Annotated in this window: 54 protein-coding genes (1 of these 54 running past the window's edge); 44 read left to right on the plus strand and 10 right to left on the minus strand. The window is 34.5% G+C overall.

What is annotated here, in order from left to right; genetic code table 11:
* The 16 genes from ACKI3H_RS00005 to ACKI3H_RS00080 form a co-directional block, all read left to right on the plus strand.
* A partial coding sequence (locus ACKI3H_RS00005) for a hypothetical protein (protein ID WP_407370233.1) occupies window positions 1–370 on the plus strand: 370 nt, incomplete at its 5' end.
* Window positions 371–422: 52 nt separating this feature from the next.
* Window positions 423–1,826: a lipopolysaccharide biosynthesis protein gene (locus ACKI3H_RS00010; protein WP_407370234.1), complete on the plus strand. Its 1,404-nt coding sequence runs from the start codon at window positions 423–425 to the stop codon at window positions 1,824–1,826.
* Window positions 1,827–1,977: 151 nt separating this feature from the next.
* Window positions 1,978–2,958: an NAD-dependent 4,6-dehydratase LegB gene (locus ACKI3H_RS00015; RefSeq protein WP_407370236.1), complete on the plus strand. Its 981-nt coding sequence runs from the start codon at window positions 1,978–1,980 to the stop codon at window positions 2,956–2,958.
* Window positions 2,959–2,970: 12 nt separating this feature from the next.
* Complete coding sequence (locus ACKI3H_RS00020; RefSeq protein WP_407370238.1) at window positions 2,971–4,131, plus strand: LegC family aminotransferase; 1,161 nt, start codon at window positions 2,971–2,973, stop codon at window positions 4,129–4,131.
* 13 nt (window positions 4,132–4,144) lie between these two features.
* The gene (locus ACKI3H_RS00025; protein WP_407370239.1) at window positions 4,145–5,185 is read left to right on the plus strand and encodes a nucleotidyltransferase family protein; all 1,041 of its coding nucleotides are present in this window, start codon (window positions 4,145–4,147) and stop codon (window positions 5,183–5,185) included.
* Complete coding sequence (locus tag ACKI3H_RS00030; RefSeq protein WP_407370241.1) at window positions 5,186–5,827, plus strand: acetyltransferase; 642 nt, start codon at window positions 5,186–5,188, stop codon at window positions 5,825–5,827. It abuts the gene before it with no gap.
* Complete coding sequence (gene neuB, locus ACKI3H_RS00035) at window positions 5,820–6,821, plus strand: N-acetylneuraminate synthase (protein WP_407370242.1); 1,002 nt, start codon at window positions 5,820–5,822, stop codon at window positions 6,819–6,821. Before ACKI3H_RS00030 ends, neuB begins: the two co-directional genes overlap by 8 nt.
* Entirely contained in the window at window positions 6,818–7,981 is a 1,164-nt protein-coding gene (gene neuC / locus ACKI3H_RS00040) for a UDP-N-acetylglucosamine 2-epimerase (protein ID WP_407370244.1), read from the plus strand. Before neuB ends, neuC begins: the two co-directional genes overlap by 4 nt.
* A 1-nt stretch (window position 7,982) precedes the next feature.
* Complete coding sequence (locus ACKI3H_RS00045) at window positions 7,983–8,687, plus strand: cytidylyltransferase domain-containing protein (protein ID WP_407370245.1); 705 nt, start codon at window positions 7,983–7,985, stop codon at window positions 8,685–8,687.
* A 189-nt stretch (window positions 8,688–8,876) separates the two neighbouring features.
* Window positions 8,877–10,214, plus strand: a complete 1,338-nt coding sequence (locus ACKI3H_RS00050; protein ID WP_407370246.1) for an FAD-dependent oxidoreductase — start codon at window positions 8,877–8,879, stop codon at window positions 10,212–10,214.
* Window positions 10,204–11,673, plus strand: a complete 1,470-nt coding sequence (locus ACKI3H_RS00055; protein ID WP_407370247.1) for a helix-turn-helix domain-containing protein — start codon at window positions 10,204–10,206, stop codon at window positions 11,671–11,673. The genes ACKI3H_RS00050 and ACKI3H_RS00055 overlap by 11 nt, the downstream gene beginning before the upstream one ends.
* A gap of 183 nt (window positions 11,674–11,856) precedes the next feature.
* Complete coding sequence (gene glpK / locus ACKI3H_RS00060; RefSeq protein ID WP_407370249.1) at window positions 11,857–13,362, plus strand: glycerol kinase GlpK; 1,506 nt, start codon at window positions 11,857–11,859, stop codon at window positions 13,360–13,362.
* Between the two features lie 16 nt (window positions 13,363–13,378).
* Window positions 13,379–15,217, plus strand: coding sequence for a type 1 glycerol-3-phosphate oxidase (gene glpO, locus ACKI3H_RS00065; protein WP_407370250.1), 1,839 nt, complete (start codon window positions 13,379–13,381; stop codon window positions 15,215–15,217).
* Window positions 15,214–15,930 carry an MIP/aquaporin family protein gene (locus ACKI3H_RS00070; protein WP_407370252.1) on the plus strand — a complete coding sequence of 239 codons (717 nt, stop codon included), beginning with the start codon at window positions 15,214–15,216 and terminating at the stop codon, window positions 15,928–15,930. Before glpO ends, ACKI3H_RS00070 begins: the two co-directional genes overlap by 4 nt.
* 221 nt (window positions 15,931–16,151) lie before the next feature.
* Entirely contained in the window at window positions 16,152–16,919 is a 768-nt protein-coding gene (locus ACKI3H_RS00075) for a tyrosine-protein phosphatase (protein WP_407370253.1), read from the plus strand.
* A gap of 152 nt (window positions 16,920–17,071) precedes the next feature.
* Entirely contained in the window at window positions 17,072–17,887 is an 816-nt protein-coding gene (locus tag ACKI3H_RS00080) for an SGNH/GDSL hydrolase family protein (RefSeq protein ID WP_407370254.1), read from the plus strand.
* Here the strand turns inward: ACKI3H_RS00080 and ACKI3H_RS00085 are convergent.
* Both ACKI3H_RS00085 and ACKI3H_RS00090 read right to left on the minus strand, forming a co-directional pair.
* On the minus strand, window positions 17,859–18,221 hold the full coding sequence (locus tag ACKI3H_RS00085; protein WP_407370255.1) for a hypothetical protein: 363 nt from the start codon (window positions 18,219–18,221) through the stop codon (window positions 17,859–17,861). The two genes, ACKI3H_RS00080 and ACKI3H_RS00085, sit on opposite strands and share 29 nt — an antisense overlap.
* A gap of 111 nt (window positions 18,222–18,332) precedes the next feature.
* On the minus strand, window positions 18,333–19,247 hold the full coding sequence (locus ACKI3H_RS00090; RefSeq protein ID WP_407370256.1) for a nuclease-related domain-containing protein: 915 nt from the start codon (window positions 19,245–19,247) through the stop codon (window positions 18,333–18,335).
* A 192-nt stretch (window positions 19,248–19,439) separates the two neighbouring features.
* On the opposite strand from ACKI3H_RS00090, the gene ACKI3H_RS00095 reads away from it, so the two are divergent.
* The gene (locus ACKI3H_RS00095) at window positions 19,440–20,150 is read left to right on the plus strand and encodes a GntR family transcriptional regulator (protein ID WP_407370257.1); all 711 of its coding nucleotides are present in this window, start codon (window positions 19,440–19,442) and stop codon (window positions 20,148–20,150) included.
* 60 nt (window positions 20,151–20,210) lie between these two features.
* Here ACKI3H_RS00095 and ACKI3H_RS00100 read toward each other — a convergent pair whose 3' ends face one another.
* Entirely contained in the window at window positions 20,211–21,410 is a 1,200-nt protein-coding gene (locus tag ACKI3H_RS00100; protein WP_407370259.1) for an enolase C-terminal domain-like protein, read from the minus strand.
* 263 nt (window positions 21,411–21,673) lie between these two features.
* Here ACKI3H_RS00100 and ACKI3H_RS00105 point away from each other — a divergent pair, with 263 nt between their 5' ends.
* The 9 genes from ACKI3H_RS00105 (at window position 21,674) to ACKI3H_RS00145 (ending at window position 29,708) form a co-directional block, all read left to right on the plus strand.
* A complete protein-coding gene (locus tag ACKI3H_RS00105) occupies window positions 21,674–23,503 on the plus strand; it encodes a glucose PTS transporter subunit IIA (RefSeq protein ID WP_407370260.1) in 1,830 nt (609 codons plus the stop codon).
* A 33-nt stretch (window positions 23,504–23,536) separates the two neighbouring features.
* On the plus strand, window positions 23,537–24,187 hold the full coding sequence (locus ACKI3H_RS00110; protein WP_407370261.1) for a bifunctional 4-hydroxy-2-oxoglutarate aldolase/2-dehydro-3-deoxy-phosphogluconate aldolase: 651 nt from the start codon (window positions 23,537–23,539) through the stop codon (window positions 24,185–24,187).
* 1 nt (window position 24,188) lies between these two features.
* A complete protein-coding gene (locus ACKI3H_RS00115; RefSeq protein WP_407370262.1) occupies window positions 24,189–25,202 on the plus strand; it encodes a sugar kinase in 1,014 nt (337 codons plus the stop codon).
* Window positions 25,203–25,482: 280 nt separating this feature from the next.
* A complete protein-coding gene (locus ACKI3H_RS00120) occupies window positions 25,483–26,196 on the plus strand; it encodes a nuclease-related domain-containing protein (RefSeq protein WP_407370263.1) in 714 nt (237 codons plus the stop codon).
* A gap of 195 nt (window positions 26,197–26,391) precedes the next feature.
* Window positions 26,392–26,682 carry a hypothetical protein gene (locus ACKI3H_RS00125; RefSeq protein WP_407370264.1) on the plus strand — a complete coding sequence of 97 codons (291 nt, stop codon included), beginning with the start codon at window positions 26,392–26,394 and terminating at the stop codon, window positions 26,680–26,682.
* A gap of 190 nt (window positions 26,683–26,872) precedes the next feature.
* Complete coding sequence (locus tag ACKI3H_RS00130) at window positions 26,873–27,577, plus strand: DUF969 domain-containing protein (protein ID WP_407370265.1); 705 nt, start codon at window positions 26,873–26,875, stop codon at window positions 27,575–27,577.
* Between the two features lie 3 nt (window positions 27,578–27,580).
* Window positions 27,581–28,504, plus strand: a complete 924-nt coding sequence (locus tag ACKI3H_RS00135; protein WP_407370266.1) for a DUF979 domain-containing protein — start codon at window positions 27,581–27,583, stop codon at window positions 28,502–28,504.
* An 87-nt stretch (window positions 28,505–28,591) separates the two neighbouring features.
* Entirely contained in the window at window positions 28,592–29,239 is a 648-nt protein-coding gene (gene pcp / locus ACKI3H_RS00140) for a pyroglutamyl-peptidase I (protein ID WP_407370267.1), read from the plus strand.
* Between the two features lies 1 nt (window position 29,240).
* Window positions 29,241–29,708 carry a gamma-glutamylcyclotransferase gene (locus tag ACKI3H_RS00145; RefSeq protein ID WP_407370268.1) on the plus strand — a complete coding sequence of 156 codons (468 nt, stop codon included), beginning with the start codon at window positions 29,241–29,243 and terminating at the stop codon, window positions 29,706–29,708.
* A 124-nt stretch (window positions 29,709–29,832) separates the two neighbouring features.
* On the opposite strand, the gene ACKI3H_RS00150 is transcribed toward ACKI3H_RS00145, so the two are convergent.
* The 4 genes from ACKI3H_RS00150 to ACKI3H_RS00165 all read right to left on the minus strand — a co-directional run bounded on the left by ACKI3H_RS00150 (window position 29,833) and on the right by ACKI3H_RS00165 (window position 32,950).
* A complete protein-coding gene (locus ACKI3H_RS00150) occupies window positions 29,833–29,961 on the minus strand; it encodes an Ldh family oxidoreductase (RefSeq protein WP_407370270.1) in 129 nt (42 codons plus the stop codon).
* 83 nt (window positions 29,962–30,044) lie between these two features.
* Window positions 30,045–30,866 (minus strand): ABC transporter permease, encoded by an 822-nt coding sequence (locus ACKI3H_RS00155; RefSeq protein ID WP_407370271.1) that lies wholly within the window; start codon window positions 30,864–30,866, stop codon window positions 30,045–30,047.
* Window positions 30,863–31,792: an ABC transporter ATP-binding protein gene (locus tag ACKI3H_RS00160; RefSeq protein WP_407370272.1), complete on the minus strand. Its 930-nt coding sequence runs from the start codon at window positions 31,790–31,792 to the stop codon at window positions 30,863–30,865. The genes ACKI3H_RS00155 and ACKI3H_RS00160 overlap by 4 nt, the downstream gene beginning before the upstream one ends.
* A gap of 234 nt (window positions 31,793–32,026) precedes the next feature.
* Complete coding sequence (locus ACKI3H_RS00165) at window positions 32,027–32,950, minus strand: helix-turn-helix domain-containing protein (RefSeq protein ID WP_407370273.1); 924 nt, start codon at window positions 32,948–32,950, stop codon at window positions 32,027–32,029.
* Window positions 32,951–33,178: 228 nt separating this feature from the next.
* Between ACKI3H_RS00165 and ACKI3H_RS00170 the strand changes: the two genes are divergently transcribed.
* The 3 genes from ACKI3H_RS00170 (at window position 33,179) to ACKI3H_RS00180 (ending at window position 35,899) form a co-directional block, all read left to right on the plus strand.
* Entirely contained in the window at window positions 33,179–33,403 is a 225-nt protein-coding gene (locus ACKI3H_RS00170; protein WP_407370274.1) for a hypothetical protein, read from the plus strand.
* Window positions 33,404–33,794: 391 nt separating this feature from the next.
* Window positions 33,795–35,207: a hypothetical protein gene (locus ACKI3H_RS00175; RefSeq protein ID WP_407370275.1), complete on the plus strand. Its 1,413-nt coding sequence runs from the start codon at window positions 33,795–33,797 to the stop codon at window positions 35,205–35,207.
* A 146-nt stretch (window positions 35,208–35,353) separates the two neighbouring features.
* Window positions 35,354–35,899, plus strand: coding sequence for a sigma-70 family RNA polymerase sigma factor (locus ACKI3H_RS00180; protein WP_407370276.1), 546 nt, complete (start codon window positions 35,354–35,356; stop codon window positions 35,897–35,899).
* 65 nt (window positions 35,900–35,964) lie between these two features.
* On the opposite strand, the gene ACKI3H_RS00185 is transcribed toward ACKI3H_RS00180, so the two are convergent.
* A complete protein-coding gene (locus ACKI3H_RS00185; protein WP_407370277.1) occupies window positions 35,965–36,897 on the minus strand; it encodes a competence protein ComK in 933 nt (310 codons plus the stop codon).
* 646 nt (window positions 36,898–37,543) lie between these two features.
* On the opposite strand from ACKI3H_RS00185, the gene ACKI3H_RS00190 reads away from it, so the two are divergent.
* The 8 genes from ACKI3H_RS00190 (at window position 37,544) to ACKI3H_RS00225 (ending at window position 44,952) form a co-directional block, all read left to right on the plus strand.
* Window positions 37,544–38,425: a VOC family protein gene (locus tag ACKI3H_RS00190; RefSeq protein WP_407370278.1), complete on the plus strand. Its 882-nt coding sequence runs from the start codon at window positions 37,544–37,546 to the stop codon at window positions 38,423–38,425.
* 56 nt (window positions 38,426–38,481) lie between these two features.
* Complete coding sequence (locus tag ACKI3H_RS00195) at window positions 38,482–39,003, plus strand: dihydrofolate reductase family protein (RefSeq protein WP_407370279.1); 522 nt, start codon at window positions 38,482–38,484, stop codon at window positions 39,001–39,003.
* A 274-nt stretch (window positions 39,004–39,277) separates the two neighbouring features.
* Window positions 39,278–40,261: a LacI family DNA-binding transcriptional regulator gene (locus ACKI3H_RS00200; protein WP_407370280.1), complete on the plus strand. Its 984-nt coding sequence runs from the start codon at window positions 39,278–39,280 to the stop codon at window positions 40,259–40,261.
* On the plus strand, window positions 40,254–41,159 hold the full coding sequence (gene rbsK / locus ACKI3H_RS00205; protein ID WP_407370281.1) for a ribokinase: 906 nt from the start codon (window positions 40,254–40,256) through the stop codon (window positions 41,157–41,159). The genes ACKI3H_RS00200 and rbsK overlap by 8 nt, the downstream gene beginning before the upstream one ends.
* Window positions 41,134–41,532, plus strand: coding sequence for a D-ribose pyranase (rbsD, locus tag ACKI3H_RS00210; RefSeq protein WP_407370283.1), 399 nt, complete (start codon window positions 41,134–41,136; stop codon window positions 41,530–41,532). The genes rbsK and rbsD overlap by 26 nt, the downstream gene beginning before the upstream one ends.
* A 12-nt stretch (window positions 41,533–41,544) precedes the next feature.
* Window positions 41,545–43,026: a sugar ABC transporter ATP-binding protein gene (locus ACKI3H_RS00215; RefSeq protein ID WP_407370284.1), complete on the plus strand. Its 1,482-nt coding sequence runs from the start codon at window positions 41,545–41,547 to the stop codon at window positions 43,024–43,026.
* A 1-nt stretch (window position 43,027) separates the two neighbouring features.
* The gene (locus tag ACKI3H_RS00220) at window positions 43,028–43,999 is read left to right on the plus strand and encodes an ABC transporter permease (RefSeq protein ID WP_407370286.1); all 972 of its coding nucleotides are present in this window, start codon (window positions 43,028–43,030) and stop codon (window positions 43,997–43,999) included.
* 14 nt (window positions 44,000–44,013) lie between these two features.
* Window positions 44,014–44,952, plus strand: a complete 939-nt coding sequence (locus ACKI3H_RS00225) for a D-ribose ABC transporter substrate-binding protein (protein WP_407370288.1) — start codon at window positions 44,014–44,016, stop codon at window positions 44,950–44,952.
* An 85-nt stretch (window positions 44,953–45,037) separates the two neighbouring features.
* On the opposite strand, the gene ACKI3H_RS00230 is transcribed toward ACKI3H_RS00225, so the two are convergent.
* Entirely contained in the window at window positions 45,038–46,573 is a 1,536-nt protein-coding gene (locus ACKI3H_RS00230; protein WP_407370290.1) for a M protein trans-acting positive regulator PRD domain-containing protein, read from the minus strand.
* Window positions 46,574–46,829: 256 nt separating this feature from the next.
* On the opposite strand from ACKI3H_RS00230, the gene ACKI3H_RS00235 reads away from it, so the two are divergent.
* The 7 genes from ACKI3H_RS00235 (at window position 46,830) to ACKI3H_RS00265 (ending at window position 57,324) form a co-directional block, all read left to right on the plus strand.
* A complete protein-coding gene (locus tag ACKI3H_RS00235) occupies window positions 46,830–48,080 on the plus strand; it encodes a sugar ABC transporter substrate-binding protein (RefSeq protein ID WP_407370291.1) in 1,251 nt (416 codons plus the stop codon).
* A 174-nt stretch (window positions 48,081–48,254) separates the two neighbouring features.
* Complete coding sequence (locus ACKI3H_RS00240; RefSeq protein ID WP_407370292.1) at window positions 48,255–49,151, plus strand: carbohydrate ABC transporter permease; 897 nt, start codon at window positions 48,255–48,257, stop codon at window positions 49,149–49,151.
* Between the two features lie 20 nt (window positions 49,152–49,171).
* Entirely contained in the window at window positions 49,172–50,002 is an 831-nt protein-coding gene (locus ACKI3H_RS00245; RefSeq protein ID WP_407370294.1) for a carbohydrate ABC transporter permease, read from the plus strand.
* Between the two features lie 21 nt (window positions 50,003–50,023).
* Entirely contained in the window at window positions 50,024–52,168 is a 2,145-nt protein-coding gene (locus ACKI3H_RS00250) for a glycoside hydrolase family 3 N-terminal domain-containing protein (RefSeq protein WP_407370296.1), read from the plus strand.
* 19 nt (window positions 52,169–52,187) lie between these two features.
* Complete coding sequence (locus ACKI3H_RS00255; RefSeq protein ID WP_407370297.1) at window positions 52,188–55,517, plus strand: GH36-type glycosyl hydrolase domain-containing protein; 3,330 nt, start codon at window positions 52,188–52,190, stop codon at window positions 55,515–55,517.
* A 76-nt stretch (window positions 55,518–55,593) separates the two neighbouring features.
* Entirely contained in the window at window positions 55,594–56,547 is a 954-nt protein-coding gene (locus tag ACKI3H_RS00260) for a LacI family DNA-binding transcriptional regulator (protein WP_407370298.1), read from the plus strand.
* An 18-nt stretch (window positions 56,548–56,565) separates the two neighbouring features.
* Window positions 56,566–57,324 carry an alpha/beta hydrolase gene (locus tag ACKI3H_RS00265; RefSeq protein ID WP_407370299.1) on the plus strand — a complete coding sequence of 253 codons (759 nt, stop codon included), beginning with the start codon at window positions 56,566–56,568 and terminating at the stop codon, window positions 57,322–57,324.
* Between the two features lie 117 nt (window positions 57,325–57,441).
* On the opposite strand, the gene ACKI3H_RS00270 is transcribed toward ACKI3H_RS00265, so the two are convergent.
* Window positions 57,442–57,671, minus strand: the 3' portion of a protein-coding gene (locus ACKI3H_RS00270) for a hypothetical protein (protein WP_407370301.1). Its footprint extends 40 nt past the window's final position; the window shows 230 of its 270 coding nt (coding positions 41–270); its start codon lies beyond the right edge, outside the window; its stop codon occupies window positions 57,442–57,444.

Here is a 57,671-nt window from a genome sequence, read left to right on the forward strand (position 1 = left end):
TATCTCTTTAGAAGATATTATAGTTAAATTACATCCACGAACAAAAAATATGGAACTTAGAAATGAAATTAAAGAATTTAAATCAACTATGCCGTTTGAAATCTTTAATTTAAACAACAGTATGAAGGATAAGGTGCTAATTTCAGTATTTTCAACAGCGTGTTTAAATCCTAAAATAATGTTCAATGAAGAACCAATAGTTATATTGTTATTTAAATTATTAGATTTAAGTACTATGACTAACTTTAATAAAACAACTTATGATATTGCGTATAATGTAAAAGAAAGTTACACTTCAAAAAGATTTTTTATTCCAGAAACAACTGAAGAACTAGAGTTTATACTTAATAGTATTTCTAGCCTTAAGTAATATTATTTTAAAAAAAGTTGTTTTGTTTCAAAATAATGTGTGGAGGAATTAAATGAAGTATATGAATTTACTAAAAAATAATATATTAGTGAAATCTAGTTTGTGGTATACTATTGGCAACTTTTTTATTAAAGGAATTAACTTTTTAACGATTCCAATTTTTACTAACATTATGACTGTTGAAGAATATGGATTAGTGAACAATTTTATGGCGTTAGCATCTATTATGGTCATAATTATTGGTTTAAGCTTGCAAGGGGCTATAAATAATGCGAATTTTGATTATAAAGAAGACATAAAAGCTTTTATGTCTTCAATACTTTTTTTGACTTTTTTAAGTTTTCTATTATTTATCTTTGTAGGTAATTTTTTGTACTTTTATCAAAATTCTTTTTTTGACATTACACAGTCAGTATTTAATCTTATGGTTTTCTATAGTTATGGGAACTTTTTAATTACTTTTATTTCAGGATATTTTACAATAAATGTTCAATATTTTAAATTCTTAACTTTATCCGTAATTAGTACAATATTTAATATTGGTTTATCTTTAATATTTATTTTAACTATATTTAATAATAATCATTATTTTGGAAGAATAATAGGTGGGACAGTTGCTTTCAGTGTGGTGGGGCTAATAATTTTTGGATTTATTATGTTTAAAGGTAAAAAACTATATGATAGAGACTATTGGAGGTATGCATTGAAGATATGCTTACCATTAATTCCACATGCTCTAGCTAATGTATTATTAGGACAGGTTGATAGAGTGATGATTAATTCAATAGATGGACCATTTGCTGCAGGTATATATTCTTATATTTATAATTTAGGAATAATCTTGAGTGTTGTGTGGGCGTCTGCTAATAATGCTTGGGTACCTTGGTTTTATTCAGAGCTTAATAAAGGTAACGAAAAAAAAATAAAAAATGTATCCAATTATTACACAATGGTTTTTGCTATAATAACGCTAATATTCATGTTAATTATGGTGGATGTAGCAAAGCTATTAGCACCACAAGAATATTTAAAAGGTATCCCTTTGATAATACCAATATTATTAGCTTATTATTTTCAGTTTCTATACAGTCTTCCGGTTAATGTAGAGTTTTATTCAAAAAAAACCTTTTTTATTCCAATTGGGACTGTTATTGCAGCGTTTCTAAATATCATACTAAACATGATATTCATTCCTAATTTTGGATATATAGCTGCTGGTTATACTACTGTACTTTCTTATTTTATCCTATTTCTATTCCATTACAATATTGCCAAATTCGTAATAGGTAAACAGTTATTTGATACAAGAATGATTGTCTTAATTACTAGTGGAGTCGTTATAGTAGCCATGTTGTTTTTTTCTTTATCTAATTTCTTTATTATTAGATATATGATTATGATAATGTTAATTATTTTTTTATACTCTTATGTAAAAAAAATAAAAATGGTTAAATAAAATATAAAATTAATCAAATATATATAAGTTTATCGTTATTTTAAAGCATACCTTAACTAAAGGTAAAGGATTAAAATTAGATAATATGATTATTTTAATTAATTGTTAAAGTATATTATATTAAAAAAAAATATAGAATGGAGAAAATATTATGGGGAAAGTATTAGTAACAGGAGCAGATGGTTTTATTGGAAGCCACCTTGTAGAAGAATTAGTAAAAAAAGGGGAAAAGGTAAGAGCATTTGCCTATTATAATTCATTTAATACTTGGGGATGGTTAGACAGTCTTCCTAAAGAAATATTAAGCCAAATTGATGTTTTCACAGGGGATATCCGTGATCCCAATGGAGTCAGAGAAGCAATGAAGGGGATTGATACGGTTTACCATTTAGCAGCATTGATTGCTATTCCGTTCAGTTATCATTCACCAGATTCATATGTAGATACAAATATTAAAGGTACTTTAAATGTATTACAAGCTGCAAGAGATTTAGGGACTAATCGTGTTCTAGTAACATCTACATCAGAAGTTTATGGAACAGCTCAATACGTGCCAATCGATGAAAACCATCCTTTCCAAGGACAATCTCCATACTCAGCTACTAAAATCGGTTCAGATCGTATGGCCGAATCTTTTTATAGAAGCTTTAATATGCCCATTACAATTGTTCGTCCATTTAACACTTATGGTCCAAGACAATCAGCTCGAGCAGTAATCCCAACAATTATTACTCAATTATTAGCAGGAAAAGAAGAAATTAAATTAGGTTCTTTAACACCAACTCGTGACTTCAACTACGTAAAAGATACTGCTAACGGTTTTATTACCTTAGCTAAAGCTGAAAATACAATTGGTGAAGAAATAAATATTGCAACACAACAAGAGATTTCCATTGGTGAATTAGCAAATGAGATGATTCGTCAAATTAATCCCAATGCAAAAATTATTACAGATGATGTAAGATTACGTCCAGAAAAAAGTGAAGTTAACCGTCTTTTAGGTTCTAATGCAAAAATTATGCGTTTAACAGATTGGAAGCCAACTTATACCTTGGAACAAGGTTTAGCTGAAACAATTGAATTCTTAAAAAATAATATGGATAGTTACAAAACAGATATTTATAATATATAGGAGGCTTTCATTATGGAAAGAAAATTTATCCCATTATCTGTACCCAATATTAAAGGTAATGAATTAGAGTACGTCACTGAAGCAGTAAAAGATGAGTGGGTATCCACTGGTGGAAGTTACATTGAAACATTTGAAAAAAATGTTGCAGAATATGTACATGTTGAAAAGACAGTGGCTGTACAGAGTGGAACAGCAGGATTGCACTTAGCATTAATCCAAAGTGGGGTAGGTTTAGGCGATGAAGTCATAACAGCTACATTAACCTTTATTGCGGCTGTTAATCCTATACGTTATGTCGGAGCAGAACCCATTTTTATGGATTGCGATGACACATTGTGTTTAGATCCAATTAAAGTAGAACAGTTTATCGAAGAAGAATGTACATTTGAAGAAGGTAAATTAATCAATAATCGCTCTAAAAAACACATAAAAGCAATTCTAGGAGTACATGTTTTTGGTAATTTATTAGATATGGAAAAGTTGATGAATATAGCTAATAAATATAACCTTAAGTTTATTGAAGATGCTACTGAAGCATTAGGATCTTACTATACAAATGGATCATACAAAGGGCAATTTGCTGGAACAATAGGAGACTTTGGTGTGTTTTCTTTTAATGGAAATAAAATTATGACAACCGGAGGCGGGGGTATGATTTTAGCTAAAAATAAAGAGGACTTAGATTATGTTCGCTATCTTTCAACACAAGCAAAAGATGATACATTAAATTTCATCCATGGCGATGTTGGCTATAATTACCGCATGACTAATTTACAAGCGGCCCTTGGAGTAGGTCAACTAGAACGTTTAGAAGATTTTATTGCTACAAAAAAAGCAAATTATCATTTATATAAAGAACTTTTAGAAAGCAATGAAAAAGTTGAGTTAATGGAGTTTAAACAAAATATACGCCCAAATTATTGGTTTTATGCTTTAAACATTAAAGGGAATCCAGATATTCAATTGTTTATCCATAAGTTACAAGCTGAAAAGATTCAAACTCGTCCTATATGGGGATTGATTCATGAACAAAAACCTTATAAAAAGTCCCAATCTTATAAAATTGAAAAAGCGGATTATTATGTCAATCATATTTTGAATATTCCTTGCAGTTCAAACCTTACTCAAGAAGAGGTTTGTTATGTATCGGAATGCGTAAAGGAATTGCTATAACAAGGAGGATATTATGGAAATTAAAGAATTTATTGTTTCGGAAAATACAACTGTTAAAGCAGCAATGGAACAAATGGATAAAAATGCTCATAAAATTATTTACGTAACAACAAATAATGAGATAATAGGTTCTTTGTCTGATGGTGATGTTAGAAGATATATCCTTAAAAATCAATCTATCCAAAATGAAGTTATTGAAGCTATGAATCCTAGTCCTATATTTATTTTTAAAGATGCAATAGATAAAGGAAAAAAATTGATGGAAGAAAAGAAAATTGATTCAATTCCAGTATTGAATGACGACAATTCTATTAGAAATATATTATTTAAAACAAGTGAGTCAGTAAAAGGAAAGAAAATTAATCCTCCAGTTGTTATTATGGCAGGTGGTAAAGGTACAAGATTATACCCTTATACAAAAATTTTACCTAAGCCGTTAATACCAATTGGAGATACTCCTATAATGGAGAGAATTATCGAAAGATTTTATGAATATGGTTGCAAAAATTTTGTTATAAGTGTAAATTACAAAAAAAATATGATTAAAAGTTACTTTAATGAAGAAATAAGAGACTACAAACTTACATATATTGAAGAGGATAAGCCTTTAGGGACAGGTGGAAGTTTATCTTTGATGCGTGAATATCTTAAAGAAACATTTTTTGTTTCTAATTGTGATATTTTAGTGGATACTGACTACACAGCTGTAATGGATTACCACAAACAAAATAAAAATGATATAACGTTTATTGCTTCTATAAAAAATACACAAATTCCCTATGGTGTTTTAAAATTAGATAACGAAGGATTACTTGAGAGTACTGTCGAAAAGCCTGAATACAGCCATTTAATCAATACAGGAATGTATTTGATAGAACCAGTAATATTAGAATTTGTATCAAATGGTGAGTTTGCTGATTTACCAAATGTTATCATGAAAGCAAAAGATGCTGGATTTAAAGTAGGTGTTTTTCCAGTAAGTGAAAATGCGTGGTTGGACATGGGACAAATCAAAGAAATGGAAAATATGATTGATAGCTTGGGTGTTAGGTAAATGGAGAAAATACTTTTAATTGGTGGCGGTGGTCATTGTGAAAGTGTAATTGATTCTATTATGGAAAACTCTTCTTTTGATATTATTGGTGTATTAGATACACCGGAAAAAGTTGGAGAAACTATAGGTGGAATCCCTATTATCGGTGTTGATGAAGACTTGCAAAAGTGGCGTAATAAAGGCATTCAAAATGTTTTTATTACGTTAGGCAGCATTGGTCACACACAATTGAGACAAAACCTGTTTCAACAGGCTAAAGAACTTGGATTCTCTTTTCCCGTTATAAAAGATAAAACGGCAATTATTTCCAATAGAACAACTATAAATGAAGGGACTTTTATTGGTAAAAGTGTAATTGTAAATGCATCTGTAGAAATCGGTAAGCTTGCAATCATAAACTCTGGTGCTATCGTGGAACATGGTAGCACTATTGGTGATTTTTGCCATCTAGCCCCAGGATCTACTCTGAGTGGTAATGTGATTATTGGTAAATCAACACATATTGGAACCAATACCACTATTATTCAGGGTATAGAAATAGGCAAAGATACCATTATTGGCGCAGGAAGTGTCGTTATTCGTAATATAGGAAGCTTTAAAATAGCTTACGGAAATCCATGTAAGGAGGTAACTAATGAATAAAGTATTTATTATCGCAGAAGCTGGTGTTAATCATAATGGTAGTATTGAACTTGCCAAAAAATTGATTGGAAAAGGTGCAGAAGCTGGTGTTGATGCTGTCAAATTTCAAAGTTTTAAAGCAAGTAAGTTAGTAACAGTGAAAGCTAAGAAGGCTGATTATCAAATAGCTAATATCGGTAGTAATGATGAAAATCAATTTGATATGATAAAGAAATTAGAATTAGATTATGATAAACATCAAGAATTAATGGATTATGCAAACTCTAAAGGTGTCATGTTTTTGTCTTCCGCATTTGATTTGGAAAGCATTGATTTATTAGTAGATTTAGACCTTAGTGTATTCAAAATTCCTTCAGGTGAGATTACTAATTTACCTTATCTAAGAAAAACTGCACAGACAAAAAAACCAATCATTTTATCTACCGGTATGGCAACTCTTGGCGAAATAGAAGCCGCTTTAGAAGTATTAAAAGATAACGGAACTACAGATGTTACGGTACTTCATTGCAATACAGAGTATCCAACACCGATGAGTGACGTAAATCTTACTGCAATGAATACGATGAAAGATGCATTCAAAGTAAAGGTAGGTTACTCAGATCATACTCTAGGAATTGAAATTCCAATAGCAGCTGTCGCACTTGGAGCTGTAATGATTGAAAAACACTTTACTCTAGATAAAACTATGGAAGGACCTGATCATAAGGCGAGTCTTGAACCAGATGAATTAAAAAAGATGGTTAAAAGTATTCGTAATATTGAAGTGGCATTAGGAACGGGTGTTAAAATACCTACAGAATCTGAAAGAAAAAATAAACCTATTGCGCGTAAAAGCATTGTTGCAAAAGCACCTGTTAGGACAGGCGAAACTTTTTCAGAAGAAAATTTAGAGATTAAACGTCCAGGAACAGGGATTTCTCCTATGTTATGGGATGAGATCATTGGATCAAAAGCGACTAGAGATTATCAAGAAGATGAGTTGATTGAGAAATGAAAAATATTTGTGTAGTGACAGGAACAAGAGCTGAATATGGTCTATTGATGCCTCTACTTGAGCAAATAAAACAAGCTGAAGATTTAGAATTACAATTACTGGTTACAGGCATGCATTTATCCCCAGAATTTGGTTTGACTTACAAATTGATTGAAGCAGAGGGCTATACTATTAACGAAAAAGTAGACATCTTATTAAGTTCTGATACACCTGTTGGTATTTCAAAATCAATGGGACTTGGTATGATTGGGTTTTCTGAAAGTTTTGAACGTTTACAACCAGATATGCTTGTACTATTAGGAGATCGGTATGAAACTTTTGTAGCCGCAACTGCAGCCTCGGTTGCTCGTATTCCAATTGCTCATTTACATGGTGGAGAAACAACGGAAGGTGCTTTTGATGAAGCATTCAGACATGCTATTACTAAAATGAGTTGGTTGCATTTTACAAGTGCGGAAGAGTACCGTAAACGTGTGATTCAACTTGGAGAAAGTCCAGAACGCGTATTCAATGTTGGAGCAATTGGAATTGAAAATATTAGAAAAATGCCTTTAATGGGTAAAGATGAGTTAGAGAAAAATTTAGGAATAGTTTTCCAAAAAGATTTATTACTGGTAACCTTTCATCCGGTGACTTTGGAAGATGCTACTTCTGAAGTTCAATTTAGAAATTTATTAAGTGTATTAGATACTATTGAAAATACAACAATTATTTTTACAAAGGCAAATTCTGATACTGATGGACGTATTATTAATGAAATGATTGATGATTATACAAATGAGCATTTAGAAAATACTCTTGCATTTACTTCTATGGGTCAATTAAGGTACCTAAGTGCTATGAAATTAGCTTCAGCAGTTGTCGGGAATTCTTCTAGTGGTATTATAGAAGCCCCATCTTTTAAAGTTCCTACAGTTAATATTGGAGATCGTCAAAAAGGTAGACTGCAAGCAGAATCAGTTATTAATTGTGATCCAAAATCCGAATTAATAGAAAATGCTATAAAAAAATCACTTTCAGAAAATTTCAAAATAAATATAAAAAATATGCATAATCCATATGGAAATGGAATAGTAAGTGAAAAGATTATTACAGAAATTAGTAAATCATTAGAAGGAAAAATAAGCTTAAAAAAAAGTTTTTATGATTTGGAGATTTAGTATGTTTAGAGGAAAAAAAATAATAGCTATTATTCCAGCAAGAAGTGGATCTAAAGGGCTTAAAGATAAAAATATAAAGTTGTTAAATGGAAAATCTTTAATAGCATATACAATAGAAGCAGCAAAAAATGCTCAAATATTTGATGATATTATAGTGTCTACAGATTCTGAAAAATATGCTGAGATTGCTAAAAAATATGGAGCTTCCATCCCATTTTTGAGACCCAAAAGTTTAGCTAGCGATACTAGTGCGTCTAATGATGTCATTAAATTTACAATCAATGAATTAGAAAAGAAAAATATAACATATGACTATTTTATGTTATTACAACCTACATCTCCATTGAGAAATAAAGATGATATCGTTAATGCCTTAGAGTTATTATTTGAAAAAAATGGAAAATCAATTGTGTCTGTATGTGAATCAGAACATTCTCCGTATTTAATGAATCAATTAAATGAATCATTAAGTATGGAAAATTTTTTATTAGAACATAACAATAAAAGAAGGCAGGAACTGACACCTTTTTATCGCCTTAATGGTGCAATATATTTGTGTGATGTTGAAACTTATAAAATTAATAACAGTTATTATGGCGAAAAAAGTATCGCATATATAATGGATAAAATTCATTCTATTGATATAGACGATGAAATTGATTTTAAATTAGCTGAGCTACTATTAAAAGATAACATTATGAGCTAATTTAAAATTAGGGACTTTAATAAACTATTATTAATAATAGTTTAAGCAGTGTGGGTGCTAACTCATGCTGTTTTTTATTTAAAACAATTTTAAAAACCTACAAGACCCTCTAACCTATAAAACTCGCTTGCGAAAGTTTTTCCTCTCTATGTTATACTAATTAAAAACACATTAACGAGGAGTATTAGCATGAAAGTAGTGATTATAGGAGCTTCTTTTGCTGGAGTAGCAGCGGCTTTAGAAGTACGAAAAAAATATTTTGATGCAGAAATTATTCTGTTGGAAAAGCAGCCTACTTTGGGATACATTCCGAATGGACTGCATTTATACTGGGAAAATAAAATTGCTGACTTAGATGCAGCTTATTTTATTACGAAAGAACAATTGGAAAAGCAAAACATCCAGTGCTGCTTAGAAGCATCTGTTGAGAAAATCGACACAACCCACAAAACAGTCCACTATATGTTTCATGGACAAGAAGCGACGATCACTTATGATAAATTGATTATTGCAACGGGTTCAAGTCAATTGTCGCAAAAAATCAGTGGCAGTGATGGCGAGAACGTCTTGAAGTACAAACGGCATCATGAAGCAGAAGCTGCTTTAGCTAAAGTTGATGCTAGCAGAAGTGTAACAATTATTGGAGCAGGTCAAGTTGGAGTGGAAGCAGCTGATTTGTTAAGCAAGCAAGAAAAGCAGGTAACGTTGATTGAGAATATGGACTATGTGTTATTCAAATATTTTGATAAAGACATGATCCAACCAGTCCAACAAAAAATGAGTGAACAGGGTATTAATTTGCGCTTGAATCAAACGGTTTCTTCGATTGAATCTGAAGCGGATCAATTGGCAACGATTCGATTTGGAAATGAAACCGTTATGAGTGATGCCGTTATCTTAGGTGTGAATGTGAGACCGGACTTGCATTTTCTAGATGAACACATCAGGATTCATATGGACCAAACGATTGCAGTTGATCGGTATATGCGGACGTCGGTAGAAGATGTTTTTGCTGTGGGGGATTGTATCCAACTCGCTTATGGAGAAGAAGAGGAAACAGTGTATATTCCACTTGTAAATAATGCTGTCCGTACAGGAATCGTGGCTGCTAATAATCTTATTCAACCAAAAATGGCTTTCAAAGGCTCTTTGCGCACGATTGGAACCTTCATATTCGGGTATTATATTGCTAGTACAGGTATGACGGAAGCCGAGAGTGTATTTACTGATCAAAAGGTGAAAACCTATCGTCAAAAAGTGCGGTTAACTAGTCTGCCAACTAGCGATACCGTAACGATTAAATGGGTCTATGATGCAACTAGTCATATTTTGCTTGGTGCTCAGATGATTTCAACTTCTGACATTTTAGAAAAGATCAATACATTAGCGTTAGCCATTCAAACAAAACAAACGATGGAAGACTTGCAACAAAAAGACTATTTCTTCCATCCTTCGTTTTCCCAAATGATTTCGGCTACTAACTTTGTTTCATGGCCAGAAGTGAGGGATGACGGAAATGAAAATTGAACACTTTTTGGAGAAAAATGAAATCAGAGAAGTCACGATTTTTAAACAACTCGTACTGAACGGTGGGAGGCTCTCTTATGCGGATATGGTAGAGTATCTATCTGTTGCTAGAGCTTCACTGGATAAAGACTTGGAATCTATCTCTTTTCGAATTCAAGCTCTTAAAGATCAAGTACAGGTCAATTATGACGGACAATACATTTCCTTAACCATGAGTGATAAGTTTTCTTTACCGCAAATTCATCAACTCTACTTGAATCAATCAATCAAAGTGAAACTGGTTCGGTTTTTATTTAAGCATCAGGAGTTCTCAATTACTCAATTGACACAAAAATTGATGATCAGCGATTCATCCTTATTTCGTAAAATTAAAGAGCTGAACAGCTACTTGAAAGAGTTTGGTGTCAAAATCCGTAATGGGCAGTTGCACGGTGAAGAGTTGCATATTCGGTATTTCTATTTTCAATTTTATAGCTATATCGAGGATAAAGAATCCCTTATGACTTCACATAACGACAAGCAGATTACTCAAATGGTACAAGCTATGGAAAGTTCCTTGCAAGTTACGATTGAAACAGAAAACAAACAACGTCTAAATGTTTGGATGCTTATTAGTAAAAACCGCCTTACTAGCAAAGAAAAGAAGTATGCACATTTGCGCGAACTGATGCAGCCTTACTTAGAGGATCTGCTATACCAAAAAATTCGAATCATAGTTTTGCGTTACTTTAGTCGTTATTCTATTGAAGTTGATGAAGAAGAAGCTATGCTGCACTTTGCTTTTTTGTTGGCTTTTCCGATATTGAGCGAACACGATTTTCATGAGTATACGTTGGAGCGTGATCGTCGTGCACCTATTGCGACAATGGATGCGTACATTGTTGAAACCATTATTATCCAATATAAATTCCGCAAATTGCCTTATATGTTGGAACGTGATATGCACTACCATCTTTCTCATATTCACACAAAACTGTACTTCTTCCAAGGAGATATGGAAATTTATGATTATGAAGGAATGTTGGCTAAAGAAAAACAATTTACCGGCAGAGATCTCGTTTCATTTGCAGAGACACTGATTGCTATCAGTACAACTAAATTTGGCATCAAAGAAGTGGAAGACAATAGTCTGTTGAAAATAGGATTGCTAAAATACATCAGTTTATTGGCGATTGTTACGTTGAAGATGACGACCATTTTGCAAGTAGGAATTGATTTGAAAATGGAAGCAATTTTTACGGAGACACTCAATCAGTTGCTTATACTGAATATGAGGCATATCAATGGCATACATGTTGAAGCTTATCACCCAGGTAAAGTGTACGATCTCATTCTCACTAATGAGAAACCAGTTGATAAGGACATTTACGGTAAATCTAGGGTATATGTTCTCTCTGAAATTCTATCTTCTTTTGATATGAGAAATATTCAAAAAATCATTCAAGAATTCAATTTATAGAACAAGCTCAGTGAAAATACTGCAGCTTGTTCTTTTGTTTTCCTGGCGTAAAATTTATTCGAAAAGGCAAAACCTCTCAAAAAATTTCAAAAACTAAAAAAAGATGACGTTTTCTTTCTAAGAAAAACGGTTACAATAAGTTTATTAAGAAATCGCTTGCAAAAGCATAGGAGGAAATTTAACATGACAGAGAAAAAATACATTATGTCCATTGACCAAGGAACAACGAGTTCAAGAGCAATTATTTATGATAAAAAAACAAATACGATTGGGAGCTCGCAAAAAGAGTTTACTCAAATTTTTCCACAAAGTGGTTGGGTAGAACACAACCCGAATGAAATCTGGAATTCAGTACAATCGGTTATTGCTGGGGCATTTATTGAATCCGGTGTCAAACCTGCAGAGATTGCTGCAATCGGGATTACAAACCAACGTGAAACAACAATCATCTGGGATAAAAAAACAGGACGTCCAATTTATAACGCAATTGTTTGGCAATCACGCCAATCAGCACCTATTGCTGCTAAATTAAATGAAGATGGACATTCTAAAATGATTCATGAAAAAACAGGGTTGATCATTGATTCTTATTTCTCAGCTACTAAAATTCGCTGGATTCTTGACCATGTAGAAGGCGCACAAGAGCGCGCTGAAAAAGGTGAGTTGATGTTTGGAACGGTGGACACATGGTTAGTATGGAAATTAACGGGTGGAGATTCATTCGTTACGGATTATTCAAATGCCAGCCGTACAATGTTATTCAATATTCATAAATTAGAATGGGATCAAGAAATCTTAGACTTGTTGAACATTCCAAGCGTTATGATGCCAGAAGTGAAATCCAACTCAGAAGTTTACGGAAACACAACGAACTACCATTTCTATGGAGCGAATATTCCAATCTCAGGAATGGCTGGAGACCAACAAGCTGCTTTATTTGGTCAAATGGCTTTCGAACCTGGAATGGTGAAAAACACTTACGGAACGGGTTCATTTATTGTCATGAATACGGGAGAAAAACCACAATTATCAGAAAACAATTTGCTAACCACGATCGGTTATGGAATCAATGGCAAAATTTACTATGCTTTAGAAGGAAGTATTTTTGTATCAGGATCGTCAATCCAATGGTTGCGTGACGGATTAAAAATGATTGAAAATTCAGCTGACTCAGAAGCACTTGCTAAAGCGTCTAAAAACGACAACGAAGTATTTGTGGTACCAGCCTTCACGGGTCTTGGAGCACCATACTGGGATTCAGATGCACGTGGATCTGTCTTCGGGTTGAATCGTGGAACAACGAAAGAAGATTTTGTTAAAGCGACTTTACAATCGATTGCTTACCAATCACGCGATGTTATTGATACAATGAACAAAGATGCAGGTATTGATATTCCATTATTGAAAGTAGATGGCGGAGCTGCAAATAACGACTGGTTATTGCAATTCCAAGCAGATATCTTAGGTACAAAAGTTCAACGAGCACACAACTTAGAAACAACTGCTTTAGGTGCAGCATACTTAGCTGGTTTAGCTGTTGGATTCTGGGAAAGTATGGACGAAATCAAAGACATGTACGAAGAAGGCGGTATCTTCGAACCAAAAATGTCAGATGCAGAGCGCGAAAAACTATACAAAAACTGGAAACTAGCCGTTAAAGCTACACAAGTATTTAAGCCTGAAGCATAAAAGGAGGAAACGATTTATGGTTTTTTCAATTGAACGAAGAAAGCAAGATATTCAAGCATTAAAAGAAGAAACATTGGACGTTTTAATTATTGGTGGAGGGATTACAGGTGCTGGGACTGCTTTGCAAGCCAGCGCTTCTGGTCTTAAAACAGGGCTCGTGGAGATGCAAGACTTTGCTGAAGGAACCTCTTCACGCTCAACTAAATTAGTTCACGGTGGATTGCGTTATTTGAAAAACTTCGATGTTGAAGTTGTAGCAGATACGGTTCAAGAACGTGCTGTCGTGCAGGGAATTGCACCTCACATTCCAAAAGCTGACCCCATGATTTTGCCAATCTATGATGAACCTGGTTCTACGTTTTCTATGTTCTCTTTAAAAGTAGCAATGGATCTATACGATCAATTAGCTAGTGTTACTGGAACAAAATATGCGAATTACACATTAACAAAAGAGGAAGTTCTAGAACGCGAACCACAACTAAAAAGTGAAGGCTTATTAGGTGCAGGAGTTTACTTGGACTACCGCAACAACGATGCACGTTTAGTGATTGAAAACATTAAACGTGCTGCTGCAGATGGCGGACACATGGTCAGCCGTATGAAAGTTGTCAATATTTTACATGATGAAAACAATAAAGCTAGTGGAGCAACTGTAGAAGACTTGCTAACGGGTGAAACATTTGATATTAAAGCTCGTGTTGTCTTGAATTCAACCGGTCCTTGGTCGGACACGATTCGTCAAATGGACGCTAAATTAGACGCTGTACCACAAATGCGCCCTACAAAAGGGGTTCACTTGGTTGTAGACAGCAAAAAATTATACGTTCCACAACCCACTTATTTTGATACCGGTAAAAATGATGGCCGTATGGTATTCGTGATTCCTCGGGAAGAAAAAACGTACTTTGGAACAACGGATACAGATTACAAAGGAGACTTTGCACATCCAACAGTTGATCAAGAAGACGTTGATTATTTATTGGAAATAGTCAATAATCGTTACCCATCAGCTGATATCTCGATTGATGATATCGAATCAAGTTGGGCAGGATTGCGCCCATTGATTTCGTCAAATGGCGGTTCTGACTACAATGGTGGGAACAGCAAACCAATCAAAGACGAAAGTTTTGATAAAGTGATTTCTACGATTGAGCAATTCCAAAAAGGGGAAGTTGACCGTTATACCGTAGAAGACGTATTGAAAAACATCGAAACAGGTAATTCTGAATCAGAAGACAATCCTTCAGCGATTTCTCGTGGAAGTGCCTTAGACATCGATGAGGATGGATTAATCACAGTAGCTGGTGGGAAATTAACGGACTACCGTAAGATGGCTATCGGCGCAATGAAAGCTGTGATTGAGATTTTACAAAAGGATTTCAATATTTCTTATGAATTGATTGATTCTGCTAAATACCCTGTATCTGGTGGAGAGATTAACCCGTTAGAAGTTGAAGCAGAAACTGAAAAATTAGCTCAAATTGGTATTGGAAAAGGGTTAAACGACTCAGAAGCTATGTACCTTGCTAATTTATACGGCTCAAACGCGCCGAGAGCGTTTGCTTTAATTGATGAAATCGAAAAAATCGAAGGATTAACATTGGCAGATACCGCAAGTTTACGGTATGCTATGGATGAAGAGATGGCGTTAACACCAGCGGACTTTTTAATCCGTCGCACAAATCATATGTTGTTTATGCGCGACACTTTAGATGGTATAATAGAACCAGTGATTGCTGAAATGGGCCGCTATTATGGCTGGACAGATGAAGCAAAAGCTGCTCACACAGTAAAATTAAACGCTGCAATTGCAGAGTCTGATTTAAAAAAATTAAAGGGAGATGGAAATAGATGAGTGGAGATATGTTACAAATTTTCAGCGAGTTCTTAGGAACAATGATGCTAGTGTTGCTTGGGGACGGTGTATGTGCGGCCGTTAACTTGAAAAAAAGTAAAGCTGAAGCATCAGGATGGGTTGTCATTGCACTTGGATGGGGAGCAGCCGTAACAATCGCAGTATATGTTGCAGGATCTATGGGACCAGCACACTTAAACCCAGCTGTAACACTTGGTATGGCTATTATTGGTAATTTTGATTGGGCATTAGTATTGCCGTTTATTATTGCTCAAGTACTTGGAGGTATTTTGGGAGCTGTTTTAGTTTGGTTAACTTACTTGCCACACTTTAAAGAAACAAAAAACCAAGATAGTATTTTAGGAACTTTTGCAACTGCTCCAGCTATTCGCAACACTGTAGGTAATGTAATGTCAGAAACAATAGGTACTTTCGTATTAGTATTTGCACTTATGATGTTTGGAAAAAATACATTTACTGATGGATTAAACCCATTAGTAGTTGGGGTATTAATTCTGTCAATTGGTCTTTCTTTAGGAGGATCAACAGGGTACGCAATCAACCCTGCACGTGACTTAGGTCCACGTATTGCTCATCAATTGTTACCTATCGCAAACAAAGGAAATTCAGACTGGGGTTACTCTTGGATTCCAGTAGTAGCACCAATGATTGGTGGAGCTATCGCTGCATTCCTTTATATAGCAATTACTTAAATTATACTCAACAAGAAGTCTCATGTCTCTACAACTAACTTGTAGAGATGTGAGGCTATTTTTTTGAAACAATGAAGAAATTTAATGTAGTAATTTTATTTTTATAGGGTATATTCTTAGTTAAGAAAAAAATAAGTAGAACCTGACCATCTAGCTTTTTTTAAAAGTTTGATTTATAATGAGCTATAATTTAAGTGAGCAAAACTAAAGGAGAAAAACATATGATTGATTTACATTGCCATATTTTACCAGGTATAGATGATGGGGCCAAAGATATGGAAGATTCTATGGACATGGCGCGCGAAGCTGTAGCCGAAGGAATCACACATATTTTAGCGTCACCCCATTATAAAAATGGACATTGGGATAATGAAAAACATGATATTTTGAGTTTAGTCGATGAAGTGCAGCAAGAACTAGATACCAGGGGTATTCCACTAACGATTTTTCCTGGACAAGAAGTTCGCATCAATGGAGAATTTTTTGAAGATATTGAAGAAGATAAAATTCAATTTATTGATGAAGGAAATCAGTATGTTTTAATCGAGTTTCCGACACCAACCATTCCACAATACGCTGAACCACTTTTTTTTGAAATGCAAAGAGAAGGCATCACACCGATCATTGTTCATCCAGAACGGAATCATGCGATATTGAAAGATCCTAATAAATTGTTGTCGTTTGTTGAAAAAGGAGCTTTGGCGCAAGTAACAGCTGCTAGCTACACTGGAGGATTCGGTAAAGAGATCCAAAAGGTCAGTAAACAATTGATCGAAGCAAATTTAGTGCATTTTATTGCTTCGGATGCACACAATATTAGATCACGTTCGTTTCATATGAAAGAAGCGTATCAAAAATTAGAAAAAGAATTCGGCCCTGAAAAAGTAGCGGAGTACCATCAAGTTACTAAAGACTTGATCAATGGAGAACTCATTCATACTACAACACCTCAACCGGTAAAAAAAGTTAAAATTTTTGGGTTGTTTTAAAAAGAAAGTAGTAGAGCAATTTAGAATAACGTTTATTGCATGTGATGCGATAAGCGTTTTTTTGTATATTCAAATAGTCGAAAAGTTGCCTTATTCTACTGTTGTAAAACATGGTATACTGCATGGACTAATAGTTGAAGGAGGTTTGCAATATGAAACGAACAAATAATTCATATCAAAAAAAGTGGTTATTTGGATTAGTTATATTGCTGGTAGCTATTTTTATCATCTTTTTTAACGCTACTCAAAAAAATAAAACGTTAGCTAAAGTGACTGAAAATTATCAATTGTCCGATACATATATGCAAGAAAGTTTGTTAGATCGTTCAAAATTTGTAACGGAACGAGATGGAGAAGTGACTATTGTTGTCTTAGGCAGCAGTGTAACCTTTGGAAAAGGTGCGACCGAAACACAACCTGTGTGGGGTAAGTTACTTGAAAATAATTTGAATGAGCGAGATAGCATCCACGCAAAAGTAATCAATCACGGCTACAATGGGTATAGTACAGCTGATTTGATTTCAAGAGAAAAAATTGAAGCAGTTGTTAAAGACAAACCAGACATTATACTTTTTGAATTGTGTTTGATCAATAATAATCGCTTTCCGCAAAACAAGGTCGATCAAACAAAATTGGATATTAAATGGATCATGGATCGCTTCAATGAGGAGTTGCCAGATACATTGGTCATTTTGCAAACGGCAAATCCTACTCTTTTTAATGATGTATTTCTAGAAGATGGTAAAGTGACTTACGAACAATACAATAATGAGATTGCTGAATTTGTAACCGCGCAGCAATGGCCTTTTATTGATACCTATCATTTAATGCAAACTAAAATGGAAAAGCAGAATCTAACGATTGAAGAAGTCTTAGCAGATGATGTCCATCCAAATGGACTAGGATATGGTTTATGGTTCGAATTATTGAATGAACGAATTACTGTACCGGTGAAAATGCTGCACTAATAAAAAAGAGAGACTCAAGAATTCTTATTTTTGAGCCTTTCTTTTTTTGTAGAAAATATTTGAGCCTTAGTTCAATTAAGTCAAAGCCAATTTCCATTTGAGTTGAAGCAATAAGCCTTAGTTCGATTAACTCAGAACTGCTTTTTATTTGAGTAGGCATAATAAGCTTTAATTTTATTAACTCAGAACTGCTTTCTATTTGAGTAGGCATAATAAGCTTTAATTCGACTAACTCAGAGCCTTTTTCCATTTGAGTAGAAGTAATAAGCTTTAATTCTATTAACTCAGAGTTGTTTCCCATTTGAGTAGCTATAATAAGCTTTAATTCAATCAAATCAGAACAGTATTCCAATAGAATAGACCAAGTTTAAATGATTATACCAAAAGAACTTAATCAGGTGATACTCGTCCCTAGACGAGTATCTACGTCTTTTATAAGGACTTTTTATTTATAATAGGAACCATGAGTGGCTCCACAAATTTTATAATTTTTTACTAATATCTTTTGGATTCTTGCCATTGGAATAGTGCAACCGAGCCAATCATACATAGTAGAAGTAGTTACTTTCAAATCAGGAAACAACAATTTAAAATCCTCTACTTGACGCAATACTATTTCTTCGACAGATACTCTGTGACTGCACATTTTGCAGGAACAGGTCCGTTGAGTGATTACTAAATCAGAAAAATCACAATTTATACACCATAATCCTTTTTTAAGGAAATCATAAGTATAATTCGGGAACTTCTGTTGAAAAGCGGATTCATTCTGATGCTCTTTTATCATTTTATCTGCAAAATAGTAATGCTTTTTCGATAGTGGCAAAGCACGTTGATTCATTCGAGAAAAGTGCTCTTGGATTTGTGTAGGAAAAATAATTGAGCTGGCGGTCGGTGCGTTATATAATGTAAAAGCAGGATTTACAAAAATGAGTGCAGGATCAAATATAAGATTGACATTCCATTTATTCAATAGTTGTCGCATCTTAGTAGCAGTCTCATCTAACTTATTCAGTGGATTTCCAATTTCCTTGCCAGAAAATGTCAAGAAATGGTGCGAGTTGAATTGAAAACTTCCTTCATAATTTTTTACCTCAAATAACAAGACTTTGTCACCCGTCAAAATCAATGAATCAATTTGAAATGTACTTCCTTTTTCTGTAAACACCAAATCATTTAACACCAATGCGTCCATATCTAAAAAATTTTCTACTAGTGAATCAAAGAAAAGTTCTCCTTCAAAGCCTTTTTGCATATTCATCAAATGAACTGATTCTTCATCAGACAATACCATCCGTTTATCTAAAGCTTCTAAGATACGTAAATAGTTTGATTTTTTCCGCTTTTTGATTGTTATCATATTTTTCGCCTCCTCTTTATTAAGTTACGCAAAAAATAAAAATACAAGTTCCTATTTCTATCTATAAGAGTAGCCATTCAAAGTGGTTATTCAATTATTAGAAATTTGTCTTTTAAACAAGGTAAGTTATACTAATAAGGAAGACTTGATTTCGCTGTATAATTATTAAAAGATGGAAATAGGAGATTAGTTATGAAAAAACGTGAATTTGTAGTGCAAGATATATTAAGCAAAATTTATCAAGAACATTATTCGGATGGTAAGTTGCCTACGCAAAGAAGTTTAGCTGTTCAATATGAAGTTTCACGATATACAATACAGGAAGCTATCAATAGTTTGAGTGATATTGGAGTGGTTCATGTTGTTCAAGGATCAGGAATTTTCATTCGAAAAGATGCTAAACAAAATCCTTTAATTTATAATTCGTTGACAAGAAATTCCTATAATAGAATTAGTTCAAAAATCATTTTTTTGGAAAAGCAGCCTGCTTTAGAAGAGGATCGTCAGATTTTTGAATTAGATAACGAACAATATGTTTGGGTATTTCAGCGTATTCGTATAGTAAATTATAAAATAACTCAAATTGAGACTTCAAAATTACCGGTCTCACTTTTTCCAGATTTCACATCTCGTGTTGTGGAAGATTCTATTCAAAAGTATGTACAGCAATCAGGATATGATATTTCACATTATATAACGAGTTACACTCCTGTTTTAATCTCAAAAAAACAGTCTGAGTTGTTGCTTTGTAAAAAAGGCACTCCGGCAATGAAAATCATTAACCGTGGTATCCTAAAAAGTGGTCAAGTTTATGAATACAGTGAAGTAACAGCCATAGATTACTCATGTACCTATATTATCCCGTTTAATAAGGAAAGTCATCAGACAAGGCAAAATGATTGAATTCAAAGAGCCTACTACATATAAAGGTGTAGTAGGCTCTTTGCTTTGGAAATTTTTTTATTAAGGTGTAACGATTGTGCCATCAGGAGTACGACTTTGTGTCCACTCGTGTGGTCGATAAACAATTGGATATTCTTCGGCTAATTCTTCATTGAAGTCAACACCAATCCCAGGTTTATCAATAGGGTAAAAGTAGCCTTTTTCAGCTACTGGTACATGTGAAAATAGGTTGGCCGTATTTTCAGGAACTACTATATTTTCTTGTACAGCAGCATTGTGAAGATGGATATTCAAGTGTGTATTTACAGCAATTCCAATGGGTGTAATATCAGATGGAGTGTGCCATGCCATCCGAATCCCCATAGCATCACAAAAATGAGCTAATTTGATGGCAGGTGTGATTCCGCCTAATTGTGAGACATGTGCACGCATATAATCTATTTCACGGTTTTTGACTAAAGACTGCCATTCCATCGGGTTGTTAAATAATTCACCGGTAGCAATTGGCGTAGATGACTGAGAACGAATTTGTTTCAACCATTCATTTTGGTCAGGTGGTAATAAATCCTCTAAGAAAAACAAATTAAATTCTTCAGATTTTTTAGCAAATTGAACGGCTTGGTTAGGATAAAGACGTTCATGGACATCATGGAGCATTTGGAATGAGTTGCCATATTTATTTCGAATAGCAGCAAACATTTTCAAGGTTGTATCCATGTATTGGTATTGATCGAAATAAGAACCCTCAGACGTATTTTTAGGTGTATTCAGTTCAGTAGCTGGTCCGCCATAGAATCCTAATTGACAGCGGATATATTGATAACCTTCTGCAAGAATACTGTCGATCTCTCCATAGAGATCTTCTAAATTATCTGCAACGGCATGAGTATAACTGGCAATAGCGTCTCTAGATTTCCCACCTAATAACTGATAAAGCGGCATGTCACATAATTTTCCTTTAATATCCCAAAGAGCCATATCTACTCCGGAAATAGCATTATTAATTACTGGTCCGTTTCTCCAGTATGAATTAACGGTCATCATTTGAAACAAATCTTCAATATTGTTAGCATCTTTACCCATTAATAAAGGTTTTAAATACTCGTCAACCATACCTTTGACTGCTAATGGGCGTTGTTGAAAAGTTGCACAACCATAACCAGTAACCCCTCTATTTGTTTCTACTTTTACGACTACTAAATTATGTCGATCTGGTTTGATGGTATAGCTTTTGATAGCTGTGATTATTGTTGGTTTCATGTCCAAACCTCGTTTCTTTTTTTAAGACTACATGTCTATTGAAACATGTAAGAGGAACAACTGTCAATTTGGTATGAAAAGATAAGGTTATATGAATAAAAACCAGTCCAATTATAAATAAAAAAACAAAAAACGTTGTTATATCAAAGGTTTAAGGGGGTTTTTTTGATTTTAGGACTGTTTTTATAATTTAGAATGTTGTGCTATTATTCAAGTTGTAAACGGAAACAAAAAATAATAAGAGAAAAAGGGTGGGAAATCAAATGGAAAAAGAAGAGGTTGCAAAACAAATTGTTCAATATGTTGGAGGCAAAGAAAATATCAATAATGCATGGCATTGCATGACTCGATTAAGATTCAATCTTAAAGATAAAGAAAAAGTAAATTATAAAGAATTAGAAAAACTACCTGGAGTAGTAGGTACAAAATTTCAAAGCGATCAATTGCAAATTGTTATTGGGACAAATGTAGTTGAATATTATGAAGTATTAACTAAAGAATTAGGTATTGAGAATGAATCAGATAGCAACAATAATCAACGAAATGAGAAAAAAGGGTTAGTGTCATTATTTATGGATACGGTTTCTGGAGTTTTTGGACCAATTGTACCAGCCATCGCTGGAGCTGGTATGATAAAGGGATTGATGGCTGGTTTAGTTGCTTTGAATGTTATTTCTAATGAAACACCGACTTTCCAAGTAATTGATATGTTAGCAAGTGGAGTATTTACGTTCTTACCATTTTTTGTAGCGGCTTCTGCAGCACGCATATTTAAAACCAATCAATATCTAGCTATCGCAATTGCTGCAACATTGCAATTTCCAACAATGACTGCAGCGGCAGCCGCAGGAGAAATCTCAAACTTTATGCTTTTTAGTATAGTCCCTGTACCCGTATTTAACTATGCTGGGACGGTCATTCCTATTATTTTTGCTATTTTAGCTTTGAGCTATATTTATCGCTGGGTTGATAAAGTCTTGCCAGAAATTTTACGCACCGTATTTACGCCGACAATTTCATTATTTGTTGGAGGACTATTTACTTTAACGGTAATAGGACCTATCGGAATTTATGCGGGTAATCTCCTTGCTGATGGAGTAAGTTGGTTGTTCACCATCTCGCCAATTCTAGCTGGTGTGGTAGTTGGGTTAATCAGACCAATTGCAATCCTTACGGGTTTACATCACGCTATGACACCAATTGCGTTACAAAATTTTGCTAATCAAGGTTACGACATGTTAATGCCGATGATGTTTATGGCTAATATGGCTATAACTGGAGCAACGATTGCTTTATATAAAAAAGTTCAGACGAAAGAAGAAAAGTCGATCATCTTATCTTCAGCATTTTCAGGTCTGTTAGGTATAACCGAACCTGCTTTATTCGGGGTTTTGACAAAATATAAAAAAGCGTTCCTTGCAGCGACGATTGGTAGTGCAGTTTCTTCAGCTTTCATAAGTTTCTTTGGAGTAAGAATTTATGGTTATATTCTATCTAGTATTTTCAGTTTACCGGCATATATTGGACAATATTTTATCTATGCAGTCTTGGGAATTATCATTGCAATTGGAATTTCGTTTGCTATTACTAGCTTTTTAGTACCAAAGCAAGCACTAGAATACACTTCAAACGAAGTTCAGCTGAATGCCGTTACTGATGGTTTTTATGTTCCATTAGAAGATGTAAATGATGATGTATTTTCAACAAAAATGATTGGTGATGGATATGCTATGAAATCGACATCAGGAGATATTTATTCTCCAGTTTCTGGTACAGTTCAAACTATTTTCCCAACAAAACACGCAATTGGTTTAGTAACAGAAAATGGACTTGAAATTCTTGTTCATATGGGAATTGACACAGTGAGTTTAGATGGAGAAGCATTTGAAATCTTTGTCAAAGTAGGAGAATCAGTAACTTCTAGAACGAAAATTGATCATGTTGATTTAGAAAAAATTAGACAAGCGAAAAAAGATGATACGATCATTGTTGTTGTAACCAATATGGATAAAGTTGAAAGTTTATCTGGTCAACAGAATCTTGAAGGAGAACACCTTGCAGGAAGTACTTTAGGAAATGCCATTTTATCTTAAAAACTGAAGATTAATTTTAAAGGGGTTTAAAGAATGAAAAAGATGAATATTTTGCAACGAATAGAAAAAGCGGGAGTCATAGCTATTCTTAGAGGCGAGACAAAAGAAGAAGTTTTAGAAACGAGTCATGCGGTGATTAAAGGTGGAATTAAGAGTATAGAATTAACCTTTACTGTTCCTGAAGCCAATGAAATTATAAAAGAACTAGCCGTTCACTATAAAAATCAAGCTGAAGTTGTCATAGGAGCTGGAACGGTTCTAGATGCAACAACAGCACGACTAGCTATTATGGCTGGTGCTCAATATATTGTCAGTCCAAGTTTTAATCCGGCTACTGCAGAAATGTGTAATCTTTACCAAATCCCTTACTTGCCAGGCTGTATGACGATTACTGAAATGGAAACAGCTCTTAAAAGCGGTGTTGATATTGTTAAATTATTCCCTGGAAGTGTGTACGGTCCTAGTGTTGTCAAAGCGTTCAAAGCACCATTGCCTTATCTAAATATCATGCCTACTGGTGGAGTAAACATAGATAATATGGCAGAATGGTTCAATGAGGGCGTAGTGACTGTTGGAGTTGGTGGAAACTTATTGGAGCCAGTAAAAAGTGGTGATTTTGATAAAGTAACAGAATTATCAAAACAATATATGGATAAATACTACGAAATAAAAGGACAAAAATAATATGGGGAAAGTTGTAACACTGGGCGAAATCATGATGCGACTCTCAACAAATCCTGGAGAACGTCTTGCACAAGCTCAACAATTTGAGGTCTGTTATGGAGGCGGAGAAGCCAATGTTGCTATTTCGCTTGCTAACTATGGTCATGAAGTATCTTTTGCTAGCAAAGTTCCCAATAATGCTTTAGGCCAATCCGTTAAAAAATTTCTGAATAGTTATGGAGTGTCCACTACTCATTTACTTTTTGGCGGTCAGCGTCTAGGATTGTATTACATGGAAGCAGGGGTAGGAAAGCGATCAGCAAATGTAATTTATGATCGATTGGGTTCAAGTTTTGGGGGCATGAAAAAAATGGAGTGGGATATAAAGGCTCTTTTTGAAGATGTTGATTTATTTCACATCTCTGGAATTACTTCTGCACTTTCAAAAGAATGGAAGAATCTGACAATAAACTTAATTAAAATTGCTAAAAAAGCTGGTGTTAAGATTAGTTTTGATATTAACTACCGTTCTAAGATGTGGAGTTTAGAAGAGGCAAGAGATACAATTAAATTAATTCTACCATATGTTGATTACTGTTCAGCTGGAGATATGGATGCCAGATATATTTTAAATATTCCTAAGTATAGTGGAGAGATAGACGGTAAAGATGAAATGGTTTATTACTATCAAGAAATGCAGAGACTGTTTCCTAATATTGAAGTTTTTTATTCAACCAAAAGGATAGTCCATTCAGCAACTGAAAATGATTTAATCGGTAATTTATGGATGTATAAGAAATATTATGAATCTGATTGCCATAATATAAATCCTATTGTTGACCGTATAGGAGGAGGCGATGCCTTTTCTGGTGGCGTTTTACATGGACTTCTATGTCAACATGATCCTCAAACGATTATAAATTTTGCAACAGCAGCATCTGCATTGAAACATACAGTCTATGGTGACTGTAATCAATTTAGTGTTTCTGAAGTAAACGATTTTTTAGAAACAGGAAACGGGAAAATAAATCGTTGAATTATCGTTGAATTTAAGAATATATTATAAGAGAAAATAAAAGTTTTATTATGTAGTAATTAGAAAATAAGTATATTTTGAAACTACTGTGATGTATAACAGTGTAAAGATCAATAGCATCATTTGTATTTTTATAAAAACTAATAATGAGTAGATACTTAAGAGTAATTCTTAGGTATCTTTTTTTATAAAGTTAAACATAAAATACCTATTAGTATTATTTTAAAGTATGATAGATAGGGTCTAGTAATTATATGAAATTTTGGAGGATATAAACTTAATGGTAGAACTTATGGGAATGTTATTTGGTATATATATTATAGTGTTTGGTATGCTAATCTTAAAAAGTTATTTAGATTTTAATAATTCAGATTATCAACTTGCAAGCAATCACACATTTTGGCAAACTTTTTTCAATAAAGGAAATATGGGTGAATACAATATCTATCGTACTCTTGAAAAAATAAAAGGGACAAAACTAATATTAACGAATCTTTATATTCCTAAAGAAGATGGTAGTACGACTGAAATTGATTTAGTAATGATTACAAAGTTTGGTTTTTTCGTTGTAGAATCAAAGAATTATAGTGGATGGATATTTGGCGATGAAAAGTACCGTAATTGGACGCAAACTTTTCCAAATAAAAAGAAATTCAAATTTTTCAACCCTATTTGGCAAAATAAAGGACATGTTAAAGCATTAAAAGAAGTTTTGAATATTACTGATGAAACATTGATGCAGTCTTACATCGTTTTCAGCAATAATTGTGAATTAAAGAAAATTACAGTAACTAGTCCTAATGTCTCTGTTATCAAACGAAATCAAATGAGAAATAGAGTGAAAAGAGACTTAAGAAATCTTGCACCTAAAATAACTTCAGAGGATATAAAATTCTATTTTCAAATACTTAAACCTTTTATGCATGTTGATGACAAAATAAAGCAATTACATATCGAAAGTATTCAAGAAAAACTAGGTCAATTTAAAAATTAAGTTTATAAAGGATAGAGGTTTAAAAAAAGTATATCCAAATGATAGAAAGTGGACCAAAAACTTATAATAGTATCCTATTTGTCCAAAATAGTAAGTATATGTCTTTAATTTAGCTTGTTCTTGAGTGTTCTATTCGTTCAGGTGCTAAAGGTGTGATATGATTTAAATAAAGACAGAAATTTTGGAGGAAAGAAAATGGAATTGACACTTTATCGTAAAATTCATGTAAAAACACCAGATGAGAAAGTAATTACTTTGCAAAAACCTTTTGAATCTTCTACTATTCCTCAAAAAGGAGATTTTATTAAAGATTCTATGTTTGTGGACCCTGATGAAATTGAGGTAATATCAGTAGATAAAAATGAAGCAGATCAAAAGGTAGCTATCCATTTAAGACCAATAGAAATGAACTACGCTACAGACGAACACAATCAAAATATGGTCAATGCTTATAAGGTAAATGGTTGGACAAGCGATAGCTACTAAAAATATAAAATGAAGCGTAAATAATGGAAAACACTAATTCCTAGCATCGTTAAACCCGTATCTTAAAAATGAGATACGGTTTTTTTTTTTCCGGAAATAATTATCTAGCATGATAAAAGTTGCATCTCTTTCTAAATGTGTATACAATTAAAAAAGTATTAAAAATTTTTTAGTAAAGATAGGTGGATTTATGGAAATTATTAAATTGATTGGGATTTTAATTATTGTTGTCGGTTTTGTTTTTAAATTTGATACTATTGCAGTTGTTTTGCTTGCAGCATTAGCTACCGCTTTAGTTTCAGGGATTTCATTTGTGGATTTCTTAGCATTACTGGGAGAAGCATTTGTTTCTAACCGACTAGTAACATTATTTTTACTTACATTGCCTATGATTGGTTTAACAGAACGGTTTGGGTTGCGTCAACAAGCTGTAAAGTTGATTGAGAAGATGAAAGGACTGACGCCAGGTCGATTTTTGTCATTATATATGTTTATTCGTGAATTGGCAGGATTCTTTTCTGTTCGTGTTCAAGGCCAGACACAATTTATTCGTCCATTAGTTGAACCGATGACTCAAGCAGCAGCTAAAACAAAGTATGGAGAAATTAGTGATGAAGATATCGAACGTCTTAAAGCACGTTCGGCAGCTACAGATAATTACGGCAATTTTTTTGCTCAAAATACATTTATCGCGGCAGCTGGTGTTTTGTTAATTGCTGGAACAATGGAATCCTTAGGCTATGATGTTTCAGCTGTAGCTATTGCTCAAGCTTCTATTCCAATTGCTCTGATTATGTTGATTATGGTAGCTGGATCCAACGTTTTATTTGATCGAAAATTGCAAAAAAAATATGGGAATAAAACCAATTTGTTGTCACAAAAGGAGGAAAAATAATAAATGGAGGTCATTGTAAGTAATATATTAGAATTTTTCTTTATTTTAATTGGTTTATTATTGATTTACACAGCTAGTAAAGTTTTTCAAGATGCAAATCATCCAACACGATTAGGGACAGCGTTATTCTGGTTTTTATTAGGAATCGTATTTGCTTTTGGAAATTTTATACCAAACATGGTTAATGGACTATTGCTTATGGGAATGGGAATATTAACATTATTTAAACAAGTACGTCTAGGAGAAGTTAAAACGGTGGATGAAGATAAAGCTTTAGAAGCTAGTAATCGCTTAGGGAATAAAATTTTTATTCCTGTGATTACTTTAGCGGTAGTAGCTGTGCCTATTGCGCAATTTACACCTCTTGGAGGACAAGTAGGTATCGGTATTGGAGCAGTTGTTTCGCTACTTATTGCCATATATCTCACTAAGTCAAAACCGTTAATGGTTTTGGATGAAGGAGATCGCATGATCCAGCAAGTAGGAACCACTGGTGTGTTGCCACAATTACTAGCTGCTTTAGGGGTTATATTTACAGCAGCTGGTGTAGGGGATGTCATTGCAAGTGGAGTTTCAACCTTTATACCAGAAGGTAACCGTTTATTGGGAGTTAGTGCATATGTACTAGGAATGGTTATTTTCACAATGATCATGGGAAATGGTTTTGCTGCATTTACGGTCATTACAGCTGGGATAGGAATTCCTTTTGTTATTGCACAAGGAGGTGACCCTGTAATTGCAGGAGCTTTAGCAATGACAGCTGGTTTCTGTGGCACGTTATTAACGCCAATGGCTGCTAATTTCAATGCTTTACCAGCCGCGTTGTTGGAAATGAAAAATTTGAATGGCGTTATTAAAGAACAAGCACCACTTGCTATAAGTATGATCGTGATACATATTGCATTAATGTACTTCTGGGCATTTTAAATAAAAAAATCGCTAATTTTGCTATATGAAATCAATTGTGTTAAATTATTATAATCATTGGAGCAAATGAGAGGAGCAGAATAAAATATGAAAATTTTAGTAACAGGATTTGACCCATTTGGTGGAGAAAAAATCAATCCAGCTCTAGAAGCTGTCAAAGGTTTAGCAGACACCATTAAAGGTGCAGAAATAAAAAAATTAGAAATTCCAACAGTATTTGGAAAAGCAGCTGAAGCGGTTAACGCAGCTATTAAAGAATTTCAACCAGACGTGGTCTTAAATATTGGACAAGCTGGGGGAAGATTTGCATTAACTCCAGAACGAGTGGCAATCAATGTAGACGATGCAAGGATACCAGATAATGAAGGCAACCAGCCAATTGATGAAGCAATCCAGCAGCAAGGAAAAGCTGCTTATTTTACTCAGTTACCAGTTAAAGCAATGGTAACAGCAATTAAAGCAGCTGGTCTACCAGGAGCTGTTTCAAACACAGCAGGAACATTTGTCTGCAATCATATTATGTATCAAGTTCAGTATTTGATTGATACTCAATATCCAGCTATTAAAGGAGGATTTATCCATGTCCCTTTTATTCCTGAACAGGTAGTAGATAAAGCGAATCAACCTTTTATGAATTTAACAGATATGACGAAAGGATTGACAGCTGCAATTGAAGCAATTGTTGATTTTGAAGGCAAAGAAGATTTAAAAGAAATTGGAGGTGCGATTCACTAAGATGCAGCTTGATGATATCCTTCCAGTTTTTGTTTATGGTAGTTTAAGAGCTGGTGAATTTAATTATAAACGTTATCTAGATGGTAATGTACTCAGTTCTATTCCGAACCGTGCTCGTATAAGAGGTAGTCTTTATGATATGCCTTATAAAGGATATCCTGCTCTTTTGGTTGAAAAAATTAATACAGAATGGGTATATGGTGAAATTTTTGAACTATTGAACTTTGAATCGACATTATCAAATTTAGATGCCTTGGAAGGCTACATTGGAATAGATCATCCGGATAACGAATATGAACGCAGAGTAGAGATGGTTGAAGTATGGCAAGAACAGTCTAAAACATTTGTAGCTCAAAAAGCTTTTGTTTATCTGTATCGAATGGAAAATGATTCATTATTTTATAAACAAACGGAGTTAATGACAGATGGTATTTGGAGACCGAGAGAAATTAGTGAAAACTTAACCTAACAAAAACTACTATTAAATACCAGAGGTACCGCTAAGAGAGACATATTCTTTCTAGCGGTACCTTTTTTTAATCGTAAAGTATTCGTTACTAGCTTATACACACAAAATTAAGAAGATAATCTGGTTAAAAGCGATTGACCCCGTGACTTTCTATCCCTTCTTTATCAGACTCCAGTAGAACCTCGGCGCAAATTTTCGCATCGGTTTCTGTTACACCGTAACCCATAAAAGCTTTTTCAACAAACTTAGTCAAAAAAAAGAAATTGGTGCCCTATCAATGGAGCATCCAACTTCTATCCAACGTTAGTTTCGTGAATTACATTACTTTAATACAATTTAATTTCTTTTTTTTCGAGAACGTTGGGGGCTTGTGAAATTGGCATGTTGGAAAGAGCGAATTGCAAGTATCATGAATAGTACACCACAAAGAAAGACAATTAATCCACTCATCAGAGGTGTGAGGATAAAGCCGTTTATATCAAGTGCGATACCAATGTTAACCATTTCTGCATTAGTCATCGTTTCTTCTAGGACGATGCCACGAAAGAACATAGTTGTATAGGTCATTGGATTTAAGTAACTGATATATTGAAGAAACCATGGAAATATAGAGATTGGAAGATAAGCACCAGATAAGAAAATTAATGGAATAACGACTGCTTGTTCAACTACTTGGTAGGTTTGGAAATTTTTGACTGTTACTGCAAGTAAAATGCCAAGGGTTGAGTAGACAAAACTGACCATCACCATTGAAAAGAAAACTAAGATTATAGTGTGCCATTCTTCAAATCCAAGATATGTAAACATACTAATCAAATAGATTAGAAAACCTTGAACAGTGGCTATAGTGGATCCAGTTAATATGTGTCCCATTATGACTTGTAAGCGACTGATAGGGCTCGCTAAAATTTCTTTTAAAAATCCAGAACCTATGTCATCAATGACAGCAGATGCGACATTCAAAGAAGTATTGAAAACTGTAGCAATTGAAACGCCTGCAATCAAATAGCTTAAAGAGTAAGAGGCAAATTGGTTTTTGAATATGGACGATAAGACATAGATAAAGGCAAAGGGAGTGAGGGTAATGACCAAAAGACGAATATTGTCTCGTGTATAATCTCGTAAATTCCGAATAAACAAGGAATAAATAACACTCATGTTGCATTCCCACCTTCTCGGATCTCTTTACCTGTAATGTTCAAGAAAACATCATTTAAATTTCCTTTTAAAATCTCAATGTCTAAAATATCTTCTTGAAGGAGACTGATAAATTTTAGGAATTTTGATAGATTTTCTATCTCTACAAAAAAATAAGAGTCTTCTAATACATAATCCAAGTTTTCTTGAAGCAATAAACGCTGAGCTTTTTCTAAATCTTTTACTTTTAAACTAGCTTTGGATTGAGTATAAGTCTTTTTTAGGTATTGAGGACTAGCGTGGACCTTGATTTGTGCATGGTCCATAATAGCTATCTTGTCACAAACTTCAGCTTCATCAATGTAATGAGTTGTTAGGAAAATTGTTAAATCTCTTTCTTTTTGGAGACGAAGAAGGTAATCCCAAATTCGATTTCTTGTATGCGGGTCCAATCCAGTGGTCGGTTCATCTAAAAAAAGAACTTTTGGATCATGTAAAAGAGCACGAGCGATTTCCACACGGCGTTTCATACCGCCTGATAGTTGTGAAACGAATTGATCTCGACTATCGGATAAATCAATAAGTGCCAATATGTTATGGATGCGCTCAGTTATTTCGTACTTGGGTACTCCGTAAAGGATACAGTGCAAGGTTAGATTCTCTGATATAGTCATTTTTTGATCAAGTGTTGATTCTTGAAAAACGATTCCAATAGATTTACGAACAGCATTTTTTTGAGAAGAAACATCCTTTCCATCTATCAATAACGTACCTGAAGTTTTTTCGATCATGGTACAAAGTGTATTGATGGTGGTGCTTTTACCTGCGCCATTTGTTCCTAAAAAAGCAAATGTGCTGCCTCGTTCGACTTCAAATGAAATATTATCTACTGCACAAAAATTACCGTAAATCTTAGAAAAATTTTTAACTTCTATGATAGATTCCATAACGTTTCACCCATTCTGATTTCTATTTTATAATCTTGTAAAGAGGAAAGAGAGATGGCTATATTACACTTTAATATTATTATAGTATAAACATCTAAAAAACGCGGTTGATAACTCTTATTCTAAGGAAGGTTCTTGTTTTACATTGTTTAAGATGAATCTGTAAACCAAGAAAATAAAAAAAAGCTGCCAAGAGATTTAATCTCTTGGCAGCTTTTTGACAACTACATTAAGTTAGTGTGATGTTAAAAGTTCGCTTTGTATTTCCTTAACAGGGTAATTTGAATAAAGATTTAAAAAGTTTTCCGGATCTTTTATTACTAACTCTTTTAAGGTGTGTTTATTTAAACTATCAAAAATACGAATGGCTCGTTCAATGAGACCTGTCGCAGATGTGTCGCCAATTTTTTTCATGCAGACTTCTTTGCGAATCAATGCAGTCGCCAGCATAACCGCGTAATCCATTTTAGCACTTTCAGTTTCCATTTGCTTGATGTAAAACAATGCTTTTTCGTATTTTTGATCCATCATTAGCAGATTTGTTAAATGCAGTAAGAAACTGATTTTTAAATTCGTCGCTTCTTCAAGATGATGGTATTGAGTTAAAGTTTCAAGAGCTCTTTCTGTGAGTAGAGCAGCAGTATCACTGTCGAATAAATACAAAATGCTATTGATGATGTGCAGCTCAGCTAAGTACCATTTGTCTAGATTTTCCATTCTATCCCAAACTTCTTGAGCGTAATTTTTTGCTTTAGCTAAATCATGTTCTTCAAGCAACACGGCATAGCCACGACAAACATTTAAAATATCGAGAGTCAATTGATCATAGCGTTTTTGGACCAATGTTTCGCCTTTTTCAATGATTTCATAGACTAATTCAAGCGTTGGATTTTTTTCTAATTGTTTAAACAAATACAGGATTGTTTCTTTCTGTCCTAATTCAAAGTCATTTAATAGGTAGATGAATTCTTCGTGAGACATATCCATATGATCCAAAATAGAGAGATATTTGGAAAGGGTGGGAGTGATATCATCATTCTCAAATTTTGTATACGTTGAACGAGCCATCATATGATCTGAAATTTCTTTTTGTGTATAACCTTTGTTTTCTCTGATTTTTTTTAATGTTGACCCAATGGGAACATTTATGTCAGACATTTGACAACCTCCTAGAAATAAGTCCAGTTATTATTGTAACGTTTTGTGGCAAAGCAGTGTATAGTCGTTATACTTGATTCAAAGAAATTAGTTTAACCAGGAAAGAAAAAGCGTTTAAATTAACAATAAAGACGTTTACTACCTGCACAGAGGAAGAAGGAATGACGTATCACAAATAAAGAATATTTAACTATACCAACAAATCTTCCACAAGTGCAGTATTTCTATGTGATTTATGGAAAATACCAAACCATTAAACTTGATGTAGAAGAGTCGGATGTTTTGATAAATGCCGATGGGGTCTTGGATTGTCCAATAGATACTGTATTACGTAAAAATGAGTACACCTTTAATGATTTAAATAGCTGGATGGCTAAGGAAATTCAATTTATTGTTGAACACGATGGCAGTGAAAGTATTATCAATACTATTCATCTAAATGTGAACCTCTAAACGATTTCAAATTATTTTAGCATAAAAACCGATTATAAAAGATTAAAAATTCATAAAAAGTGTAGTAAAGCGGATTAATTATGTACAAAATATGGCAAATGAAAAAGCTCATTAACTTCTGCATAAAAAGGAATGATTATTTTAAAGGAAATCATTTGTTTTACCATTCCGTTATGAATAAACGGAATAAATATTCATAACTAACTTGAGAGATGAATCTCAAATTAGTGAAAACGGCTATTAAACAATTCTGTTAAAACTGAGAGAACCGATCTCAGTTTTTTTTGTCTATTTGGTGTCAATTGCTGTAAAAAGATTGATTAACTGGTAGATTACGTTAAACTAGCTAAGGAACCATTAGATTACATAGAGAATGGAAGATATAGTAAAAATGATATTAAGATGTGTACGTTTTTTGCTGATAGTGAGCATTCTGCTACTTATTAATTTTGAAAGCCAATCTGTTTTGGCAGCAACAACCAATGAGACAGAACCAAGTGAAGTAGTAGAAAGTGCTCCATCAAATGAAATCAACGAACCTGTTGAAACCCAAAAACCTATTCCAGAGAATAAGATAATTGTGAGTGATCAGGTTTCCATTGAACCAAAAACAGCTCATGCTGGTGAGCAACGATCATTCAATTTGACAATGCCAGAAGAACTAAGTTTCGAAACGATTGTTTTAAGTTATTTAGCTGGCGAAACCAAGAGAGAAACAACTGTTGTATTAACTTATGATGCTGAGTTAAAGCAGTATGTAGGGCAATTGGAGACGACTAAAGAGACAGCTATAGGACAGTGGTTATTGACAAAAGCAGTTGGAATTGATGGAAATGAAGTCTCAAGTGTATTGGAAACGAGAAATTTGATAAACGAAGATACAGAACTAAAATCAGGCGATTTTGAAGTACTTGCACACCCAGCTTCTTTAGTTGATCTTATGTCGATTAAAGTTGAACCTAAAGCTGTTAAAGTGGGCGAAAAGCTTCAGTTTAGGTTGCATTCAGTTGGAAATGAACGGTTGACAAATGGAACAGTCGTTTATCGCTCGCTGTCTAAAGACGGAAAATTAATAGATCAACAGCTGCTGCTCTCTTTAACATTTAATGAAGCAACAAAAGCCTATGAAGGAGAATTAGCTTCTATTACTAATGAGTTAATGGGCGAATGGGTAATCGATCACCTGAGAGCTAGTGATGAAGAAGGCAATCCCTTTACCTTATATAACCAATTTGTCATTGGATTAGATAAAGAACAGTTACAAAAACAAATTGATGAACTAAACAAACAACTACTAGCACAACAAACAGCAGCAGAGATAGAAGACACAGACTTACAAGAAAGTAGAGACGCATTGTTAGAAAAAATCCAACAACTGGAAACAAGGATAGAAGAAAAAGAAAAATTACTTCAATCCGATCTTTCGATGGGGAATTTTACGATAGAAGAACAGCTGATAGAAGAAGAACAGGACATAGTGGACGAAGAGACACCTATATTAGAAGAAGAAAGCAGTACCTCAGAAAAAGAAGCAGAGGCAAGTTTAGAAGAGTCTAAAATGGAAGTTAGTAAAGAAGAACTGACAACTGAGTTAATAGATAAACAAAAAGAGAGAATAGTGACCAGCTCTAAAAATGAAAATCAAGATTCAACCAAAGAGTCTGTTCAAGTGACGGAGACATCTTCAAATCCAGAAGAATTTGTAACGAACGAAAAAAATGAAACAACCGCATTTTCGAAAAGTTCCTTTTTTATTGTGTTGGCTGCTTTTCTCATTATTAATGGCTTTATATTTAAATTTTAAAAATGTATCGATAGCTTTCAAAGTCTCCTTAATAAGTGAGTTTGGAGGCTTTTTTGTCTAGTTTGGTTTCTTGTCGGTTTTACAAGTAGGTCTTATGCTATAAGAGTACAAGGCCTTGTAACACCACAATAAAGGATTTGAGCCAAATGATAAGGAAACTAAGTGAAGAAATGGAAAAATCTTTTTTTGATCAGCATTCAGGAATCGTCCATGGGGTATTGAAGAAATTAGGTGTGAGTCGCAATCATTCAGACTACGATGATTTTGTGCAGCAAGGCTTGTTGAAATTAGTAGAAGCGTACGAAACGTTTCCAAAAGATTTAGAGCAGGCCGAATATCTGTATCAATTTACTGGTTTTGCATACACTAAGGTTCGCTGGAAAATGTTGGACTTGTTAAGGAAACAACAACGGAAATGGGAAAGTGAAATGCCTTGGCCAGAGGACTTGGTTAAACGGCAGCCAGACACTCAATTGCCTTTTGAACAAGCGTATCAAGATGTGGATTTATTGAAAGAAATGCTACCATTGCTTACTAAAAACGAACAAGCTTATTTATTAGACACGGTAGTCACTTGTTTATCGGTTACAGAGATTGCTAAAAAGCAAGGAGTGAGTCGGAAAACAGTCTATCAATGGAAAAAAAGAGTGGCAGAAAAGTTAGCGCATTTTTTGTTTGTCTTGAAAGACTAACAGAACGTTGGTTGATAAAACGGACAGCATATGCGAATCAAAAATACTCGCATATGCTGTCCATTTTAGTCATGGAAATAGGTTGGTTTAAACTTTAAACTAAGAGAGAAATCTTCTCTAATTTCATCAATATACGGATTCCCTTCTCCGAGAATCGTTTCCAGCGATTCACTTGTGCGATAGATGGTTAAATAATTGATAAGTGATTCTATTGGAGAAAGTACGGATAGGAAAGTAGAAGCTTTTACACGCCTTTGTACAATATTTAACTCATCCGTAAAACAAGGTGTGTGGGTAAAGTGTAAAAGTCCCACAATTTCATCAATCGCATTTTGCTGAAGAAAAGAAAGTTTTGCTGATCGCTCTACTTGTTCATTAAAGCTGCGAGCTGAGATTAAAAGCTTCAATTCATGGCCGTCTCGGAAATGTAGATGCATACTATTTCCCTTTTTATCTTCAACAGCATCAAGCGCATGATGGAGCCCATACCAGCTGGTAGAATCGTTGGATGAACCTGTCTCAGGTACAAATATTTGATAGCCTGAGACAAACGGGCAGCGGTGATGAAACCCTAAACTTTTACCAATTGATTGAATGGTTTGGTAATTTAGCGGACGTTTACTGAAGTAACGGTTCATAATGGTACGAGAATGTTCCTTTGTTTTTAAAGGTGGAGTTCCTAACTGGAAAACAATAGTATTAAACAAAGTGTCTTTGACATCACGGATATCTTTTATGTAATAGGTGTTTTCATTTAATAAAATATGAGAGTGTTCAAAACTCATGGCTAACAAAGCTGAAAGAGTCGTGTCTGTAATCAACAAAGGCTTAATCGGTATTCGAGTAAATGACGTTTCATAATAATAATGTGAGTCGCTATTTTCGTTTTGAAGAGGCGTATAGTCAGTTGTCGCTATTCTTTTATTAAACTGATAATAAGTCGTTCTCAAATTATTATAATATTCTTTGTGCTGATCACAGTCAAAATCTTCTTTCATCCTGCTGGCCCCATTTCATGTATCAATTTGATGAAAATATAATATGATTTAATTGTAAACGTTATCATATCAAGTGACATTAACTAATCAACTATTCTAATTAAATTATAACTGTTTTTTAATTGTATTACTTTAGTTAAAGATGACGAAGCTGTAACGCAATTCGTTGAATACTACCAAACAAACGAGATTAAGCAGTTTATTGAAGTGAGTTCAAAGGGGCTCTTGTTCCCGCATGGTAAGAAGCTAGTTTCTTTAGCGTTGCTACTTAAATTTGGTTAATTCATTTAAAATACTATTTTGAGTTAACAAAACTAGGGCTCGTTACAGCGACTCAATTGAGAAATAGGTTTGAGTTAACCAAACCAGGGCTCGTTACAGCGACTCAAACGAGAAATGGGTTTGAGTAAGTTAAACTAAGGCTCATTGCATCGACTCAAACGGGAAATGTATTTGAGTTAACCGAACTAGAATTCAAAGGGTTTACTCAAAGAGATCCTACTTTAAGTCGGCCAATCGCATCTTAATTTGCTAAAATGATTAATTAAAATAGCGTGATTTAAAGATGAGGAGATGACAGTCAAGATGCTTTTACAATTATTTTTTTCAAGCGTATACTGAATTAAAGAGATGAGGAGGTGTACTCATGCAAAAAATTGTTACGCATCTTTGGTATGATAAAGAGGCTCTTGAAGCAGCTGAATTTTATACAAATTTATTTGATCATTCTTCTATTGATAGTGTGGTAACTCTTAATGACACTCCTTCTGGATCTGCAGAGAGCATCGTGTTCACTTTAGCTGATCAAAGTTTTATGTCCATTTCAGCTGGTCCAATATTTAAGTTGAACCCATCTGTTTCTTTGCAAGTCGTTTGTAAAACTTTAGCTGAAGTAGATCATTTATGGAAACAGTTATCCAAGGGAGGTTCTATAATGATGCCGCTTGATGCTTATCCATTTAGTGAAAAATACGGCTGGACAGAGGATAAGTATGGTCTCTCTTGGCAAATTATGTATTTGCCCGATCAATTGATTGCGCAAAAAATCACGCCAACTATGTTATTTACAAATGAACAGTATGGCAAAGCAAAAGAGGCAATAGAGTTTTATAACTCAGTCTTTACTAATGCTGCCATTGACGGGTTGAGTTATTATGGTGAAGATGATGAACAAGGTCAAGGTGGAAAGTTGATGTATGGAGCGTTTAATTTGGAAGGTCAAAACTTTGTAGCAATGGATAGTGCCATTGCACATGGATTTAAATTTTCTGAAGCTATTTCTTTTCTAGTCAACTGCGATACGCAAGATGAAATTGATTATTTTTGGGAAAAACTATCTTTTGTGCCGGAAGCTGAGCAATGTGGCTGGTTGAAAGACAAGTTCGGATTCTCATGGCAAATTTCGCCTACAATCATGAATGACATGATGAATACAAAAGATCGTGTACAGTTGGATCGTGTGACGCAAGCGTTCCTTCCAATGAAAAAAATGAATATTGCCGAATTGAAAAAAGCTTATGAAGGATAATAATCAAACTCCAATCTTATAAAATGATTGGAGTTTTTGTTAAAGGAGATGGTAGGATGAGACGGATTATTATGAACTTAGCAATGAGTTTAGATGGATTTATCGCCAATGAAGATGGTAGTTTTGAATGGATCAAAGGTTATGAAGACAATACATTAAATACAGACAATCAATACAATTATGAAACATTGTTAGAAGATATTGATATCGTTGTAATGGGGAAAAGGTGTTATGAACAAGATATGCACCTGGAATTCAAAACGAAAACAGTCTATGTAGCTACTCATTCGACGATCACTGATTATGATAATATTAAATTTTGTGGCGAAGACATCATTGAAGTCATCAAAGAAGAGCAATTAAAGCCCGGTAAAGATATTATGCTTTTTGGTGGCGGCAATCTCATCAATACCTTTTTACAAGCAGATTGTATTGATGAGTACATTATTGGGTTGATCCCAGTAATTTTAGGAGCAGGGCGTCCACTGTTTTATGGTGGACATCCACCAATTGATTTAGAGTTAGAAGAATATATAGTGGATAATGGAATCGTTATTTTAAGGTATGTGAACAGATAATGAGTATTGGCGATAGGTATTCAATTGAATGCCTATTTTTTGTAAAGAGAGTTGAGTAATAATGTTAGGACTGACGGGAATGGACGAATAATCACAAAAAGTGGTTTATTCGTCCATTAATCAAAAAAACTAAACAAATAAGTAGTAATGATAGTCCAAATTAAATAAATAATTTAGGAAAACCGAAAGAAAACGATTGCAAAAATTTCCAAGAGATGGTAAGATTCATGTGTAATCGGTTCCACAAAAACTTTTTAATAGAGCGAGGGATATCATGACAACGATAAAGGAAGTCGCAAAATTAGCAGGTGTATCGGTAGCTACTGTATCTAGAGCATTAAACAATAGTGGTTATGTCAGTGAAGACGCTCGAAAAAAAGTGGAGGCAGCCGTAAAAGAATTGAACTTTTACCCTAATGAGGTAGCAAGATCTCTCTATCAAAAAAAATCAAAACTGATTGGCTTACTGTTGCCAGACATCGCAAATCCTTTTTTCCCTTTAATCGCCAAAGGAGTAGAAGACGGTGTAAACCAACGAGGCTATAGCTTGTTATTAGGAAATGTGGAAGAGGATCTTGAAAAAGAAAAAGAGTACTTGAAAATTTTTTCGCAAAATAACATTGCTGGAGTCATTTCAGCGGTTCAAGGCAATATGAAAGATTTTCAACAGATGCCATTTGTTTTATTAGACCGAGTGAAAAGCGACCATGATTTTGCTGTTCATTCAGATGATTACACAGGTGGAATGATGGCTGCTGAAGCAATCGTAGCCAGAAGTCCAAAAGAAATCGTCATTATGGTGGGTCCAAAAGAAGTGCCCAGTTCTGCTGTTCGATTAGCCGGAAACCAAAAAGTATTGCAAGAAAATCACATAGACTATCAAGTGTTCCAAACGACTAGTTTTCAGTTAGAAGAAGCAGAGGAAACGGCAGAACAGTTTTTTGAAAAATTTCCTCATGCAGACAGCGTGATTGCTTCAAATGATGTTTATGCAATGGCCGTTATGAAAGAAGCACTTAAAAGAGGTCGTCGCATTCCAGAAGATTTTCAAATCATTGGCTATGATGATATGCCATTTAGTAAAATGGTTTATCCAGGATTAGCAACAATCGCTCAACCGGCTTATGAAATCGGGTATAAAGGTGCAGAACTCTTGTGTGACATTATTGAAAAAGGATTTGTTGAAAATAGCCGTATTCAATTGCCTGTAACGGTAAAAATTAGAGAATCAGTTAGAAAGAAGGATGAACATGAGTAAAATAACCGTAATTGGTAGTATATCTACAGATTTTGTAGTGACAGCCGATATAAGACCTGAAGTCGGAGAAACCATTACCGGCAATGATTTCAGCACAACATTTGGTGGGAAAGGAGCCAATCAAGCAGTTGCAAGTGCTCGATTAGGAGGTGACGTTTATATGGCTGGAACAGTTGGAAAGGATTTGTTCGGAAAAGAACTGATTCAGAACCTGACAGTTAATAACATTCATGTAGACTATGTGGAACCCGTTACATATCTTCCATCTGGATCGGCTCATATCACAATTGTAGATGGAGACAATTGCATTGTTTATGTTCCAGGAGCGAATAATGCGATTGATACAAACAGAATTGAGAAATTAAATGAGCTGATTCAAACAAGCGACATCGTGGTTGTACAAAATGAATTGCCGCAAGAAGTTGTTGAAAAAATTATTGAGGATTGTTTTACTCAAAATATTGAAGTCATCTACAACCCGGCTCCTGCTAGATTTGTTAGCCAAAGCATTTTAGAAAAGGCTACTTATCTGACACCAAACGAAAGTGAGTTCAAGTTGTTATTTCCGAATTTGACCTTGTCTGAAGGATTAGCTCATTACCCAAATCAATTGATTGTGACGATGGGGTCTAAAGGTGTTTATTATCATGATGGAATAAGTGAGAAGCACGTTTCTTCTTACTCAGTGGATCCAATAGATACAACAGGCGCAGGAGACACCTTTAACGGAGCATTTGCTGTAGCCCTTACGTCTGGTTTAGATATGGATTCCAGTATTCGTTTTGGAAACTTAGCTGCTTCCTTATCAATTCAAAAATTTGGCGCTCAAGGCGGAATGCCTACACTAGCAGAAATGAAAGAGAGTGAGAATTATGAAAAAGCATGGAATATTAAATAGTGACATAGCAAAAGTCTTATCCGATTTAGGCCATACAGATAAAATCGCAATCGGAGATGCAGGGTTACCTGTACCAAATGGTGTGAAAAAAATTGATTTAGCTTTAACGTTAGCTGAACCATCATTTCTATCAGTTTTAAAAGTTGTTTTAAGCGATATGAAAGTTGAAAAAGTGGTTTTAGCTGAGGAAATCAAAGAACAAAATACCACACAGTTAAGGGATATAAAAGCAACATTAATAGATGGTGAACAAATAAGCTATGTAAGTCATGAAGCATTTAAAGAACAGTTGCAAGATGTAAAAGTTGTTATACGAACAGGAGAAGCAACACCTTATTCCAACATCATATTGCAATCAGGTGTTTTATTTTAGGAGGTATGACAGATGGAAGTAAAAATGACAGGCATTAGAAAAAGTTTTGGCAGCAATTCCGTCCTCAGAGGAGTCGATTTTGATATTCATGCTGGTGAAGTTCATGCCTTGATGGGTGAAAATGGAGCTGGGAAATCGACATTGATGAATATTTTAACGGGACTGCACAAATCAGATGCTGGAGAAATTAGTATCAATAATGAAAAAAAACATTTTGATAATCCAAAAGAAGCAGAAGAACACGGGGTAAGTTTTATTCACCAAGAAATGAATACTTGGCCCGAAATGACGGTACTGGAAAACTTATTTATTGGGAAAGAACTTAAGAACAAAATGGGTTGGATCAAAACAAAAGAGATGCGCAGTCTTGCAGAAGCGACGTTTAATGATCTAGGGGTCCACATTGATTTGGATGCAGATGTCAAACAACTTTCAGTAGGTCAACAACAAATGATTGAAATTGCCAAATCATTGATGACAAATGCTCAAGTCATTATTATGGATGAACCAACAGCAGCGTTAACGGAAAGAGAAATCGATGTACTGTTCAAAATTATTGCAACGTTGAAACGAAAAAAAGTAGCCATTATCTATATCTCACATCGGATGGAAGAAATTTTTAAAATCAGTGATCGCATTACCGTTATGCGAGATGGCGTATCAATTGATACAACATTGACAAAAAAGACCACAAATGATGAAGTTGTACGCAAAATGGTTGGACGTGACCTAGAAGACTACTATCCAAAGAAACAGTCTAAAATTGGAAATACTGTATTTGAAACAAAAGGATTAACACAAGAAAATCGATTTGAAAACATTTCATTTACTGTGAAATCTGGCGAAATCGTTGGATTCTCAGGTTTGATGGGAGCTGGAAGAACCGAAATCATGCGTAGCTTGTTTGGAATCGATGAATTGGATCAAGGAGAAATTTACCTTGAAGGGGAAAAAATTACGATTAAAAATCCAAGTATGGCAATTGAAAAAGGGATTGGTTTCTTAACAGAAAATCGAAAAGAAGAGGGATTGATCTTAGACTATTCAATTCGAGACAATATCAGCTTGCCATCGATTGATGGATTTAGTAAAAAAGGGCTGATTGATACACATGCAGAAACCGATTTTGCCAAACTATTGATGGAACGTTTGCATGTTAAAGCAGAAGATCAATTTGATAGCGTTTCCAGCTTATCTGGTGGAAATCAACAAAAAGTTGTCTTAGCCAAATGGATCGGCATTGGCTCAAAAGTATTGATTTTAGATGAACCGACTCGTGGTGTAGACGTTGGAGCAAAACGAGAAATCTATCAACTGATGAATGAATTAGCGGATAGAGGTGTGGCCATCATCATGGTTTCAAGTGACTTACCAGAAATTTTAGGAGTTAGTGACCGAGTGATCGTAATCCATGAAGGTCATGTCGCTGGGGAATTATCTAAAGCAGAAGCGACAGAAGAAAAAATAATGAAACTCGCAACGGGAGGGTACTAAAATGATAGAAGCGAATGTAGAAAAAAAAGAAAAGAAAACGGGAACGCCAAAAAATTATATTGGAAAAATTGGGCCATTCCTTGCATTAATCGTATTAGTGGTATTAGTAACGATTGTAAATCCAAGTTTTATTGCACCAACGAATCTATTGAACTTATTGAGACAAGTTTCAACGAATGCTTTGATTGCTTTTGGGATGACCTTTGTCATTATTACAGGTGGAATCGATTTATCTGTTGGATCAACCCTAGCCTTAAGTAGTGCTTTAATGGCAGGCTCGATTGCAGCCGGCATGGATCCAATACTGGCAATGATTTTAAGTTTAGTAGTAGGAACGGTATTCGGAGCTGTTAACGGCTTATTGATTACTAAAGGAAATATGGCTCCATTTATTGCGACACTTGCAACAATGACGATTTATCGTGGATTGACACTGGTTTATACAGATGGAAATCCAATCACGGGTATTGGCGACAGCTTTATTTTCAAATTTGTTGGCCGCGGGTATTTATTTGGTATCCCATTCCCAGTCGTATTGATGATCATTAGTTTTGTCTTATTGTTTATCCTGTTACACAAAATGACTTTTGGTAGAAAAACATTTGCGATAGGGGGGAATGAGAAAGCTTCATTTATTGCAGGTATCAAAAACGATCGTATCAAAACAGGCATCTACGCTTTATCTGGTTTGATGGCTTCTCTAGCTGGGATCATCATCACATCTAGATTAGATTCTGCACAACCGACTGCTGGTACGTCTTATGAAATGGACGCCATTGCCTCTGTTGTCTTAGGCGGAACAAGTTTATCTGGTGGACGTGGAAGACTAGTTGGGACCTTAATTGGGGCTTTGATTATCGGAACATTGAATAATGGAATGAATTTATTAGGGATATCAAGTTTCTACCAACAAGTCGTTAAGGGTATTGTTATCATTATCGCAGTATTATTAGACAGAAAAAACAAAAAATAGGAGGAATAACAAAGATGAAAAAAATAATCGGTTTAGCAACAGCAGCAGCTTTATTTATGGCAGGATGTGGGGCAGCAACTTTGGAAGGTGAAAACAATACTGAAAGCGGTCCTGTGGAAGAAAAAGAAACCTCAGAATTAGTTGTTGGTGTATCTATTTCTACATTGAACAATCCGTTTTTTGTTTCTCTAGAACAAGGAATTACAGATTTGGCAGATGAGCAAGACACAACTGTAAAAAGTGTAGATGCTCAAGATGACACAGCGAAACAAACCAACGATATCGATGACTTGATCCAACAAGGAGTAGACATCTTATTGATCAATCCAGTCGATTCAGCTGCAATCACACCAGCTGTTGAATCCGCAAACGCTGCTGGAATTCCAGTCATCACGATTGATCGTTCAAGTGATGGCGGAGAAATAGTGACATTAGTCGCTTCTGACAACGTAGAAGGTGGCGAAATGGCGGCGAAATACATTGAAGAAATTTCAGGAACAGACGCAAATACGGTTCAATTAGAAGGCGTTCCAGGAGCTTCTGCTACTAGAGAGCGTGGAGAAGGGTTTACAAATATCGCTGAAGAATCATTAAATGTAATAGATAGTCAAACGGCAAATTTTGACCGCGCAGAAGGATTAACAGTTATGGAAAACATGTTGCAAGCTAATCCAGACATCCAAGCTGTCTTTGCACAAAATGATGAAATGGCATTAGGTGCTATCGAAGCCATTCAATCTGCAGGAAAAACTGGAGAGATCCAAGTAGTTGGTTTTGATGGAACAGAAGATGGAATCAAAGCAGTAGAAGCAGGTACCTTAAGTGCAACTGTTGCTCAACAACCTAATGAAATGGGTAAATTAGCGATGCAAGCAGCTTTTGATTACTTTGCTGGCGAAACAATTGAAGAATACATTGCTTCACCATTAGAATTAGTAACAAGTGAAGAATAGACAGTATACAAAAAAAGGGTTTGAGACATTTTATATGTCTCAAACCCTTTTAGTATTCAATTTATTCTTATTTTTGGAACTTGATTTAGAATTGAATATACTTTTGCAATATCCTTTTCATGGGGTATTTTTTTAGTTTATAGTGGTATTCAATTGCTTGAGCAATAGCTGTTATATTATCTTTAGTTGGAACATTTCGGATGCAAATACAACTTTTCTCAATTGTATCTACATCAAAAGGAAGTGTAAAAGTAGTAATTAAAATATCATACGTATTATTATTAAGATGTTTTAATGAAAAAATTGGATTGGTATAAAGAATAGTAATAATTTCATGTTTTAAATACCGGTGTAATAAATCTTGAATCATTTTAGCATGTTCAATATCGAAATCACTTACAATCAATAATCGAACTTTATCTTTTTTGTTATAAAGTTCAGGTATTAAGTGATCCCACTGTACGAGTAAAGTATAGATAATCTCATATCTAGCAGTTTCACTGTAATTTTCATTTGTTTTTTTTTCATATTTTTTTAAATTTGAAAAAGCTAAAGCTATAAAATCTGGAAACATGTCTTCCATTGATTGAACAAAATATTTTTTTGAATTAAATAAAATATAAGGAGGCGGGTATTGACCTTCTTTTGACTTGAAAACAAAATGTGAAATATTAAATAACTCTTTCAATAAGTGTTGATAATTGGGTATGGGTATTCCAATTTGATTGGATAAATTATGTAGCAAGGTGGCATGATAAGAGACTCGTTCTTTAACAGCAGAATCAGTTTTAGTATCTTCTAGTAAAGATTCATAGCTAAATTTAAAATCATTGTTAATAAAAATTGAAAAAACTTGCTCAATAAAATTTTTATCAAGCGTGATAGCTAATTTTTTCTCAATTTCTCCTGTTAAAGGTTGAAATCTTGAACAATCCGGAATCATATTGGAATAATTAGAGGATTTCATAGACACATAATGTCCTTGCTTAATTCTTAAGTAAGGGATAGCTGTCCAAAGTTTCAAACGCTTAAAATCAGAGAAATTTAATGGAATATTGTTAATTTTTGCAATAAAAACTAAGAATTGTTCGAAAAAATTTTGGTTAATGGTTTTGAACGGCCACTCTAGATTACTGTATCGCTCCGAAAAGTAACTGATATAAAAATAACGGATGCTTTCTTCATTTTCACTAATCAACTTACAAGGATTTGTTTGCACTTGGACGTAATAAGCAGCTAAGGATACATTCAGTTTTTTTATGAGACGTAATAATGTAGACGAACTGACATATAATTCTTCAGCTAATTCAAATACTGTTTTCGTTTCATCATAAATAAGCATTTCTATAAATTTAAATGCTAAGCTGTTTGATAAAAAATACCGATAAAGATCATCGCGATCTCTATGAGGAGGCAGTAACAGACGAATTCCTAGATGAGAAGTTTGCAACACTTCTACAGAGAAGTAGTCACGTAGTTGAAGCATATCCTGCTTTAAAATTCTTTCAGAGCTAACTGTCTTTTGGGCAAGTTCCTTTAAAGTCACCCAGCTTCCAGTAAAATAAAGATATTCAAGGACTTCTAATTTTCTACGCTCACTTGCATCTAGTACTTTACGCATACTGATCCCTCATTTTCTTGAAATTTTTAATGGCTAGGAGTATGAACATATAAATTCGGATGTAAGCCTATTCAAAAAGGGTTGATAATTATATTTTACCTGTAAAGTAAAAAAAAAGATACAGAGGAAAAATAAACCATAAAAATAAGTTGAACATATAAATAAAAACGTTTCGATAAAACGCTTGCATTTTTAATGAAAGAGTTTTATATTATTTATAGAAACGTTTCACCAATAAAAAAGGAGGAATAAAAGAATGAATAAATGGTATAAGAAAACGGCTGTGGGGGTATTAACGTTAGCTTCAGCAGGTTTATTGATGGCTTGTTCAAGTGGTAGTAACGAATCGGGGGACAGTGCATCAAGTGATTCAGTATCTTTTTGGTACATGGGGGATGGAAATGAACAAATTCAACCCATTTTAGATGACTTTACTGAAGAAACGGGTATCACAGTCGATATTCAAAGTATTCCTTGGGCTAGTGCTCATGATAAATTGTTGACGGCAGTTGCTTCAGGTGACGGTCCAGATGTCGTTCAAATGGGAACAACCTGGATGGCTGAATTTGTTGACGCAGGTGCTTTGCAAGATATATCTTCTTATATTGAAACAGAAGATACATTGAATTCGGAAAACTTTTTTGAAGGTTCAGTTGCGACAACTAAATTTGATGACACTTACTATGCAGTACCTTGGTATACAGAAACAAGAGCCCTATATTATCGAACTGATTTATTAGAAGAAGTCGGCTATTCTCAAGCTCCAAAGGATTGGGAAGAATTAACAGATGCGGCTATGAAATTATCTGAACGCGGAGACAATATGTACGGTTTCCAAGTTGATTCTAATGATCAATCAGCTGCATTTATGTTTGCTCGTCAGAACGGATCAGAACTGTTTAACGAAGATAAAAAACCTGTTTTTAATGAAGCACCTTTTGTCGAAACGGTGGATTACTTAAATACTTTTATTCAAAATGGTTCTTCTCCTAAACAAGACTTAGGTCTAGATATTTCTCAAACATTTGGCGGAGAAGGAATCGTACCTATGTTTATCAGTGGACCTTGGATGATCAATTCAATCAACGACAGTACAACCGATATTGAAGGGAAATGGGCAACAGCTGTGTTGCCATCAGGTTCAGAAAATAACTTGTCAAATACTGGTGGAGCTAACTTAGCAGTATTCAATGGAACAGAAAATGAAGAAAATGCGGTTGCCTTAATTGAATTCTTGTCTCGTCCTGAAAATCAATTGGCATTCTTTGAATCATCTAACTCTTTACCGTCTGCAACTATTGCTTGGGAAGATGAAGCATTATCAGATCCAATTATTGCAGTTTTTGGAGAACAGCTTGAAAATTCTGAGTCAATGCCTTTAATTCCAGAATTCGAACGAATTGCTGCAAGTTATTTAGAAGATTGGGAAGAAATTTATTTAGGCGGAGCTGACAGTCAAGAAAAAATGGATGAATTTAATGCTGAAACTGAAAATTTACTTCAATAAAAAGATTAAGTTTCAAATAGTTATTGTTAGTTAGTTGATGTGAAAATTCAGAGGAATAATCAAAACAATTCGCTTCTTGATTTATTCTTCTGAATTTTTATTGATACAAAGTATGAGTAGTGTTGAGTACACTCTAGTCTAAGTCAATTAGTTTAAGAAAGGATGAATAATATTATGAAATCGGCAAACAAAAAAGCTCCTTATTTTTTTATTTCACCAGCTATTATTTTACTTTTGGTCTTTTCTATACTCCCTATATTTATTGCTTTGTTTATTAGTTTTACGGACTTGAGCTTAGCGGGATTAGCAGATTGGTCAAGAATCAATTTTATTGGAATAGACAATTATAAAAATATTTTGGCAGATCCAATTTTTATTAAAGCTGCAGGAAACACTATATATTATGTTTTAATTGGAGTTCCTTTAGTCGTAATGATTTCGCTAGGGCTGGCAATTTTAATAAATGTTGGAGATGGAAGATTTTTCTCTTTCATGAGATTAATTTTTTATTCACCTTCGATAACCAATATTGTTGCTGTTTCTGTTGTATGGACCTTTTTGTACAACCCTAATATTGCAATAGGATTATTTAACCAACTATTAGATTTGGTTGGGATCGCTCCGGTTGCTTGGTTACTAGATCCCGCTGTAGCAAAACTTTCATTGATTATCTTGGCTCTCTGGAGAGGAACAGGTATCAATATGCTGATTTTCTTAGCAGCTTTACAAGGTATTCCATCAGAATACTATGAAGCAGCAGAGTTAGACGGAGCTTCAAAATGGAATCAATTACGCTACATCACTGTACCGATGTTGAAATTCTCTATTTTCTTTGTCAGTGTTACGACTATTATCGGTTGGTTGCAATTCTTCGAAGAACCGTTTGTTATGACGGAAGGGGGGCCATTAAACAGCACCACAAGTATTTCACTCTTCTTGTACCGAAATGGGTTCCAACTGAATGAATTTGGTTATGCAGCAGCAGGATCATTGATTTTGTTTGTTGTGATTATTATTATCACTTTGTTCCAACTTAGAGGGCAATTGAAAAATAATGAAAATGAAATGTAAGAGAAAGGAGCATACAATAAATGAATTCTTATAAGAAATCGCAAAAGAGAAATAAAGTGATCGTAGGCGTTATTTTGGTTATAGGTGGAATTATAGCGGTTATGCCATTTATCTGGATGATGCTTTCTTCATTTAAAACAAATGCTGAAATTGTTTCTATGGAATCTGGTTTAATACCCAAGGAATGGACTTTCCAAAACTTTATTGATTTATTCGAAAAAATGAATTTTGGGGTTTATTTAAAAAATACATTGATTATCACCGCTTTTTCCTTCGGTGGAATGTTTCTCAATGCTATGGCTGGCTATGGATTTGCCAAGTATCGCTTTAAAGGAAGAAATAGTCTCTTTATTATGATACTGGCCACGATGATGATTCCGGGGCAAGTAACTATGATACCTGTATATTTGATTCTAAATAACTTGGGACTGACGAACACTTTAGCTGGAATCGTATTGCCAGGATTAGTAGGAGCATACGGAATTTTTCTATTCCGACAATTTATGTCAACCATTTCTGATGAACTATTAGAAGCTGCTCGATTAGATGGGGCAAGCGAATTTTACATTTTTACTCGAATTATTATTCCGTTATCCAGACCAATTCTAGCGGTACAAGGTATTTTGACCTTTATTGCTGGTTGGAATTCATTTATGTGGCCATTGATTATAGCCAATGATGAAAAATACTACACACTTTCTGTGGGGTTACAACTTTTACAAGGGCAATATGGTAACAATTATGCTTTACAAATGGCTGGTGCAACCTTTATGGTCGTTCCAATCATCATTATTTTCTTGACGTTCCAAAAATACATTTTACAAGGCTTTAATGTATCAGGTTTGAAATAACACCATTCTAAGGAGGATATTATGAAATCAGAAGAATTAAAGAAGCTTATAAATAAAATGACGGTTGAAGAAAAGATTGGTCAAATGATACAATTATCGGCAGATTTTTACAATACAACAGAAAATGAAATTACAGGACCGATGAACGACATGCATTTAACAACCGAAAAAATGACAACAGTTGGCTCAGTTTTAGGCATTTCTGGTGCTGAACAAGTAAAAGTTATTCAACAGTCACATTTAGAATCCAATCGACTAGGGATACCTTTATTATTTATGGCAGATATTGTACATGGCTATCGCACTATTTTTCCTATCCCTTTAGGTTTGGCTAGTTCTTGGGATCCTAAGTTAGTTGAACAAACAGCTTCAATTGCAGCAAGAGAATCAGCTGTTTCAGGATTACATGTAACTTTCTCTCCAATGGTCGATTTAGTGCGGGACGCAAGATGGGGTAGAGTGATGGAGTCAACAGGAGAAGATGCCTATTTAAACCAACAAATGGCACGAGCTTTTGTTCGCGGGTATCAAGGATCAAACCTAAAAGAGGATATGTCTAAGATGGCAGCTTGTGTGAAACATTTTGCAGCTTATGGAGCACCAATTGCTGGAAGAGAATACAACACAGTGAATATGTCAGAAAGACAATTACGTGAAAATTATTTGCCAGCTTATAAAGCGGCCATTGATGAAGGAAGTCGTTTGGTCATGACGGCATTTAACACAGTAGATGGCGTACCTGCAACAGGAAATAATTGGTTAATGAATGAAGTACTGCGTAAAGAAATGGGATTTGATGGTGTACTGATTTCAGATTGGGGTGCGATTGGCGAATTGATTGCACATGGAGTTGCAGAAAATTTAAAAGAAGCAGGGACACTAGCTTTTGAAGCTGGAGTCGATATGGAAATGATGTCAGCTGCTTATTCCAGTGAGCTGCAAGGCTTGATTGAAAGCGGCACAGTAGATGAACAAAAATTAGATGAAGCAGTTTTACGTATTTTAGAGTTGAAGAATGACTTAGGTCTATTTGAAAATCCCTATCGTGGGGCTAATGCTCAAAAAGAAGAACAAGAAGTCTTCAGTCAAGAAAACCGTGAAGCTGCAAGAATGAGTGCAGAGCAATCTATCGTGTTACTAAAAAATGAACAGATTTTACCTTTGAAAAAAGACATGAAAGTTGCCTTGATTGGACCAAACGGTCAAACGAATGATTTGCTAGGTTCATGGTCTTGGAAAGGAGATACTTCAGAAACGCGTTCGCTTTATGAAGGAATGGTGGAGCATATTTCTTCCGAACAGTTAATAGTAATAGAAGAAACGGATATTATAAATCATTCAGCTGATGCAAAATTAACAGATGTGGATGTGATCGTACTTGCGCTTGGCGAAACTTCTGAAATGAGCGGTGAGGCAGCTAGTCGAACATCCATTTCCTTGCCAAATGACCAAATTGAATTAGTGAAGGCCGTTCGCGAAATTTCTAAACCAGTTGTAGCAACTTTATTTAATGGAAGACCATTAGATCTATCCGATATTGTGGACGATGTTGATGGTTTAGTAGAAGCTTGGTTCCCTGGAACAGAAGGCGGAGTAGCTTTAGCAAATGTATTATTTGGAGAAGTGAATCCTTCTGGAAAACTAACCATGTCCTTTCCAAGAAACGTAGGTCAAGTTCCAATTTACTACAATCAAGACAAAACGGGCAGACCAATGAATGAAGAAAATAAAGCAGAAAAGTACTTGTCTAAATATTTAGATGTGGAGAATTCTCCTTTGTTCCCATTCGGCTTTGGATTAAGCTATACGACTTTTTCTTACTCATCCTTTAGCCTTTCCCATGCAACATTTACTAAAGAGGATAGTGTAACGGTGAGTGTTACTGTTAAAAATGAAGGAGCGATTACTGGGTCTGAAATTGTTCAATTGTATATTCAAGATGAAGTAGGAAAAGTTGTCAGACCGGTAAAAGAATTAAAAGGATTTAAAAAAATCACCTTGGAATCTCAAGAAGAAAAAGAAGTTAATTTTACGTTTACAGCTGAAGAATTAGCTTATGTACATCCTGACCTTACGTTTGCTACCGACAGTGGGACATTTATAGTCATGGTGGGTAAAGATAGCGAGAATGTCCAAAGTAAAACTATTAAATTAATGACTAAATAGATAAAGATGAGGGATGAATATGATTAAAAACCAATTAATTAGTATAAATGAAGGTGAACTAACCGCTCAGTTTAAAATGAGCGGTGATTTATTTGAACTAAATGCAAATGGAACCATGTTTAATCAGTTAAATCTTGGAGCTCTTGATGCTTCGATTATGAATGTATATTTGCGTAAATTTGAAGCAGATAAAGTGTCTTATACCCCATTGATTGGATTACAATCTATTAGTCACCTTTCACAATTTAAAAATAAGCTTCGTTGGGCTGGGAACTGGAAAGACATTACGTACAGTGTTACATTCATTTTAATTGAAGAAGCTTGGTTTTGGGAAGTTGAAGTAGAAGGACAAGATGTCACAGTAGACATTGTATATGGTCAAGATGTTGGTTTAGCTGACAAAGGGACTGTTCAATCTAATGAAGCCTATAACTCACAATATCTAGATCATACTGTATTTGAATCAGAAGAAAATGGCTACACGATTTGCAGCCGTCAAAATCAAGCGCAGGGCAAGGGAAATTACCCATACCTGCAACAAGGTGCGTTGAGTAAAACAGTAGGCTATTCAACGGATGGTTTTCAATTTTTTGGAAAAAGCTACAAAACAACAAATGAACCAGCTATATTGAGCCAAAAGCAGTTAGCAAACGAAGTCTATCAATATGAAATGGCATATAGTGCTTTACAATCTGAACAACTTGAACTAAACGGCAAGCAGTCCGTTGTATTTTACGGTTACACTGCTTTAAATCATCTGGAAGCCATTACAAGACCAGTAGCATTAAAAACAATCCAACAACTATGGGAAAAAACTAAACAATCAAAAGAAGTATTTACGGATTTAGAAGTGGTGAAAAAAGCAGCTGTTATCGGTGAACCCTTACAAACGCAATTTTTTTCTAAAACAGAGATTGAAAATTATTTTCCGGAACGAATAGAAGAAGAATATGAAGAAGGAAAGTTGTTATCCTTTTTCACTCAGGAGAAAGCTCATGTTGTGTTAAAAGAAAAAGAAGAAATGATGGAACGGCCTCACGGACATATTTTGTTTAGCGGTGCTCAATTAACGGTTGATGAATCCATCTTGACAACGACTTCTTATATGTATGGTATCTTCAATTCTCAAGTGGTAATGGGAAATACATCGAATAATAAATTTATTAGCAATATGCGGAATGGATTAAATATTGCTAAAACTGCTGGACAAAGATTGTATTTAGAACTGGATGGAGTTTTATCGCTCTTAACTATGCCGAGTGCATTCGAAATGGGATTTAATTATGCCGTATGGTATTACAAAATCCAAGATGATGTGCTGAAGATTAAGAATTATACAACTATTGAAGGACCTGAACTTTTTTTAGAAGTTGAAAGTGAAAAAGGAAAAGCTTATCGGTTTATTTTAACCAATCAAGCAACCATGAATGAAGTTGAAAATACAGTACCTTATTCTCTATCTAAAAAAGGAAATCAACTACAGTTTCGTTCTGATAATCAATCAACTATGTCAGATCTTTATCCGGAATTGAACTACACAATGACAATTGAAGACGTAAATTTCTCTCTTACAGACGAGCGTTTTTTCTTGGAAAATGAACCAGATACTGTGAGTCCATTAGTTGTATTGGAAATGGATAAAACCTCCAAATTTACAGTTGCGATTCAAGGCAGTTTGGAAGATGGAAACAGTGAAATCGTTAGCCGCTCTTTTCAAGATGAAGTCTCAAAATACAACCATTACCTTAAACAAGTGATGAATGGATTTAAATTATCGATTGATACTGAAAATCATTCGTTGGATAGAGTAAATTTACTTGCTTGGTGGTATACGCACAATATGCTGGTTCACTATCTGGTACCTCATGGATTGGAACAGTATGGTGGAGCTGCTTGGGGAACTAGAGATGTTATGCAAGGTCCAACAGAATATTTCATGGCGACTCAGAATTATGCCAGTATTAAAGAAATATTGCGGATATTATTTGCAAATCAATTTGCTGATGATGGAAATTGGCCACAATGGTTTATGTTTGATCGCTACACTCATTTGAAAGCGGAAGAAAGTCATGGAGATATTATTGTCTGGCCCCTTAAAGTAATAGGGGATTATTTAAAAGCTTCAAATGACTACGCTTTTTTAGATGAATCAATCGTTTATACTGACCGCGAGACGTTTGAAAAAACCGAACAGACTGCTACTGTATTTGAACACATTGTTAAGGGAATCGATTATATTCAACAGCATTTATTAGAGGGAACAAATCTTCCGGGCTACGGAGATGGGGATTGGGATGATACACTACAGCCTTTTGACTCTCGTTTGAAGAGCCATATGGCCAGCAGTTGGACGGTTGCATTAATGTATCAATCATTGAAACAGTTAGCTGAAGTTTTAAATGCGTATAATGTAGACTTTTCTAATGAGTTGAAAGAGATGTATCAAGCTCTTACAGCAGACTATAAAAAGTACATGCTTTCAACGGATGTGATTCCTGGTTTCGTCTTTATGGAAAATCCCAATAAAGTTGAATTGATGATCCATCCAACGGACACAAGAACGGGTATTGATTACCGATTATTGCCTATGCAGCAATCTATGATTGCTGAACTGTTCACTCCAGAAGAAGCTGAACGGCATTATCAATTGATTAAGGACGAGTTGAGTTATCCAGACGGTGTACGCCTTATGAGCGAACCTGCACGCTATAAAGGTGGAGTCAGCAGGTATTTCAAACGGGCTGAACAAGCTGCTAATTTTGGACGCGAAGTAGGGCTGCAATATGTTCATGCTCACATCCGCTTTGCTGAAGCTATGTCGACAATTGGAAAACGAAATGATGCTTGGGATGCCTTGTCTATTGTGAACCCCATTAATATTAAAACGGTCGTTCCTAACGCACAATTGCGACAAAGCAATGCTTATTTCAGCAGTTCCGATGGAGACTTTAAGACTCGTTATGAAGCGGCTGAAAATTTTAGCAAGCTAAAAAATGGAAAAGTGGAAGTTAAAGGAGGATGGCGTATTTATTCAAGTGGACCAGGAATTTACATGAACCAATTGATTTCGAATATTCTGGGTATCCGGGCAACTGAAACGAATCTGATAATTGATCCTGTACTGCCGGATTCGTTAAATGGGTTAGTGTTTACTTTTGAACTTTATAACAAGCCTGTAAACTTTTATTATCACTTTAACAGTGAAACATCTTATGTAGAAATCAATCAACTAAAAATTCGTACAACGGATTATTCGAATCGATATCGTTCTGGAGGATTTGTAGTCGCCAAAGAAGAAGTTGAAAAACAATTAAAAGCAGAAAATAATCGTATTGATATTTATCTCTAATGCAAGATAAGACTAGTCTTATTGTTAGATGATTGATATGATTAAAGAATCAAAGGTTGGAGAGTAGGGAAAAGAAATGGTAGGAATAAAAGATATCGCGAAAGCAGCAAATGTCTCCATTTCAACAGTGTCTTATGCTCTAAATGGGAGTTCCAAGGTAACTGAAAAAACACGTGCAAAAATTATTAAAATTGCTGACGAATTGAATTATATCCCAAACAGGGCTGGTCGAAATCTCCGAAAAAAAGAAACTCAAATTATTGGGGTCTATCTTGCAACTTATGGAGGTACTTTTTATGGAGACTTATTAGAAGGAATCATGAGTACAGCAAAAGAAAATAACTATGATATGATTGTTTGCTCAGGAGACCGTTCTCGTTTATTTTTACCAGAACGAATGATTGATGGTGCTATTGTTTTAGATACTGGTTTTCCTGATGATGAATTAATCGATTACGCTAATCGAGGACACAAAATAGTAGTAATGGACCGTAAAATTGATCATGAAAATATTCGCAGAGTATTAGTTGATAATCCTCTTGGGGCTAAAATGGCAATAGAGGCATTATTGGAGAAATCTGTTTCTCTTGTTTATTTGGTTACCGGACCGCCAGATTCATTTGATAATCATGAGCGCTTGGAAGCTGCCACGAAAGTGTTGTCTGAAAAAAAACAACCATATGAAATAATAGAGGGTGACTTTTCAGAAATCTCTGGACAAAGTATTGGAAAAGTCATTCATGAAAAGTGGACTGAAACTGTCTCGGTATTTTCTTTTAATGATGAAATGGCTATTGGAATATACAATTATTTTAAAAAAACCGATTTGGAAATTGGAAAAGATATTCGCATAATTGGATTTGATAACTTATTGGTCAGTAATTATATAACACCAAGATTAGCAAGCATTGCTTATTCTAAACATAGATGGGGTTCGATTGCAGCTCAATCATTAATTAATTTGATTAAAGACGAACCAGTCGAAAACCAAGTTCTTAAAACAAAATTGGTGAAAAGTCAATCTTACTAAATCGCGGGAGGCAGAAAGATGAGTGTTATTTCTGGTCAAATCAATTCTTCAGAATTAGGATTTACGATTTCTTATAAAGCTATTTTGCCAGAGGAACAAACAGGACCGTATCCCATTTTGTACCTCTTGCATGGATTATCAGACGATGATTCCAGCTGGCTGTATAATTCATCAATAGCACGTTACGCATCGAAGTACAACTTGGCTATTTTTATGCCGCAAGTTCATGTGAGCTACTATACTGACATGCATATGGGACCGAATTATTGGAGTTTTTTAACAAAAGAATTTCCTCAGAAAATGAAAAATTCATTTAATATTTCTGGTAAAAGTGAAGACACTTTTATTGCTGGGCTGTCAATGGGTGGATACGGTGCGATGAAATGGGGGCTTACCTATCCAAATGATGTAGCAGGAATCGCTGCTCTATCAGCTGCTGTAGATCCGTATAGAATATGGCAAGATGATCCAGGTAGAGACAAGATTTTCAAACCAGCATTTGGATCAAAAGAGTCGTTTATAGGATCTGAAAATGACTTATATGCCTTGCTGAAACAAGTAAAAAAGGAAAACACTCAACCATCCATTTTACAAATCTGTGGTACAGAAGATTTTCTCTATGCAGATAATCTGAAATTTAAAGAAGCTCTTCAAGAGAAATTTTCCAATTATACATTTATTGAAAAGCCTGGTGATCATGATTGGACATTTTGGGATCAAGAAATACAGGTTATCTTGAAATGGATTCAAGAAGTAACAACAAAAAAAAGAAGTTGAGGATTTCTCAACTTCTTTTTTTTCTGCATATAGAATTTTATTAAGTCGTGTTGTAAAACTAGGTTGCTAAGAGGAAAATAACAGTTAGGTAAATAAAAGCTAAATGAAATTTTTGAGTTAATTTATCCTGTTGCAATAAATTAACTCAAAACCATTTTCCATTTGAGTTAATACAACGAGTTTTAATTCGATTAACTCAAACCCGTTTTCCATTTGAGCTGATGCAACGAGCTTTAATTCGATTAGCTCAAAACCATTTTCCATTTGAGTTGAAGCAACGAGCTTTAATTCGATTAGCTCAAAACCATTTTCCATTTGAGTTGATATAACGAGTCTTAATTCAATTA

Origin of the sequence: Carnobacterium sp., from assembly GCF_045617425.1 — a bacterium.
In the GTDB taxonomy this organism is placed as follows: Bacteria; Bacillota; Bacilli; order Lactobacillales; family Carnobacteriaceae; genus Carnobacterium_B.

What these genes read in the sequence shown, in the direction of transcription:
- ACKI3H_RS00010 (WP_407370234.1), top strand. Translation starts at nt 423, where the DNA reads ATGAAGTATATGAATTTACTAAAAAATAATATATTAGTGAAATCTAGT.
- ACKI3H_RS00190 (WP_407370278.1), top strand. Translation starts at nt 37,544, where the DNA reads ATGCAAAAAATTGTTACGCATCTTTGGTATGATAAAGAGGCTCTTGAA.
- ACKI3H_RS00145 (WP_407370268.1), top strand. Translation starts at nt 29,241, where the DNA reads ATGCAGCTTGATGATATCCTTCCAGTTTTTGTTTATGGTAGTTTAAGA.
- ACKI3H_RS00265 (WP_407370299.1), top strand. Translation starts at nt 56,566, where the DNA reads ATGAGTGTTATTTCTGGTCAAATCAATTCTTCAGAATTAGGATTTACG.
- ACKI3H_RS00135 (WP_407370266.1), top strand. Translation starts at nt 27,581, where the DNA reads ATGGAGGTCATTGTAAGTAATATATTAGAATTTTTCTTTATTTTAATT.
- ACKI3H_RS00115 (WP_407370262.1), top strand. Translation starts at nt 24,189, where the DNA reads ATGGGGAAAGTTGTAACACTGGGCGAAATCATGATGCGACTCTCAACA.
- ACKI3H_RS00260 (WP_407370298.1), top strand. Translation starts at nt 55,594, where the DNA reads ATGGTAGGAATAAAAGATATCGCGAAAGCAGCAAATGTCTCCATTTCA.
- ACKI3H_RS00220 (WP_407370286.1), top strand. Translation starts at nt 43,028, where the DNA reads ATGATAGAAGCGAATGTAGAAAAAAAAGAAAAGAAAACGGGAACGCCA.
- glpO (WP_407370250.1), top strand. Translation starts at nt 13,379, where the DNA reads ATGGTTTTTTCAATTGAACGAAGAAAGCAAGATATTCAAGCATTAAAA.
- ACKI3H_RS00180 (WP_407370276.1), top strand. Translation starts at nt 35,354, where the DNA reads ATGATAAGGAAACTAAGTGAAGAAATGGAAAAATCTTTTTTTGATCAG.
- ACKI3H_RS00120 (WP_407370263.1), top strand. Translation starts at nt 25,483, where the DNA reads ATGGTAGAACTTATGGGAATGTTATTTGGTATATATATTATAGTGTTT.
- ACKI3H_RS00080 (WP_407370254.1), top strand. Translation starts at nt 17,072, where the DNA reads ATGAAACGAACAAATAATTCATATCAAAAAAAGTGGTTATTTGGATTA.
- neuC (WP_407370244.1), top strand. Translation starts at nt 6,818, where the DNA reads ATGAAAAATATTTGTGTAGTGACAGGAACAAGAGCTGAATATGGTCTA.
- ACKI3H_RS00090 (WP_407370256.1), bottom strand. Translation starts at nt 19,247, where the DNA reads ATGATAACAATCAAAAAGCGGAAAAAATCAAACTATTTACGTATCTTA.
- glpK (WP_407370249.1), top strand. Translation starts at nt 11,857, where the DNA reads ATGACAGAGAAAAAATACATTATGTCCATTGACCAAGGAACAACGAGT.
- ACKI3H_RS00020 (WP_407370238.1), top strand. Translation starts at nt 2,971, where the DNA reads ATGGAAAGAAAATTTATCCCATTATCTGTACCCAATATTAAAGGTAAT.
- ACKI3H_RS00110 (WP_407370261.1), top strand. Translation starts at nt 23,537, where the DNA reads ATGAAAAAGATGAATATTTTGCAACGAATAGAAAAAGCGGGAGTCATA.
- ACKI3H_RS00100 (WP_407370259.1), bottom strand. Translation starts at nt 21,410, where the DNA reads ATGAAACCAACAATAATCACAGCTATCAAAAGCTATACCATCAAACCA.
- ACKI3H_RS00250 (WP_407370296.1), top strand. Translation starts at nt 50,024, where the DNA reads ATGAAATCAGAAGAATTAAAGAAGCTTATAAATAAAATGACGGTTGAA.
- ACKI3H_RS00030 (WP_407370241.1), top strand. Translation starts at nt 5,186, where the DNA reads ATGGAGAAAATACTTTTAATTGGTGGCGGTGGTCATTGTGAAAGTGTA.
- ACKI3H_RS00155 (WP_407370271.1), bottom strand. Translation starts at nt 30,866, where the DNA reads ATGAGTGTTATTTATTCCTTGTTTATTCGGAATTTACGAGATTATACA.
- ACKI3H_RS00070 (WP_407370252.1), top strand. Translation starts at nt 15,214, where the DNA reads ATGAGTGGAGATATGTTACAAATTTTCAGCGAGTTCTTAGGAACAATG.
- ACKI3H_RS00050 (WP_407370246.1), top strand. Translation starts at nt 8,877, where the DNA reads ATGAAAGTAGTGATTATAGGAGCTTCTTTTGCTGGAGTAGCAGCGGCT.
- ACKI3H_RS00130 (WP_407370265.1), top strand. Translation starts at nt 26,873, where the DNA reads ATGGAAATTATTAAATTGATTGGGATTTTAATTATTGTTGTCGGTTTT.
- ACKI3H_RS00095 (WP_407370257.1), top strand. Translation starts at nt 19,440, where the DNA reads ATGAAAAAACGTGAATTTGTAGTGCAAGATATATTAAGCAAAATTTAT.
- ACKI3H_RS00175 (WP_407370275.1), top strand. Translation starts at nt 33,795, where the DNA reads ATGATATTAAGATGTGTACGTTTTTTGCTGATAGTGAGCATTCTGCTA.
- ACKI3H_RS00160 (WP_407370272.1), bottom strand. Translation starts at nt 31,792, where the DNA reads ATGGAATCTATCATAGAAGTTAAAAATTTTTCTAAGATTTACGGTAAT.
- ACKI3H_RS00185 (WP_407370277.1), bottom strand. Translation starts at nt 36,897, where the DNA reads ATGAAAGAAGATTTTGACTGTGATCAGCACAAAGAATATTATAATAAT.
- ACKI3H_RS00125 (WP_407370264.1), top strand. Translation starts at nt 26,392, where the DNA reads ATGGAATTGACACTTTATCGTAAAATTCATGTAAAAACACCAGATGAG.
- neuB (WP_407370242.1), top strand. Translation starts at nt 5,820, where the DNA reads ATGAATAAAGTATTTATTATCGCAGAAGCTGGTGTTAATCATAATGGT.
- ACKI3H_RS00245 (WP_407370294.1), top strand. Translation starts at nt 49,172, where the DNA reads ATGAATTCTTATAAGAAATCGCAAAAGAGAAATAAAGTGATCGTAGGC.
- ACKI3H_RS00235 (WP_407370291.1), top strand. Translation starts at nt 46,830, where the DNA reads ATGAATAAATGGTATAAGAAAACGGCTGTGGGGGTATTAACGTTAGCT.
- ACKI3H_RS00240 (WP_407370292.1), top strand. Translation starts at nt 48,255, where the DNA reads ATGAAATCGGCAAACAAAAAAGCTCCTTATTTTTTTATTTCACCAGCT.
- pcp (WP_407370267.1), top strand. Translation starts at nt 28,592, where the DNA reads ATGAAAATTTTAGTAACAGGATTTGACCCATTTGGTGGAGAAAAAATC.
- rbsD (WP_407370283.1), top strand. Translation starts at nt 41,134, where the DNA reads ATGAAAAAGCATGGAATATTAAATAGTGACATAGCAAAAGTCTTATCC.
- ACKI3H_RS00165 (WP_407370273.1), bottom strand. Translation starts at nt 32,950, where the DNA reads ATGTCTGACATAAATGTTCCCATTGGGTCAACATTAAAAAAAATCAGA.
- ACKI3H_RS00015 (WP_407370236.1), top strand. Translation starts at nt 1,978, where the DNA reads ATGGGGAAAGTATTAGTAACAGGAGCAGATGGTTTTATTGGAAGCCAC.
- rbsK (WP_407370281.1), top strand. Translation starts at nt 40,254, where the DNA reads ATGAGTAAAATAACCGTAATTGGTAGTATATCTACAGATTTTGTAGTG.
- ACKI3H_RS00025 (WP_407370239.1), top strand. Translation starts at nt 4,145, where the DNA reads ATGGAAATTAAAGAATTTATTGTTTCGGAAAATACAACTGTTAAAGCA.
- ACKI3H_RS00045 (WP_407370245.1), top strand. Translation starts at nt 7,983, where the DNA reads ATGTTTAGAGGAAAAAAAATAATAGCTATTATTCCAGCAAGAAGTGGA.
- ACKI3H_RS00195 (WP_407370279.1), top strand. Translation starts at nt 38,482, where the DNA reads ATGAGACGGATTATTATGAACTTAGCAATGAGTTTAGATGGATTTATC.
- ACKI3H_RS00055 (WP_407370247.1), top strand. Translation starts at nt 10,204, where the DNA reads ATGAAAATTGAACACTTTTTGGAGAAAAATGAAATCAGAGAAGTCACG.
- ACKI3H_RS00255 (WP_407370297.1), top strand. Translation starts at nt 52,188, where the DNA reads ATGATTAAAAACCAATTAATTAGTATAAATGAAGGTGAACTAACCGCT.
- ACKI3H_RS00075 (WP_407370253.1), top strand. Translation starts at nt 16,152, where the DNA reads ATGATTGATTTACATTGCCATATTTTACCAGGTATAGATGATGGGGCC.
- ACKI3H_RS00200 (WP_407370280.1), top strand. Translation starts at nt 39,278, where the DNA reads ATGACAACGATAAAGGAAGTCGCAAAATTAGCAGGTGTATCGGTAGCT.
- ACKI3H_RS00105 (WP_407370260.1), top strand. Translation starts at nt 21,674, where the DNA reads ATGGAAAAAGAAGAGGTTGCAAAACAAATTGTTCAATATGTTGGAGGC.
- ACKI3H_RS00225 (WP_407370288.1), top strand. Translation starts at nt 44,014, where the DNA reads ATGAAAAAAATAATCGGTTTAGCAACAGCAGCAGCTTTATTTATGGCA.
- ACKI3H_RS00230 (WP_407370290.1), bottom strand. Translation starts at nt 46,573, where the DNA reads ATGCGTAAAGTACTAGATGCAAGTGAGCGTAGAAAATTAGAAGTCCTT.
- ACKI3H_RS00215 (WP_407370284.1), top strand. Translation starts at nt 41,545, where the DNA reads ATGGAAGTAAAAATGACAGGCATTAGAAAAAGTTTTGGCAGCAATTCC.